Genomic DNA, 43,008 nt, shown 5'->3' with positions numbered 1-43,008 from the left:
CAGTAGCTATGTCTATGAGCCTGATACAGATCGTGACAGGCCTGTGATTGATGCTTTACAGCAGCTGGCAGAAAAAGAGCCAACGTACGGCTTCGGATTAATGTTCGATACATTGAGGCGAGAAGGCAAACCCTGGAACCACAAACGGGTTTACCGCATCTACAAGCTGTTGAAGCTGAACATGCGGCGCAAAGGCAAGAAGCGATTACCCAGTCGCAATCCAAAGCCGCTGACAGTACCGAAACAAATCAACCAGTGCTGGTCGATGGACTTTATGAGTGATGCTCTGGCTTGTGGCAGACGATACAGGACATTCAATGTTGTTGATGATTTTAACCGCGAAGCTTTGGCCATTGAAATTGACTTAAATCTGCCAGCTCCCAGAGTGATACGTATTCTGGAGCGGGTAGCTGAACAACGAGGCTATCCGAAGAAAATCAGGCTGGATAATGGTCCTGAAATGACATCAGTTGCTCTGGCAGACTGGGCTGAGACACATGGAGTGACATTGGATTTTATCCAACCAGGGAAGCCAACTCAGAACTCGTTCATTGAGAGGTTCAACAGAACGTATCGGACTGAGGTATTGGATCTGTATCTGTTTAGCAGTCTGACTGAGGTTCGAGGTATCACTGAAAAATGGATCAGAAAATACAACGAAGAGCGGCCGCATCAGTCACTCGGTAAATTAACACCTGTCGAATACCGAAAGAAATATGAGCAGGAGAACTCTAATTTAGGCTGGCACTAAAATAGGTGGGTTTACATATGATTGACATAATCAGTGTTGCCATAAAAAAGAGTCTTAGACCGGTTACCGGTTCTGAAAAAAGTAAGATCCCAAGCAACGCCACGCCTGCGGTACCGATACCTGTCCATACAGCATAAGCTGTGCCGATCGGAATCGTCTGCATTGCCTTGGACAAACAGTAGAGCGACAACCCAGCCGCAATTGCAAAAAGCAGTGTAAACATTGGTTTGCTGAAACCGTCAGACAGCTTTAGGAACACGGCAAAAAAGACTTCCAGAACACCGGCTGCTAATAACCATACCCAGGCCATTGATCACTCCACGACTTGCAAAATATCCAACCACTGAACAACCAGCGTTTCATATCGGTGCATGATTTACAACCATCATCCAGGAACATTTTTTCGTAAGGCATCATATTGGTGCATTTTCCTCTGTCAGCAAAAAATCAGATTGGAAAATGCATTCAAATAGCGCATGAAAAAAAGCACAAAAACGACACTCATATCAATTCAGGCATCAATATGGTGCATTGCAAAATTAACTGTTCATTGTCTCCTTTTTTTACGTATGATGGGTCATGTCCTAACACACTATTGATACTGTTGCGTGACAAATATTTGGTTTTTTTCTGATTTGAAATCCAGCCATCAATCTATTTTTTAAACTGACCCAGTGGAGCACATCATGGCCACAATCTACTTCTCATCTCCAATCATGAGCAAAAACAAAAAAGTTTCTGCCGTCGTAGGCAAGCGGGATACCCTGCTTGCCGCTGCCAAGGAAAACAACGTAAAGATCCCATTCGAGTGCCAGGATGGAGAGTGCGGCTCATGCCTTATTAAAGTCACTCACCTCGATGGCGATCATATCAAAGGCGTCATGCTAACCGACAAGGAGAGAGAGGTACTCAAGTCAATTGGCAAACTCTCCAAGCAAGAGGAAGAGCGTGCTAATGTAAAAGATCTTCCACCAAGCTTCCGTCTGGCCTGCCAGACCGTCGTCACAGATGAAGACCTGCTCGTTCAGTTTACCGGTGAACCTGGTGGCGCTTAATCTTTTGAACGTGATCTAGAGCCTGTTACTGCCAACAAAAACCACACTGTAGAATTGAATCTTCAGTGTGGCCTTTTCGCTCAAAGAGATTTACCCAGACTCGGGAAAACTAAAATCTTCAGAAGAGATTTCAGAGCAACAACTCAACTCAATATATTGTCGTCAGCCATAGTACAGTCTACATCGCCTCATCGAATTCATCCCGATATCTTGCCACGCCACCACGCTTCGGTATCACCTCCCGATCGAACACTGCGATCATGAAGGCAGCATCCGGCACACCCTCCCATTGACTGCGAATCTGATATTTTGACGCGGGCTCGAAACCAAAGCGCGGATAGTAGTCAGGGTGCCCCAAGACAATCACAAATGGGCAACCGGCATCACGCAAATAATCTAGGCCATAACGGACAAGACGGGACCCAACCCCCTCTCTCTGGTGTGAAGGCAGCACCGACATTGGCGCCAATCCCATGCCAACTGCGGAGCAATCCTCTATGCCAGCCGGAGTAAATAAGATATGGCCGATTACAGAACTCTCTTCAACAGCAACAAATGATATGTAGTCCTGACAGGTAATTCGGAGTTTATCAACAAGCACGGCTTCCGGACCGTGATCAAATGCAATTGAATTCAGCTGGTGAATGGCCTCCCGGTCGTTGGCTTCTTCTTTGCGAATTTCTAGCATAACTGTATCGTTCTCGTTCATCGAGTGGACCTCAGAACGTGGAGATGTCAACCATCAGCCGACACCTCCACATGAGGTTTAGCATGGTGTCGCGATGATTCCCATCAGATCGCTATTTTCAACCAATGGTTTACCAGTAAGATCTCCTGCCAGCTCTGTAATTGCAAACCCTGAATTCCGCAGTTCCGTTTCTATCATTTGCGGCGTGTAGTGTTGGAACCAATTGTAAATCTGCCAGGTTTCATCAGGTTCGACAATAACGTAACGGTCCAGTGCCAAATGCTGTTCATCGTATAGATAAGATTTCTGAATCCCAACATAGTCACCTGCAGCCCAGAATCCACCCATCAATCGATCCTCAATGAGAGTAACTTCTTGCCGGCCATCCAACAGGCCCATCCCGGCAACATCGAGCACGATTTTACCACCAGGATTCAACATGCCACGCATCTTGCGTAACAGTATCGATCTCTGCTCAGGTGATAACACGCAGAGATCCGTATAGATCAGGGTGATGAGATCAAATCCTGAGGGTAATTGATCGACAACATAATCTGCTTGTAGATAGTCAACCACCCCACCCGAATTTGATTTGGCGTAGTTCAGAGAATATTCGGAGAAATCTATCCCCGTTACTTGTGCACCATGCTCAGAAAAACGTTTGGTGTAGAGCCCGGGCCCACAACCCAGATCGCATAATGTCTTGCCGGACAGTTCGATTTGCCCATTAATCCAGGTTACAACACGATCGATAACCTCGACACGCCTGGATGCAAGATCCGTTTCCTGGCTTAGATGATATTCGAGCATCTGTTCTGCAAGATGCTGTTTCGTCCAGAGTTGCTTCGCTGTAGAGCGAGAAAATGGGCTGGGATGCAGCGCAATGTCATGAATAAATTCGTACATAATAAAATCCTTCGAAGCCAATTGGCTTCATAATTCTTAGTTGGATATTTTGGATTCCGAGGGAAATGAATAGACGGCAGCGGGCAACTTTTGCTCAGCAAAAGCAGCTGCTCTTCCCCCGCATATGTAGATTAGGCATTCATAATGAGCGCATTCTATGCCAGAACAGACCATTAGTAAATACTAATATTATCTGGGTTTGCACTCGATGCTATCACAGCAGACTTTACTCGCAGGAATATCAACTTGATAAGCCCGAATCGAGCTTCTACCAAATTCTCTCCACTCTTTCTGTATTACATCGCATTCATACTGGATTGCACTATCCGGGTGGTTTTCGGAATGGATAGCAGGCAAACAGACCATAGGATTTCTGCTACATGTACAGACCATACAGGGGCGAACGACCGCACTATATGCTGTACGGACACGGGTTCTCGACCCCCTTGCCTCAGTACAACACATTGCATCTGCAGAGCTTGGTAGTGTGAGATCTCAACAGACTGTGGGGTTAGTTGCCCAGCATCACCCTTCTCAGGCTCGTAAGCAGAGTGTGTAGCTCGTGAATCCCAAGTGCAAAGGGAAATCGGTTAGCAAGCCAGATCAGCCCTGTGGCGTTTGTTCAATAAAGGATTCAAACTGATCCGATGGCATGGGCCGGGCAAATAGATACCCCTGACCCACCCGGCAGCCCTGTTGAATCAGGAATTGATGTTGTTCACCGGTTTCAATACCTTCTGCCAAGACATCCAGCAACAGATTGTTGGCCATGGCAATGATCGCTTTTGAAATGGCCACATCATTCAAGTCATCAGGGATATCAGAAATGAATGTCTTGTCGATCTTAAGGCGTGTAATCGGTAATTGTTTTAGATAATTCAAGGACGAATATCCGGTTCCGAAATCATCAACAGCAACTTTGACACCAAGCTTGCGCAGTTTTCTCAGAGTTTCACTGGTTACGCTTGTCGAACGCATCATGGTGGTTTCAGTGATTTCCAGTTCCAGGCAATCGGGTGAAAGACCGGTAGCTGTCAAAGTCTGCTCAATCTCTTCAAGCAGGTTGTTATGATCAAACTGCTTTCCGGACAAATTCACACTGATCGTCATGTCACTTCTCAAAATACCTGAATCCTGCCAGGCTTTCATTTGTTGGCAGGCTTCTTTCATGATCCACGCCCCCATTTCGTCGATGACTTCCGACTCTTCAGCCAAGGGGATGAACTTGTCGGGCGTCAACAACCCCAGATCCCGGTTTTGCCATCTCACCAATGCTTCAACGCCACAAATTTCTTTTGTAATCAGCTCAATTTGAGGCTGATAGTGGAGTATGAGTTCATTCTGCGATATCGCATTATGTAGACTGGAAGCCAGGAATACCCGCTCGAACGCTCTAGCCGTCAACTCCAGCGTGTAGTATTGAAAGGTATTCCGGCCCTCCTCCTTGGCCCGGTACATTGCCGTGTCCGCATTTCGAACCAGTTCATCAACCGAGTTCCCGTGGTCGGGATAGAGACTGATCCCGATACTGGCGCTCAGGTACAACTTATGATTTTGGATGGTAAAGGGCTTTTTGAATAAATTCAGCAGCTTTTTGGCAACCAATGCCGCGTTAGAGTCTTTCTTGATGTGGGTAAGAATCACCGTAAACTCATCACCACCCATGCGTGCAATGGTGTCATCCTCTCTGAACAAGGATTGAAATCGCTCTGCAACCTCTTTCAGCACAGCATCACCGGTTGCGTGGTTGAAGCTGTCGTTGACCTCTTTGAACCTGTCAAGATCGATAAACAATACGGCAAGCATCGACTCGTTTCTGTGCGCCACATGAATCGCCTGACTCAGGCGATCAGCAAACAGCAAACGATTGGGCAGCCCTGTGAGCGCATCATGTTGCGCCAGATGGGCATAGCTGAGTTGCCTTTCTTTCAGCTCATCCAGCAATTCAAGATGATCAGTGATGTCATGGGATGACTCAATGACACCCATAATTTCACCATCATCATCAAACAGCGGGCTGACTGAAACCTCATACTTCCGTTGTGTGCCAAACTCCGAAACATGATTGTGTACTACTTTGGTCGGCAAGCGGGTTTGCAGTACAATTTTAAGTGGGCAAGGGTAATCATCGCTATCACAAGGCCGATCCACCTGGTGGGAAATCTGATAACAGCAGGCGTGCTCCGGATCGATCTGCTGCATAGTGGCAATACGCTTGGCGGCTTCATTCATCCTGAGCAATTTGTAGTCGAGGCTGATCACCATAATCGGATTTTCCACGCCGTCGATCACATGTTGCAGAAAAGTCCGCTCATCGATCACCGCCTGTTCTGCTCGTCGCCGCTCGGTGGTGTCGATCAGATTCATCAGACAGTAAGCCTGATTCTCAATGTCCGCATGTACAATGGTATCGGCTCTCACATATCGGGTAATGCCATTCGATGTCGTCTTGAGGGCAAGGTCAGCCGTGACTTTCTGATCTGATGAGAATGCCTGACGCAGGTGATCGAACAACAAACGTCCCATCCCCGGGGCCAATTGCGTTGATAAGGGTTTACCCACGATTCGGGAGCGTTCCGCTCCGAACATAGCCGCTGCAGTTATGTTTAGGTTATTAATAATGCCGTTCTTATCGAGCGTCAAATAACCCACGGGAGCAAAATCATAGAGTTCAGCATATTGATCCCGTATATTTTCCAATTCCTTCTGGGATTCCATCAAGCCCCGATTCTGAATCTCAAGTTCAATTTTATGCAGCTGTAGATTGTGCAGCAGATAATCTGTATCTGTATCTTTTTCGGCACGCAGTAACCTTTCAGATTCACTGAGCATTCTTTCAAGATCGCTGTGGCTGAGGTTACTGTATCGACTCATCTGGCTGAAATACCTCGCTGATGATCAGTGGGCGACTCGCTCAATGGTTGATAGGGCATTCGGTTTTCCTTCATCATCCATGAGAGCCGTGGCAATCAGCCAAATCTGAACCACTTCCCCTGACTTGGTTATTCGTTCGAGTTGCATTGGTCGAAATTTTTCGCCCTCGCTAATATCCTCCAACATACTGATTAGATCTGACTGACCAGTATCCGGAACGAGCTGCTTGATATTCAGATCAAGGGCCTCTTGTTCTGTATAGCCGTAGAGACGCTCAGCTGCAGGGTTCCAGGCCTGTATATTGCCATGCAGATCCTGAACCGTAATGGCGTCATTCGAGTCCCTGACAACGGTGGCCAAACGTCTCTCCCTGGCAAGGGCCTGTTTGATCTGATCGAAATCCTTTATCGCACTGATATCGATGAAAATGATCACTGCGCCATCGATGCGGTTGTCCAGTGTCTTATAGGGGCGAATGCTGATTGCATACCAGACACCCGAATCACCCTGAACTTCAATTGACTTCGTGGCCATGGAATCAATCACATTCAGAACTACGGACTCCAGATCCGGTATATCGATATTCGGTTTGATATTGCCGATCGGCCTACCCAGATCCGCATCGATGAGATTGAGCAGCTTCTCCGCCGCCTGGGTGAATTGACGTATGCGCAGATCGGCACCGAGCATCAGGATCGGCAGATTGACACTGGCCAACAGATTGGTCAGATCATCATTGGTACGGGCCAGTTCATCATTGCGAGTCTCCAACTCTTCATTGACCGTGGACAACTCTTCATTTGCCGATTGCAACTCTTCCTTGGCGGTCTCCATCTCTTCATTGGTGCTCTGAAGTTCTTCGTTGGTTGATTGAATCTCCTCATTGGCTGAGCGCAACTCTTCGTTGGTACCTTCCTGTTCTTCGACGATCGACTGCATATACTCCCGGGTGGTAACCACTTCACGCTCCAGCTCGCTATTACGAGCAACCAGCGCTTCAAGGTTTTCTTTCTGCTCTCCTTCGGCTTCGTCTGTGACAATCTGCTCTTTCGATGACACTGTCACCGGTTCGAACATGACCAGCAGGTTTTCCTCATTGCGTATCGCACCACCCAGGGAGAGCACCTGAATATTCACACGTTGAGCTTCACCACAGACCTTCAGGCGAACATGCTCCTTGCGTACCTTGCCACCCTCTTTGATGACACTGTGAATGGCTGCTCGCAATTCGACTACAAGGTCGGGATGGGCGATCTTGTAGAGATTCAGGGAGGCAGCGCCATCCGATGGCTCAATATAGGGCCAGGTACGTCCAAGGAAACGGATGACCATTTGATCGGAATTGACAATGACGCCGGGAGGCACATAGGTTTCCAACAGTAACCGATCGGCCTCTCGTTCAAGATCGTAGACCAAAGTGAGATCATCGCCTCGTTCAGGTACCTCAATGGCTACCGGATTATGATTCTCACGAAACACAAAATCATTGTTCAGATGTGTGGCGACGGATTTCTTCTGATAGAGTTTCGCCTTTTTGTCCTGCATGGCAAACAGATCGGCCTGGCTACCGATGGTTTCAGATGTACCGAGCAGCAGAAATCCACCGGGTTGTAAGGCATAGTGGAATACCTGCAGGACTTTCTTCTGCAGTGTAGCGCCAAGATAGATCAGCAGATTTCGACAACTGATCAGATCGATGCGCGAGAATGGCGGATCCTTGATCACATTGTGGACGGCAAACACACACATATCACGCAACTGTTTGTTCACCTGATAGCCACCACTGACCTTGTGGAAGTAACGTTGCAGACGCACCTGGGAGACCTCGTCTTCGATCGTCTCAGGGTAGATGCCACTACGGGCCTTTTCGACGGCGCTTTCGTCAATGTCGCTGCCAAATATCTGGATTGGATAGTTGCCAGCCCGGTCACCAAGATATTCAATCAGTGTCATTGCGATGGAATAGGCTTCCTGACCCATAGAACAGCCTGGCACCCAGATGCGGATCGACGCATCCAACGGGCGGTTTTCCTGCAGTTTAGGATAGACCCTTGTTTTCAATGCATCGAAGCTTTCGGGATCACGCAAAAAGGCGGTGACATTGATCAATATATCCTGAAACAGGGCATCGATCTCTTGCGGATCCTGTTGCATCAACAAAATATACTCAGAAATCCGCTCTAACTTGTGCAATAGCATGCGCCGGTTGATACGACGTTTGACGGTAGTGGCCTTATAGTATGAAAAGTCGTTGCCAGTGCGTGCCCTTAGCAGAATGAATATTTTGTTCAGTTGTTCCTGGGTCGCTGTCAGCGTCTCCTCGGACTTGAGAAAGGTCTGACTGGGACGCAGGGCTGTGTGACTGACAATCCGCGCCAATTCATGGGCGATATCAACCGGATTCAAAACAAAATCGATGCAGCCAGCAGACACGGCGCTTGCCGGCATGCCATCGTATTCCGCACTGTCACTGTCCTGAGCAAAGGTGATTCCACCCGCCTCTTTGATGGCACGGCAACCCAGCGTGCCATCGGAAGCGGTTCCCGACAGCACCACACCAATGGCACTTGAACCGCGATCATCCGCCATGCTCTGAAAAAACAGGTCTGCCGGATTGTAGAGTCTTTTATCTTTGGGTATTGGCATTAAACTGAGGCTGTTGTGCAGCAGAGTCAATTGCATTCCCGGCGGTATCACATAAACATGATCCGGCTCGATGTTCATGCCGTCGGTAATCTCGAGCACAGGTAAGGGACAATCTTTGCCCAGTAATTCAGAAAGGATGGATTTGTGGTTGGGATCCAGATGCTGAATGAGTACGAAACCCATACCCATTTCGCCAGATAAGTTTGAGAGCAGAGCTTTGAAGGCCTTCAGACCACCCGCCGATCCGGCAATGCCTACAACAGGCACATCCTCTTGGTGTTCTTTGGTTTTACCAACCTTCGGCTTGCTCGGCGCCTTTTTTTTCCGAGCAGTGGTTGATGCGCCACGCTTTGATTGCTTGCTACTGGTCATTTATGGCTATCCCTTGAATACCGTTAAATGCATCAACGGCCTAATCTACCAGATATAAACATCCAGGTATCGGATAGGGTTACACCACAAAACCCACATAAACACTAATTAATATGCTGATATACCCCATGTTTTAATATTAGATAACACAACATAACCTGTCCATTAGGCCTGTATCCAGATCTATCAAACCGTCTAGACAAACAGCTGGCCTGAATAACACTCATCACTACAAACATCACCTAACTCACTGAGCAACGAAGGATTAACTCATGAAGGATTGGTTTGATACAAACATTTGCCGGAAGGATTTATCAAACTAAAAGTGACAATTGAAGTAAAGTACCAGCGCTTGTTTACACTAACCCAATCGGCCCTAGTGAACTGTGCAGACCATACAGGGATCGAATGATCGAACAATATGCTGTACCGATACCGGCTCCTGCTCCCCTACCCTGAGCTTGGCGCCCTGCAAGGCCAGCTCAAGCGCACCGGGTTGACCTTTTGCGTCCCGGGGTGAGAAATTCCAGGTAGTCGGCGCAACAATCTGATAGTTGAGAATGCGTCCATTGCGGATTTTTATCCAGTGTCCCAGACTGCCCCGTGCTGCTTCCACCAGACCAGCCCCCTGCGCCTCCTTTGGCATTGCCGCATGATCACAGAAGGGCTGCTTTGGCTGGATCTCTCTGACCCAGGACTCCATCAGTAACGTCACCCGGGCAATCTCCAACAATCTGGCAATTACCCGGTTCCTCACATTACCACCGCTTTGACTTACCAGATCTCTGATCAAGGGATGCCCGTCCACCTGCTGACGGGCCAGGGCACCAACCTCCACAACCTTGCCATCCAGCCTTGGGGCCTTACACCAGCTGTAGGCCTGTTCAATCTCTGCATCCGGCAGTGTGACGCCTTCAAAGGGGTGCTTGGGCGCTGTCTGATAGCCCATCCAACTGTGGCTGATATCTTCGGTGATCAGCTTGCTATCAAGGGGTTCGAGCTCTGTTTCCCAGACCCCCTGTGCAAAGCTGTTACGGCCATTGAGTTGATAGGCGCCGTAACTCATAAAGCGGTCTTCAGCCTGTCCCAGTTGATCCAACTCAAGCTGCCTGGCCACTTCAAGAAAGGCGCTGAAATCACTCCGATCCAGCGGATGCTCGACAGACCAGGCCTGCAGAGCATCGGCACTATCCAGTGAGACGATATTTTCCAGGCTGTCGCCGAACAGCTGGGATTCCAGAAACCGGCGGAAGCCGAACAGGATCGCCTGCAGCCTCGCCTTCTCCTGCATCTCGATCGAGCGACTTACCCCACCAGGCTGAATGGCCAGACTGTGGGGCCATTTGCCCGCCATCAGTCCCATCAGATGCATGAACTGGGCGCGCGCTGCCAGCATCTCTCTGGCTGCACTACCGGTCTGCGCGCGGAAGCGGTTGGCGATCAACTCATACCAAGGCTCATCGCGGTAAGTCTGCCGAGCAAAGTCGGGCATGAAAAAGAGATAGAAGTGGGTCAGGTGATCCGCCACATTCTCATTGGCCAGGATCAGATTGATGGCCAGGTCGCCGTTCGTCGGTATCGTGACGCCACTCAACTGGGCCAGAGCCCGCGCCGCCGCAACCGATTGGGATACCGAACAGATGCCGCATATTCTCGGTGTGTAGACCAGCGCATCAGCAGGCTCTTTACCCTGCAGGATCTGTTCGAAGCCACGGTAGAGTGAAGAGGAGACCTGGGCGGAAACCACCTGACCGGATTCAATCTCCAGCTCAACCTCCAGATCCCCCTCTACCCGATTGAACGGGCCCATGATGCGTCGAGTCACGTTTTCTCACCTGGCTTGCGGCTTGGTGGCACGCGGATATGATCGGCCACCGCATTCTCCTTCAGACGTTTCGGGGTGGCCGCTTTCGCCAGCGAGGCCAGCGCGACAAACCAGGCCTTGGGCATGTCGGTGGGCAGACCAACCGGTATCCCGGCGATCTTGGGCGTTTCGGTAAACGGGTGACCCGGCTCTTCGAAACCCGGTGCGGTGCAGTTGATGCAGGCATACCCGCCGCGCAGACAGGAACCCTCACCATTCCACAGGCGGGTATTGCAGTCCGCATGAGCCTGAGTACCGAGACAGCCCATATGCTCCATCATGCAACCCAGATCGGACGACTTCTCCGCACTCGCCTTGTATTCATAAAACTCATTGCGTGGACAACCGTGATGGACCAGGTGATCCGCATAGCTTCGTGGCCGTCCCACATGATCCAGGTGTTGCTGTTGCAGCTCCCCACAGGCCAGTTGCACCAGGGTTTCGCTGACCCAGTTGGGATGTACCGGGCAACCGGCGATGTTGATCACCGGCAGACCCGACTCGTCACTGAAGCTCTGACCCAGCAATCCCCCCTTCTCATGTTCATCGTACTGCAGACCACAGGACTCACTGGGATTGTTACCGGCAGCGGTAATACCACCATAGGCGGCACAACTGCCCACCGCGATCACATGCCCGGCAAGCTTGGCCAACCGCTCTATCCACTGCATCATCGGCTGGCCGGTTCCAGCAAAGCGATGAAATTTCCCACTGCCGTTGGGACCGCAAACCACAGAGCCTTCCAGACAGAGCAGATCCAGCCTGACCTCTCCATCGAGAATGTTCTGCAGCAACTCAATCAGTTCACTGCCACTGGCTTCACTCAGAGAGGGGTGCCAAAGCAGATTGATGCCGGCACTCTCCAGCAGGGTGAACAGATCCGGCCCCTCGGCACACAACAAAGATAGGCTGCATCCACCACAGCCGCCGGATTGCAGCCAGAGCAGATTGAGTGACGGCTGATCACTCATCGTCCACTCCATTCAACGGCAGCTGCAGGGTAAAGATAGCTCCCCCTTGTGGGTGGTTATCCGCTTGCAGATCACCCCCCATATCCCGTGCCAGGCCATAACTGATATAGAGCCCCAGACCGGTACCCTTGCCTACCGCCTTGGTGGTGAAAAACGGATCGAATATCTTTTTCAGATCCGCTTGCGGAATCCCCGGGCCAACATCCCTGACTGTGACTGAAACCCGGGATTGGACTTTGCTGCAGCCGATAACCAGCTTGGGATCCTGCTGCCCCTCCATCACATCGATGGCGTTTTGCAGCAGATTGATGAGGATCTGATGAACCTGTCCCTGGCGTCCGACGATCTGCAGATCATCGGGCAGATCACAGACGATATCCAGCTTCTCTCTGGCTGCCTTCACCACCCAGTGGACAGCGGTCTGGATGACCTGACTGAGATCGAAACGTTCCGGCTTCTCCTTCTGCACTCCGGAGTAGCGACGCAGATCGAGTACGATGTTGCTGATGCGCTCAGCCCCCTCCATGGTGCCATCGATCAACGGCCCCATATCGGACTCGATGCGATCGATACGAAAATCCTCCCGCAATTTCTGATTCAGTTCGGCAGGCAGTTGATCACCCACCGCCGACAGATAGCCATTGATCCGTTCACCATAACGTTTCAAGGCGTGCATGTTGCCGAACACCACACTGATCGGATTATTCAACTCATGGGCCACCCCGGCCACCAGACGCCCCAAAGAGGCCATCTTCTCCGAGTGGACCAACTGCTCCTGAGTCTGTTTCAGATCCCCATGGGCCTTATTGAGTTTCTCATAGGCTCGGCGCAACTCACCGACCGGTCTGCCGATCAACACCATCCCCATCAGACGCCCTTTTACGTCATAGCGGGATGAGCAGTTCATCGCCAGGGGCATCGAGCCTCCCTCCAGGGTTTGCAGATTGACTTCACAATCCATAATCGCATCACTGCCCAGTTTCTCGGCAAACTCACCTGCCAGGGGTTGCGACTCTTCACCGAACAGCTCGACAAAAGACCGATGCAACCATTCCACTTCCGGCTTACCGGTAAGATCCTCGAGCGCCTGGTTGACCTGCAGAATACGACCCTGCACATCACACACAACCAGCACCTCGGTCATCGACTCGAGTACGCTGCGAATAAACTGCTGGGCCTCTTCCAGTTCCGCGTTCTTCTGTTCCAACTCCACCTGGTAGTGGACCAGATCCGCATACACCTTATCCATTTTCTGGATCACATCGATCCAGGCGCTCTCCGTGGACTCGGAGAACTCGATCGGGGTGTCCATGCCGACCTTGTCGATCAGGCTGGGACTTGGAGATTCCTTGGTCTCTGTCATAACGGCTCCCTGTCAACCGATTACATCAGTCAGACCCTTGGTTGCTTCGGTATGGCTCTGCATCTTGATCGTTTATGCCTCAAATTACTCTGTTTTTTAGTCTTCTACGGTTGGCTATTACCCCACCATATCTTCATCATCGCGCAGCTGTTCGATCTTCTCCAGACCGTAACGCTCCAGTTTGCTGCGCAAACCGACTCTGGAGAGTCCCAGCTCTTTCGCCGCCTGACTCTTATTCCAGCGGTTACGGATCAGACACTCTTTGAGGATCCGCGCCTCCAGGGATTCGACCCGCTCCTTGAGGGTGCCGTTCAATCCATCCACCAGTTCGATATCCCCATCATCCGCTTCAGGGGTCGCTCTCAGCACCCGGGGTGAGAGCAGATCGGCACCGAGCAACTTACCCTCCCCCATCACCAGCATATGACGGATCTCATTCTGCAGCTCCCGAACATTGCCGGGCCAATGGTAGGCCTGCATACAGGCCAGGGTCTCATTGGTAAATCCTTCCACCCGTTTGCCCAGCTGCTTCATGGAGGATTCCAGAATACTGCTGGCGATCAGTGGAATATCCATCTTGCGATCACGCAAAGCGGGCAGCTGAATGGTCACGGTCGCCAACCGATAGTATAGATCCTCCCGAAAACGTCCCTCCCGGACCTCCTTCTCCAGATCCCGGTTGGTGGCCGCAATGATGCGTACATCGACCTGCCGGGTCTGACTGCTGCCGAGGGGACGGATCTCACCCTCCTGTAGCACCCGCAACAGTTTCACCTGAAAAGCCGCAGAGACCTCACCCACTTCATCGAGAAACACCGTGCCGCGGCTGGCCCGCTCAAACAGCCCGGCCCGATCCTCGACGGCACCGGTAAAGGCGCCCCGTTTGTACCCGAACAGCTCGCTCTCCAGCAGTTCATCGGGGAGCGCACCACAGTTCTCCACTACGAAGGGTTGCTGCCAACGGTTGCTGTTGTAGTGCAGCGCTCTGGCCGCCAACTCCTTACCGGTACCCGACTCACCGGTCAGTAGTACCGAGATATCGTAGGGGGATACCCGGCGGATCTTTTCACACACCTGGTTCATGCAACTCTGCGGACTGCGTACGATCTGATCGTCACAACTGTAGTCGTCCCGCAGTCGCTGACTCTTCTCATCCGCCATGGTCTGCAGCCGGCTGGGCGACATCTTCAGCTCTATGCTGAGGATCTCGTTCTTACGCTGCAGCTCAAACAGCTCGGCGGCATTTTTCAACAGCAGTATCAAACTGTCCGGATGCCAGGGTTTGGTGACGAACTGATAGATGCCCGCCTCATTCACCGCGCTGATGATATCCTCGGAATCGGTATAACCGGAGATGATCATGCGGATCACTTCGGGCCACTGTTCACGCACCTGCTTGAGAAACTCCACCCCGGTGATATCCGGCATGCGTTGATCACAGAGGATGATCTGTACCCACTGGCTCTGCAGAATGGCTCTTGCCTGCTCCACATTCTCTGCGGTCTGAATATCGAACTCATCCTCCAGAATCCGCTCCAGGGTCTCCAGGCTGCGGACCTCATCGTCCACAATCAAAACGGTTGGACGACTGCTCATGAGGCACACTTCCATTGGTTGTCGGTACGACGATGACGGGCAATCGTCAACGGAGTACGGGATTTGGCAATCTTGTGTACAAAGTTGTAACGGGCGATATGGTAGCTTGGATCAAAGCCGTAGAAATTACGTTTCATCTGCTCCAGTTCCTCCTCCCTGTATTGCGACAGGGCTTTTTGCAGCTCGTCCGCTGTGCGGCGGGCACGCTTATAATGTAGACGCTTGACAAACGCCGGGGCGGCGATCATCGCCTCAGCCAGTTTTCTGACCTGTGCCAGATAGGCGTCGCCACGCTGATCAATCACCCGATCCACCAACTGCAGTTCCGCTGCTTGGGCTGCGCCCATGGGCAGCCGGTTATGAATGATGGTCTGGGCATGCGCCTCACCCACATAGCGGGGTAACAGATAGCTCCAGTACTCCGATCCATAGAGATTGCCCATATCCTTGTAATGAGGATTGAGGATCACACCGTTCCGGGCCCAGACCTCATCAGCGGCTCGGGCGAGAAACACCCCACCGGCACCCGCATTGCCCTGCAGTGCCGCTATGGTCAGATGGGATTCTGTATTGATGATCTCCAAAGCCAGATCATCGATGGCGTTGATATTCTCCCAGGAGGCATCCGCCGCACTCTCGGCGGCCTCGATCAGATTGAGATGCATACCGTTCGACCAGTAGTCCGGACCACCGAGTAACACGATGGCCTGAGTATCACACTGTTTTGCCTCCCGGTAGGCTTCAAGCAGGGTACGGCACTGACCGCTGCTCATGGCACCGTTGTAAAAAGGAAAGTGGAGATAGCCAACCCCATCGGCCTCTTCATACCATACCTCCCGATAACCACTCTCTGCGGTTGGCCTGACTTCCGGCAGTTGCGTCAGCTGACCTGCCAGCAGTGTGCTGGCCGGCAGTTTGAAAGGGATCTCGCCGTCACTGAGCTTGAGGTGTCCGATCCAGACCGCCCCATCGATGGTGGCAATACAGATCGCAGGTCCGGATTTGGCGATCACCTCACCCGGTCTACCCTTCAGCTCGCGCTCAACTCTGGCATCGTAGAGATAACATGGGTGATCAAACAGGGAGTCTTTGACTCCGGGCACGCCATCACCGCTCTGCAGTTTACGCATTACCAGTTCTGTAGTGTCCTGTTGCCAATCGATCTGGCGCTGCTGCTGTGTCATCAACGGTTGCCACTGGCCAGAATCGGACTGTTTGAGTTGATCCTGGGGCAGCGGCTGGTAGTCGTCGGCTTGAAACCGCGCCACCGCAAGCAGCACCGCTTTCACCGCCGCCTCGGTGACTTCATTGCGATAGAGGCTCCCTTTGCTCGCCTGGCGCATGACAAATTCGCAACTGGCCCAGATATCGCCCCCGTCCATCTCACCATTGGCCTGGAGTACCGTGACACCCCAACGGGATCGACCCTGCAGAATGGCCCAATCCAGCGAAGATGGCCCCCGGTCTCCGGGAATCCCTGGATGCACCACCAGACAGGTATGCTGTTGCCAGATCGACTCAGGGATCGCCCGTTTCAGAAAGGGTGCAATGATCAAGTCGGGCGTGGCGAGCAGCACCGCCTCCCTGGCCACGCTGTCGTTGATATCGAACTCGACCGAGACCTGGTGACCCAGGGCCTCCAGTTCGACAAACAGCCGTTGAGTGAGGCTGTTGAAGGCGTGACTTAAAAACAGGATTCGCATATCAGGGCCTTTTTAGCAGATTCTGGGGAGCTGCTCGCCGCTAAGCCAATCGACCACCCGGCTGCCGCCAAACAGTGTCTCCATCTGCACAAAGTGGTGGGGATCTTCAATCACCCGTCCGATAACGGCACTCTCCCCACCCAGTGGATGGGCCCGCATCACCGGCAGCAGACGCTCAGCATCCGCCTCGGAACAGATACAGATCAGTTTGCCCTCATTGGCCACATAGAGGGGATCCAGTCCCAACAGCTCGCAGGCCGAGGCGACAGCGGGCTTGACCGGTATCTCCGCCTCGCTCAACTGCATGCCCACTTGTGATTGCTGGGCCAGCTCATTCAGAGTGGTGGCCAGACCACCCCGGGTTGGGTCGCGCAGAGAGTGGATATCCGGCGCCACCGCCACCATCTGTTCAACCAGGGTGTGGAGTGCGGCTGAGTCGGAGGTAATGGAGGTTTCAAACTCCAGGTTCTCCCGGCTCGACATGATGGTGACCCCATGATCACCCATGCTGCCGCTGACGATGATCAGATCCCCCGGCACGGCACGGTCACCGGAGATATCGATCCCCTGGGGCACCACCCCGATACCGGTGGTGGTGATGAATACACCATCCCCTTTGCCCTTCTCCACCACCTTGGTGTCGCCGGTCACAATCGGCACACCCGCTTCACTGGCGGCTCGACTCATGCTGATCACGATCCGTTCCAGATCGGCGAGGGGGAACCCCTCTTCCAGTATGAAACCGGCTGAGAGATAGGTGGGACGGGCACCGGACATGGCCACATCATTGATGGTGCCATGCACAGCCAGTGAGCCGATATCACCACCGGGAAAAAACAGCGGGGAGATCACATGACCATCCACACTCATCACCATGCGACCTGCCTGCACATCGAAGCTGGCCTGATCGTTGGCCTGGCGCAGCAGTTCATTATCGAGATGCTTCAGAAACAGCTCCTGAATCAACTGAGCCATCGCCCGACCGCCACTGCCATGGGTCATATCGACCTTCCCCTGACGGGTATCGAGACGCAGTGAAAAGGGTTTTAGCTGGGCATTCATATTGCCACCTTTATCGTATCTCTGTTCATGCGCTCTTTGCCTCCGGTTGACGAAAACGACCATAACTCCAGTAGGCGGCACAGGCCCCCTCCGACGAGACCATGCAGGAACCCATTGGATTGTCAGGGGTACAGACCACCCCGAACAGTTTGCAGTCGGTAGGACGCTTAGCCCCACGCAGGATCGCCGGACACTCGCACCCTTTGACCTCCTTTGCCGGACTGACCGGGATCTGAAATCGCTGCTCCGCATCGTACTCCTGGTAGTCCGCTTTGATTTTCAGCGCGCTGTAGGGCACCAGCCCCAAACCCCGCCACTCAAAACTGCGACGTAACTCGAACACTTCCGCAACCAGTCGCTGAGCTTTTTGATTCCCCTCACGGGTCACCACCCGGGTATATTCGTTCTCCACCTCATAGCGCCCTTGATTCAGTTGACGGATCAGCATCAGCGCCGACTGCATCACATCCAGTGGCTCGAAACCGGCGATCACCATCGGCCGTTGAAACTCTTCGGCAAAGAACTCATAGGGGCGACTGCCGATCACCGAGCTGACATGGGAGGGTCCGAAGAAGCCATGAATGGCCACCGAACCGATCTCTCTGACTTCGGGGGACTCCAGGATGTTCTGGATGGCGGCCGGTGTCAGCACATGATTACAGAACAGACTGAAGTTCTTCAGTCCTTCCTGCCTGGCCTGCTGCAGCGCTACCGCACTTGGGGGAGTGGTGGTCTCAAAGCCGATCGCCAGAAACACCACCTGCCGAGCGGGATTCTCCCGGGCGATGTTCAACGCATCCTGGGTGGAGTAGACCATCCTCACATCACCACCGGCCGCCTTCACCTTGATCAGACTGTTGCGACCGCTTGCCGGTACCCGCAGCAGATCCCCATAGGTGCAGAGAATCACATCCTCCGCTTCAACCAGATGGATGGCATTGTCGATACGCCCAACCGGCAGCACACACACCGGACAGCCAGGACCGTGGATAAAACGCACATTGCCCGGCATCAGGTCCTGCACCCCATAACGGAAAATTGCATGGGTATGACCACCGCAGAACTCCATCAGATGGTAGCTTCTGCCTGGATCAACCTCATCCCGGATGGCTGCTGCCAGCTGCTTGGCCAGCTTGTGCTGGCGAAACTCGTCGACATATTTCATGGGGTCACTCCGGCTTGTGCAAACAGTTCAAGGGTTCGCTGGGCCTCCTCCTCACTCACCTTGTTGAGGGCATAACCGACATGAATCAGTACGAAGTCACCCACAGTCACATTCTCCACCAGGGCCAGTGAAACCGCTTTCCTGACTTCACCCAGTTCCACTGTGGCGTTATCAGCCAGCTCATCGATAGCGACAACTTTTGCCGGTATGGCCAGACACATGTTTGTTCACTCCGTCTTTTAAGTGATACGAAAGAACCGCAACCGGACTACTTGGCGCGCTTTTTCGGATGACCGATCAGCGCTGTCTGCCGGGTGGAGAGCAGCCACTGATACCACTCGTCCATGCCTTCTCCGGTTTTGGCGGAGAGCTCCAGCACTCGAATCCGCGGATTGACCTGTTGGGCGTAGGCGATGCATTGCGCCACATCGAAATCCAGATAGGGCAGCAGATCGATTTTGTTCAACAGCATCAGGTCGGCGGCGTGAAACATATCCGGATACTTGATCGGTTTGTCCTCACCTTCGGTGACAGAGAGAATGGCTACTTTATGAGCCTCACCCAGATCGAAGGCAGCGGGACAGACCAGATTACCCACATTCTCGATGAACAGCAGACTGCCATCCTGCGGTTGCAGACTCTCCACCGCGTGCCCCACCATATGGCCATCCAGATGACAGCCTTTGCCGGTGTTGATCTGAATCGCCTTGGCGCCGGTGCTGCGAATGCGTTCCGCATCATTGGCGGTCTGCTGATCCCCTTCGATCACCGCAACACTGAATTCAGCCTGCATATCTTCAATGGTTCGGGAGAGCAGACTGGTTTTACCTGAGCCAGGGCTGGAGACCAGATTCAATACATGAATCCCATGCTCACTGAAGTATTGTCGGTTGGCCGCCGCATATTGATTGTTCTTGCCCAGGATATCCTGTTCGATCTGCACCATACGCGCCTGACTCATCCCCGGCGCATGGGCGTGTGCCGGTCCTTTTCCATAATCATGAGTATGCTCGTGGCCATGTTCATGACTAGGCTCGTGGTGATGATGCTGATGATCATCAATCGTTGTTTCACCTTCACCGCAACCGCAGACTGTGCACATGGCTCTTATCCTCTAAACATTAACTGCATTCACTGATGTCTGTTCCGACATCGCTTTGTTCATTGTGGATCGGTTATTCCACTTCCAGCTCTTTGACACGCATCTCATCCCCCCCGGTGACCTGCAACTGATAACTGCCGCAATCGGGGCAGGCATCGAATCTGGCTGCCACCTTCACCTGCTTTGAGCATGGCATGCACCAGGCCTCGCCGGGCACATCGATGATCTCCAGTTTGGCCCCATCCGCCAGGGTCTCTTTCATCACCACATCGAAGCCGAAGCGCATCGCCTCTTTCTCCACACCGGAGAGTTCACCGATCTCCAGCCAGACACGCTTAACCCTGCTGAAACCCTGACTGGCCGAACTCTCCTCGAGTATCTGCAACACCCCTTCACAGAGTGACATCTCATGCATCAGCGCAACTCCAGTTGAAAACCGACACAGGGGTCGACCGCACCGATCAGCAGTTGCGCCCGCTGCATCAGCTGCTTTTGATGTTTGGCCGAGAGGCTTTTCAGACCCTGACAGACCACACCACGGGGATGAAAATTCCACTCTGTGGGCGCCACGATCTGATATTGGCGGATCACACCATCCTGCTGCACGGCGCGATGGAAGAGACGTCCTCTGGCGGCTTCAACTTCACCCAATCCCTGCTGAGATAGTTCTGATTCATGCTGGCGTTCAATGGAATCCGATGTGCCTTTCAACCGACTTAGCTGCCGGGTCAGTTTTGCCGGTATGGATGCCAGCTCAAGCAGCCTGGCAACCAGACGTGGTATGACACCCTGCCCATACGGCCGCATCAACTGTTCGATCAATGGGTGACTCAACTGCCTGGTCAATGGCCCGGTCTCATAAATCTGCCCCTGCCAGTCGGGCGCTGCGATAAAGTCATCCGCATCAGTTTCCGACAAGCGTCGACATACTTTGCGGTGATCCAATGAAGGGAGCGGCTCAACTCCCCAGTCGCCCGAATCACTCTGTGTCTGATCGCGTAGATCTCTGAGTAGTGCAGCGGCAAGGGTGTCACACTTATCGAGCCAACGATTAAACGCCTGTTGATCCTCAAGCTGATACCACTCTGCCGGTGAGACAGCGAATATCTTCTCATGGCAGAGCTGGTCGATACGCTGAATGATCGACTCGATGGCTGCTGCATCGAAACTGATCGACGGCTGCAGGGTAAAGCTGTCACCCTGTTGAAAACAGGCCTGTCTCGCATCGCTCATCAGGGTTGCAAGGGTTGCCAGGTGATCACGACTCAAGGCTGTCTCTGAATGGCTGGACCAGTCGCTCATGATGCGCCACAGATGCTCCCTGGCGGTCTCCACATTGACCAGCATCTGCTCCAACAGTTGTATCCGCCAATCTGTCGTCATCCCGGTTGCCTGACGACAGGCCTTGACCGCGGCTGACGATTGGGCGGTTGCACAGATGCTGTAGAGCATGGGTATCATGGTCAACAACTCATCGACCGCTTTGCCATGAAATATTTTAGGCAGATTGAGTGGTCTGGTTGAGTTGATCACAACCTGATTTACCCGGTCATCCTGACACTGCAGCTCGATCCTGATTTCACCCTCGATACTCACTGCTCGCCATCCTGATGAATGGCGCCACGCAACAGATCACGACGACTCACGGGCTGCTGCAGACGTTCACTGATGGCGACTGAACGATCCGGTTCGGAACTTTCATCGGTTGTCGTTTCATCTTCTTCCGCTTCACCATGCCAACGACGATTGATCTCACTCTCACAAGTGGAGAGTCCATCCTGATTCTCCTCATTCATGATCGCCAGCATCACCTGTGTGGCGGTGGTGACTGCTGTCTGTTGATCACTGAACTCAAACATGGGGGAAAACAGTGAGCACATCTGATAGCGGCCTATACCCTCCTCTTCCCCCAGGATGAACTCATAGGGTCCGGAAGGAAACAGATGGGTCTGCTTGTCGCCGATCCGCTTCTCACGCCAGCTGTCCCCTTCATGGGGAATCAACATCAGGTTCATGAACCAGGGGGTGATCAATACCCCAAGACAGAGATCCTGCCATTGGCGAAATCCAACCGCTTCAACCTGCAAGGCGGGATTCAACAGCGGCAGACCCTGCATACGCTGCTGCTCAATATTACGAAACTGTACTTCCAGTCCTTCGATGATGTAGTCGGGGCAGATCATGCATCCTCCTGCAGCACCATGAACTCCCGCTTCTTACCATCGCAATTGGGACAGCTCCAGTGATCCGGCAGTTGCGAGAAGGGTGTACCCGGAGGTATCTGCCAATAGTCATCACCCTCAACGGGATCGTAGACATACCAGCAGATCTTACACTCCAGACGACTCCCATCCTGCAACTTCTCATTGTCACCGCCATAGGAACCGGCAAAGAAGTCCCTGTTCACAGATAGGCCTCCAATATCTCACTCAGTCGCTCTGCACTGTCCTGTATATCTTCATGGGCCGCTGCGGCCACCGCCGGTATTGCACCGATTTCGATGGTATTGAGAATATTCTTATCCTGTGAGTTGAAGTACTGCACCCACCAGACATTCTGCACCGCTGTACTGGTGATCCGGCAGTTACCATAACCCCGGGAGAGTATGGTGAGTGGCCCTTTGCCCAACACGCTGGTGAGAAACTCAATATCCGCTTCGGTTTGCGGCAGCAGGGTCAGGTTGATGATATGGTTTTCAGTTCCCGGTCTGTATTCAGCAACCTTGTCATTGATCTCTGCCAGCAAGGGAGGCGCATTGATCACCCCCTGCGGGATTGAGTCCCGTTGCTGCTCTACCCGATGAGCCGCCTGTTTGAATACATGCCGCAGACTTAACCTCGGTACGTAGGCCACTTCCACGGTATCTGCGGTCACTTCATCAGCATCATTGTAGTAGCGCACCCGCCAGAGACCGGCCATGACCGACTCCTGAATCTGCGCATGGGTATCCGTCGAATGGTAGACCATACTGACTTCACCCTCACCCAGCACCTGATCGATTAGCTGCTTGTTTGCTTTGTCCAGGTGATCGATATCGATGTATTCCGGTTTCACCTGCCTGGCCTTGGCCTGCTGTTTCAACGTCACATCCAGCTGTTTCAGGAGCGCCATGCCATCCTGCAGTTTGCTCATATCCTCCACATTCTGCAGGCTAGGCATACTGAAGGTGGACATCTCATCAGGCAGTTGCAGGATCTCCAGATCCGTCCCATCCTCTTCCGCGGGTTGTGAGCCGGGACCGCTGACTGTCACAGGACTATTGATTTCGTTCATACTGGCTACCCCGGTTTAGTGGCAGTGGGAATCCGCACTGACCACGGGAATATTGATCGGCTTGACTGTGGCAGGTTGGGCATTGAGAAGCCGTTCTATCTCTGCCAGATAGACATCCCAATCCTGCATCTTTGAAATCGCTCCCACATAGGCACCATCCTTGAGCATCACCAAGGATGGCCAACCATCGAAGGGAAAACGGGCGTGCAGTTGATGTTCGGCGGCACGATCCACAATGGCGACCTGAAAGCGTTCAGCGAAAGCATCCATCAACAGGGGTATCACCACCGCCACATCATTACTCTCGGGAAACTGCTGCGGGTTTTCAGTGAAAAACAGCAGTGTATGGCTCTGCTTAGCGGCAAAGCTTTCGAGCGAGTGCTCATCGACCAGAGGAACAGCCCGCTGTTCCATAAGTGCATTGATTAAAGCTGATGACATCGCCATCTCCTGTTATGTGTTATCTACGGCTTTGGCCTGAGATGTTCAGGCAGTTGTGGTGTTCTATCGACCAGATCCGCAAACAGATGGTCGAGCTCTGATTCACCGCTCAATGCCAGGTCGAGTGCCTGCAGTGCCTGGCTGATCTGTTCAGCGCGTTGCTCGCTCAGCACCTCTCTGGCACTGTTGAGAAACACCAACAACCAACTGCCTACCGGCTGATCACCCACCAGCAGGGTATCGACTCTGCGACTTTCACCCATCCCCCGACAGAGGGCTGTGGTGCCTTCTGTTGAGACCACCTGCATGGGAATCCCGATACACACTAGTCGCTCTCTCCCTGACGATACTTATCGAGATGGGCATCCACGTCGACGCTCACCGCACTGCCTTGTATATCGATCGGTCGATAGGCCACTTCAAAGGCATCCGATTGCAGCACCCTGGCGTCTCCCGCCCGGCAGGCCGTTTCGTTTGAAGGACGTTCCGCTTCATAGGTCTGCATATCGGATATCGCGCCCTGCACCAGCGTGTCGGGCATCATCGGCTGATCCCGAAGTTCGGCCTTAATGCCAAAATCCGCCAGATAGTTCAGAACAAGTTCAATGGCCGGCCCAATCTGTTCACGGACCTTCGGTCTCAAACTGCCACCGAAATCCTCCAACTCCTCAGGCTGAACCCCAACCAGCAGCAGATGCTGTGGGTAGTCACCCAGCATCTCCGCCATCGCCAGCACCTCCTGAAAACCGGTCTGATGCAGACTGACCTTCTTCGCGCCAAGGAACTTGGGCACCTGATCCCCTTCAACCCGCTTCAGGCTTCCACCCGGCAGGCCGTAATCCACCGCATCGAACACCACCAGCACCTCCGCCTCGCGGATGTGCTGTACCAGGTAGATACCCTGAGTACCCCCATCCATCAATCGCACATTGGCTGGAAACCGGTAGTTTCGCTGCAGGCTCTCCAGGGCGCGCACACCGAATCCCTCATCGGCCCAAAGTAGATTGCCGATACCGAGAATCAAGACTGAAGGTGTTTCGCTCATAGGTGGATCCTGTGATTGCGATTAGCGTTGTCTGCACTGTTTGCAAGCCACGCGCCAATCCCTGCCAGGCTTATTTAGTTATTGTTTTTATTGGTTTTTATTGAAGAGCCTTCAAGCCACAGCAAAACCAAACCGGTCATCTGGTTATCACTTCTGCTCAATTTTGGAAACATACTTTTCATTTTTGACACAGGATCGGTTGATTACAGCAGTTTTCAACAGGGGGCCCGAAGGCAGAGTGGAAACTTGATAATCACCCCAATTTCTCTACGGGTTATCGGTTTTCATCCGACCTGACCCCCACAGAGATGTCAGGCGTGATACCCATCCCCATCAATCGTCACTGAAAAAAAAGCGCGGGATCCGCGCTTTGCAAACGGCGTTGTTGAACCATCCCTGGTTATGCCGGAGGGTTTTCAAGAAAAATCAGGGGCGATCATCCTTGAACATGCGCCAGCCGCTGATCATGGTACTGATCAGACTCTGACGGGAGACGATATCCTCCCGGATTGCCACATAGACATGAACAATGACGAACACCACGATGATCCACATTCCCCAGTGGTGCCACAGACGCACATCCTGGCTCTGCCCTACCAGGGGAATCAGCCAGCCAAACAGCTGGTCCTGCCAACTGCCCAATCCGGTCTGCTCTGCATAGAGTGAAAAACCGGTCAATACCATGGCAATTCCGCCCACTGTGATGATCGCCACCATGGTGATGTGGGCCAGAGGATTGTGGCCTTCATACTTCTTCGGTTCCTTTTCCAGAAAGGCGTACCAGCGCACCTCATGTATCAGCTCTTTCCAGAATGAGAGCCGATAGAAAGGCAGATGAAACAGTTCACGGGAGTGCTCATTTCCGACAATCGCCCAATATATTCTGCCGATGAATCCGACAGTAAAAATATAAGCCGCCGCAAAATGGGCAAATCGCATATAGCCCATCAGAACATGGTCACTCGCTTCGCCCGGTAAGGTGGGTAGAGGATTGGCGATAAAATAGCCGGTAACCGCAAGCACCAAAATCGCCAGCGCATTGATCCAATGCCATAACCTGACAGGGGCTTCATAGACATAGACAGCAGTGCGTTTAATGGTCGTTTGCATTGGCCTCTCTCCTGAATCGATTTATTATGATCGTCTGTTCACTACCGGTTGTTTCCATTAGTGTGGCCGGGCCGCACCCTACCTCCCGCCACACCTGGAAATTCACTGATTTTTTTGTAGCCGGGCAAAGGCAATAACCCCCAGTACCCCGGCTAGCAGCATCAACGGCAGTGGATGTTCAGCGATCAGATGCAGAATGACCGAAAAGAGTGTTGCATCACTGTGCTCACCAACGTGGGCCAGCAGAGGGCTGCTTGCCAACAAACCACCTAAACCAATCATTAGCTTTTTCATCTCAACTCCTAATACAACTTAATACGATTAATCAAACAGAACCGGTGAGTTAACGCACCTTCACCTTTGCCAACTCCTTACCCTCTTCACTCATCACATGAGTCGAGCAGGCCAGACAGGGATCGAAACTGTGCAGAGTGCGGAGTATTTCCACCGGCTCTTCAGCCCTGGCTACCTTGGTATTCATCAATGAGGCCTCGAAGGCACCGATATTGCCTTCGCTGTCCCGGGGTGAACCGTTCCAGGTGGTGGGCACTACACACTGGTAGTTATCAATGCGGGTATCCTTGATCTTGATCCAGTGTCCCAGGGCACCGCGCGGAGCCTCACTGAAACCTACCCCTTTCGCCTCCCTCGGCCAGGTCTCAGGATCCCAGTTATCCACATTCGCAGTGGACGAATCGCCCGCCTTGATGTTGGCAATCAGCTTATCCATGAAGTAGCGCATCTTGTCGGCGGCCCAATCCGCCTCCAGACCGCGCGCCGCCGTGCGACCCAGGGTGGAGAAGAGAGCGGTGACCGGCACATCCAGCGTCTTGAGGACGAAGTTGATCTGCTCGGTAATCTCTTCATGACCACTGGCATAACCGACGATATAGCGAGCCAGAGGACCAACCTCCATGGGGTGGCCACGCCAGCGGGGCGCTTTGATCCAGGAGTATTTGGCATTCTCATCGATCTGCTCGATGTTGGTCTTGGTGCCTTTGGCGTTGGGACCCAGCTCATAGTTGGGCTCGGTCACCCCATCCCAGGGGTGCAGACCTTTGACCCCATTCGGATAGTTGTACCAGGAGTGCGGTACATACTCCTGAATCTCTTCCGGATTGCGCAGATCGACTTCATGCACCTCTTTCAGGTTACCATTGATGATGGCGCCTCTGGGCATCATCAGATTGGCTGTGGTGTAGTCGTTGGCCCGATCGGGAATATCGCCGTAGGAGAGTACATTGGTGCTCGCCAGACCACCGCCATACAACCACCCTTTGTAGAATTGAGCCACTGCCAGCAGGTCTGGAATATAGACATTCTTGATGAACTCCCGGGAGCTGTCGATGATGTGGGAGATCTGATTCAGGTTGACCATATTGAGTGCACCGACAGAGCCGACCCCATCCAGATTGATCGGACAGGGCACACCACCCACCAACCAGTTCGGGTGGGGATCCTTTCCACCGAGAATGGTGCGGATCTTCATGATCTCCTTCTGAAAATCGAGGGCCTCCAGATAGTGAGTCACCGCCATCAGATCCGCTTCCGGTGGCAACAGGTAGGCGGGATTGTCCCAGTATCCGTTTTTAAACGGACCAAGCTGGCCACTCTCGACAAACTTCTTCAGTCGGTTCTGGATATCGCGGAAATAGCCCGGCGAGGATTTGGCATGTTTCGGCGAGACCTTCTGCTGCAACTCGGAAGTGGCCCTGGGGTCCGCCTTCAGCGCATTCACCGGATTGACCCAGTCGAGGGCGTGCAGATGGTAGAAGTGCACCAGATGGTCATGCACCTGCAGGGTCAACTGCATGATGTTGCGAATCGAGTTGGCGTTATCCGGAATCTCAATTTTCAGTGCATCTTCCACAGCACGTACCGAGGTCAAGGCATGAGTACCGGTACAGACACCGCAGATCCGCTGGGTAAAGGCCCAGGCATCACGGGGATCCCGACCCTTGAGGATCACCTCAAGGCCGCGCCACATGGTGCCGGTTGAGACCGCATTGCGGATCACATTCTCTTCGTCCAGATTCACTTCACAACGCATATGCCCTTCGATACGGGTCACCGGATCGACCACCACACGCTGACCTGAATCATCCAGCTTGAAACCGTTGGGAGTAGTCTTGGTGCTCATTGATCACGGTCTCCTTTCTTTTGCGCGTTTTTGATGGCTGTGACTGCCGCATGGGCAGCGGCGGTTGCGCCGACAATACCGGCCGCCGCCAGACCGACCTTATCCGCATTCGCCTCGATGCCGAACTGATGGGTATCGGTGACATGCTGATAGAACGAGCCTTTGTCCCAGAAACCATCTTCCGAACAACCGATACAGCCATGGCCGGCCTGGATCGGAAAGGAGAGCCCACCGTTCCAGCGGATGGTTGAGCAGGCGTTATAAGTGGTCGGCCCTTTACACCCCATCTTGTAGAGGCAGTAACCCTTACGCGCAGAGTCATCATCCCAGGCCTCGACGAATTGCCCCGCATCGAAGTGTGGACGTCGATAACACTTATCGTGGATGCGTTGACTGTAGAACATCTTCGGCCGTCCCTGCCGATCGAGTTCAGGAAACTTTTCAAAGGTCAGGATGTAGGTCACCACCGCCGTCATCACTTCGGCGATGGGTGGACAACCGGGCACCTTGATGATCGGCTTGTTGGCCAACCCAGGTACCTTATGGACCGGTGTGGCCCGGGTGGGATTGGGCCGTGCTGCCTGCACACAACCCCAGGAGGCACAGGAGCCCCAGGAGATGATCGCTTTGCAGTGTTCCGCCGCCATTCTCAACTGTTCAACGAAGGGCTTGCCACCGATGATGCAGTACATGCCATCCTCATCCAACGGAGGATTGCCCTCCACCGCCAGGATGAAGTTGCCATCGTACTTTTCAATGGTCTCTTCGATGATTGCTTCCGCCTGATGCCCGGCAGCGGCCATGATGGTGTCGTCATAATCGAGGGAGATCATCGACAGCACCACATCCTTCGCCAGCGGGTGTGCGGAGCGGATAAAGGATTCGGAACAGCAGGTACACTCGAGGCCGTGCAGCCAGATCACAGGAATACGGGGTTTGGTCTCCATGGCCTCGGCAATACGAGGCACCACAGCCGGTCCCAATCCCAGGGCGGAAGCCGTCAAGCTGCAGAACTTCAGAAAACTGCGACGGGTAATCCCCTGCCGTCGCATGACTTGGTAAAAGGTTTCTGTCATCACCCTGCTCCTCCAGGTCGTTTGAATGGGCTGTGCGGTCTTATTCTTCTTTCCGCACTTTGCCCTACTGGAGCAACAGTTATGCCATATTAACTAAATTAATTTATATCAATGGGTTAGCATTCTAAGTAAGCGAAATACAAAAACTGAAGTGTACGCTAATCTTTCGTGACCACTCAGTGAGTGGCAAGCTACTTTCCAGTCATTTCTCTGATCTGCTCAGCGGTAGTTTTTGTAAAACCACTTTACTGACACCGGCTCATTCAATGTTCACATTTATCCAGATTTTCCTTTGCACCAGGTAAAACTGTGAGTAGAAATGTGGCAATTAGAATCAATGGAGCAAACAAAAGAAGTATCAATCCTGCAAACATCACAATCTGCTGCATGTACAGAATGTCCGGTACGATTCTGCTTCCGGCCAGAATCATCAGGATACCTGCAATAAAAAATATGGAGGAGACAACGACCCCCTCTCGCATCGATTTACAGCCGATTTTCAATAGACCCATCGGTTATCCTCGTTTTTTCAGCCGAGTAAACATAATCACTCCCCACCAAGCAGTATATCTGCCTCACCCGGCGACAAACCAAACTCCTCTTCAATCATCCGGTTCCACTTATCCCTTTTGAAAACAGCTTTATCCGGTACAGCTCTGTGTACCAGATTGTAATGACATTCGATGCAGCTCTTCTCTTTCGCATCCTCGGTATGGATCAGAACCGTATCCGGTCGGGTGCCATAGATTGCCTCTTTGACATGGCATCGCTTACAGGTAGCAGAGTCCCGCTGCTTGAACCAATCCCTGGCGGCAAATGCAGCGTCAGGCAGATGCAGCGCATTAATCACCGGATCATCGTACTCCGGGCCGAAAATCTGATTGAACAGATCCTTGCCCCCAATAAAGTGATCCCAGGTTGCGGCAAATACACCTTCGGATACATGGCAGTCTCCACAACTTGCGCGTACACCCGAAGCGGGTCTGTAGTGGGAGGATTGCCGATAGGGTTCGGCAACCAGTTCCATTGAATGGCAGGTTGTACAAAAGGTTTCCGTGCTGGTGAGGTGATCGAATTCAGTCAAAAAAAGTACAAACCCGATACCGGCGAATCCGCCAATCAACAGTGCAAACACGACATGGCGAGTAATGAACAGTGGCAGTCTCAGCTTACTCATGGCTCTCTTTCCCAATGCCGTAACCGAGAATCGGATTCGGTTTTCCCGGATTGTTCAGCCAGCTGTGCTGATCCAGGCTGGTGACATGCATTTCAATCAACTCATTGGCAGTCTCTTCTCCGGCGAGCTGACGAAGCTGGGGCAGAAACTCACCATAAAAATTCTGCCCTACCTTGTGCATCCCCTCCCATGAGGCATAGTTGGGACTCATCATCGCCGCACCATGACGCGCTGCCGTACCCTCATCGTGCCAGAGCCGCCAGAAGCTGAACTCGATCGGCTCATCAAACGGCGCAGGGGTTAGCAATTTCTTCTCATAGAGTGCCGACATAATTGCCTGAGCCGGTTTGCCGAACTTCTCGTTGTAGAGCTTGACCACATTGTCAAACTGTTTCATGTAGCTGTTTACGAAGTTCTTGCCGTGACACTCAAGACAGACTTTAGTCATGACCTGCCGACGCCGTTTCGGACTGGCAACCGCCTTAACCTTACCCATAGTGCCATCCAGTTTACTCAGCTCTGACCCTCGCCTTGGGGCTGGCTGGGAATCGGGCAATTCCCTTCGATCCCCATCTTCGAAGATGACCAGATACTGTTGCTCGGATATCGGACGATTGAGGCTCCAGGCATCCCGCATCCCCACATCGTGACTTCCTTTCACGCCCGGAGTGGAGCCCATATGGCAAGTGACACAGGTTGGTGCGGCACTATAGTCCTTGCCAAGCACCCACTGATCAGCCTCCAGATTCATTTTCGATCTATTGGCTTCATAGAGCATGCCATGCTTTGAGCTTGCGTAGACTTCATCGTCCGGGGAGTCAGGACCGGTATGACACCAGGTGCAGGCACTCGGATCCCTGGCCTGCGCCTTGGAAAAACTGTGACGCCCATGGCAGGCGGAACATGAGCCGAGGGAACCGTCCGGATTAATCCGCCCGATACCGGTATTGGGCCAGGTTTCTGGCGTCAGGGTACCATCACCACGCACTTCCACTTTGGAACCATGACACTGGGCACAGCCTGCGGCAACCATCTCTTTGCCGCTCAGATTATCTGCCAGAGCAGGTAAGCGATTCTTGATCATACTCAGTGCTTTTGCATGGACCGACCCCTCAGTCTCCTTGAACTCCTTGTCATGACAACGGCCACAATCCTTCGGGGTGACAATGGTGGCGATGATTGCACCTTCATGCTCTATTGCATCGTTATCGACCTGGTCAGCCAGATGGCAATCAAGGCAATTAACCCCAGCCTCGGCATGGGCACTGTTCTGCCATTCATGGGTTAAAGCCGCTGAAGATTTTTTATGACAGGAGACACACTCCTTACCCTCTTCCAGACCCCAGTTGCTTGGATCCAGTTTTACCTTTTCAGCCATGGCCGAAGAAGCCAGACCAAACCATATCAAAAGCGCAAGCAGCGCCCACTGACCAGTGCGTCCCAATGATTGCAGATCGAGCATGCCTCCCCCTTGCAAAGTGCGTTCTTGAATTGTTATCTACCGCGTTCTCAAAGATAAACTCAGGACACGTTCACTCTGCTCTCAGTTACAGATTACTTATTAGTTTGGTAGGAAATAGTTTCCGGCGCAGATACCAACTTGCTTATCATTTTTTGTTTAAGACTAGACCTGAAAATACCCTAACACTATGCAATTTTTATAATTGATGATCAATACGTCTTGCTGTAAACCGCTTTTTTTCTGATTACTCAAAAGTATATTAGCTTTTTATAAATGAGTATTTTCCCTAATTGATGAGATGCCATTAAAAGTGTGATTATTGAGCGGGTAAAAATTCGCAAACATGAGGGTCATGGAATTGCGAAGTTAATAAAAAAACGGAGGAAGTAGATGGATAATAACAAAGGGCTTACCCTGCTGTTCGCAATAATCGGATGGTTTGGTATACACACTCTCGCATTGGCTGAACCCCTTCATCAAATCTCATCGGAAACCTGCAAGACCTGCCACAAAGAGATCTACAAGCAGTGGAAAGGATCGATGCATGGAAACAGTTCAGCACTCAACGATCCGATTCACGCCACCTTCTACAAAAAGGTAGTGGGTGACCCTACCAAGGAAGGGGTTAAACACAAGGCATCAGGCAAGTATCCCATCTGTCTGCAGTGCCATGCACCCAATGCGGCAAAGGATAAAACCACCAAACTCGACGCCAAACCGGCCTACTCCGAAGGGGTCAACTGTGTGGTTTGCCATACCCTGAAAAAGTACAACGGCATTCAGGCGCCGAATGGCAAATTGCAGCTCGGCCTGAAGGCCTATGACTACTCCAAAGATGCGATACAGGGACCGGGAAGACACTCCAATGTCGGCTTGCAGAAACTGTCTGCCGCAGGTGACGCCTTCGGTGGCAGCGCCATGAGCGACGACAGTAAGCCCAATCCACATTTAGGCGAAGCGGTAACCGTTGACGGCAAAGAGATTCCCTCCATTCCTATGGAGAGCAATCCCAAACTGATGAAAACCTCAGATGCCTGCATGGGTTGTCATGACCAGCGTAACAACCCACACGGTGTTCCTCTCTGTCAGACCGGTAACGAGTACTCCATCAGCCACTCTCAGGTAAACTGTCTCTCCTGTCATATGCCGATCAATGACGGGCTGGCGGATCACTCCATGGGTGGTGGACACGACAGCGGCATTCTGCAGCGTTCTGTGGTGTTTGATGTCTCTACCGAATCTGTTGGGGATGTCATCCGGGCAACTGCCTATCTGAAAAACCCTCAACCTCACAGCCTGCCAACCGGGGCGCCTTTCCGTAATATCTACATGAAGCTGACTGCCTATGATGGCGAGGGTAATGTGGTCTGGGAAAATGCCAAGGGTCATCCGAAGGATGGGGATTCCAAAGCCTACTTCGTCTATGCCTTGGCTGACAGCGAAGGTAAACCAGCCATGCCGCCTACCGCAACAGCACTGGGTAAGGATTCACGTCTTAAGCCTCACGAAGAGCGGACCCTGGTCTACGATATACCGTCGAAAGGGGTAAAACTGGTGCGCGGTGAACTCTACTACAATCTGCTTTGGCCGGTACTGGTAGAGAAGTTCAAGCACCTGCCGGAAGATTTGACCGCACCTACACTGATAGCAACTGCGGAAAGCACACTTTAACTGATAACAAACAGGCTTGGCATCAGCGGATGCCAAGCCGCACAAACCTCACTTTCAGAGGTTGGATTTATCCTCTGAGCAGTATCGAAAAATCCCGTTGTATTTGCAGGACGCATAAGTAGTTGTACTTGGCGAACCATGTCGGTTTGTCCCTAATATTGACTATAGGTGGCGTGATGCTTCGTATTGCCCGATGCTTGAAAAACAGCAACCCTGGTCTGTTGTCTCTAGTCTGTTTTCTACTGGTTTGTCTGCCTCTAGCTTCAGCAACTGCCGCAGTTGAAAAGCAGAGCAACTCTACAGCTGATCACACGAAATTCGAAGAGCTCCAACAGGAGTTTGATTCCGCTCCCGAGGTGACCAAGGCCTGCCTGGGTTGCCATACCGAGGCCAGTAAACAGATCCATAAAACCACCCATTGGAATTGGAAATTCACCCATCCGGCAACCAATCAGGAATTAGGTAAAAAGAAGGTGGTCAACAGCTTTTGCGGCTCTATTATCACCAACTATGCCCGCTGCACCAGTTGTCATATCGGTTATGGCTGGAAGGACGACAGCTTCGATTTTGCCTCAGAAGTGAATGTCGACTGCCTGGCCTGCCACGACACCACCGATACCTATCGAAAATTTCCCACGGATGCCGGTCATCCCGCTTATGTGGATAAGCCCTTCCCGCCGAAAAAGGGCAAAATATGGAAGGCACCGGATCTTACACATGTGGCACAAAATGTCGGCAAGACCCGCCGGCAGAACTGTGGCAACTGCCATTTCCTTGGTGGCGGTGGCGACGGGGTAAAACATGGCGACCTCGACTCCTCCATGTACAACCCGTCAAAAGAGCTGGATGTGCATATGGGTGTGGATGGACTCAATTTCGTCTGCACCGAATGTCATACCACCGATGGGCATGATGTTAAGGGCAGCCGATATACCACAGTGGCCAAGGATACCCACGGTATCGACATACCAGGCCGGGATGATGAAAGCCGAGCCACCTGTGAGTCCTGCCACGGCCTCAAGCCCCATACTGAAACCATCAACAACAAGATCAACGACCATACGGACAAGGTGGCCTGTCAAACCTGCCATATCCCCTACTATGCCAAGGGAGGCATACCGTCAAAAACCTGGTGGGATTGGTCAACCGCAGGACGAATGGATGCGGATGGTAAACATATCAAGAAAAAGGATGAAAATGGTTATGTCACTTATGTAACCAAAAAAGGCAGTTTTGAGTGGGGTGAAAACCTGATTCCGGAATATGACTGGCTCTCCGGCGATATCCGTTATCAGGAACTTGATCAAAAACTCGATCCGAATGCCATCGTCCCCATCAATACCTTCAATGGCAGTTACGATGATCCTGACGCCAGAATCTGGCCTTTCAAGATCATGCGGGGGAAGCAACCCTACGACAAGGGCAATAATACCCTGGTCATCACCCATCTTTTCGGCAAGGACAGTGAGGCCTATTGGAAATCCTTCGACTGGAATCGGGCCATCAAGGCTGCCATGGATGCTGCCGGTGCAGACTATAGCGGTGAATATGGTTTTATCGAGACCACCTACCACTGGCCTCTGTCCCATATGGTGGCGCCTAAGGCAGAAGCCCTTGGTTGTGACAGTTGTCACAGCCGGGATGGTCGCCTGGCCAATCTGACTGGATTCTACATGCCGGGCAGAGACCGGAATGAGCTCCTCGATATCATCGGCTGGCTGGCGGTTTTAGGTACCCTGGGTGGCGTTTCACTTCACGGCTTGGCCCGGATAGCAATGCGCGGCAGGAGGAAAGATTGATGGCAAAAGTAATGATGTACAAACGCTTTGAGCGTTTATGGCATTGGTCTCAGGCTTTCCTGATCATATCGATGCTGATTACCGGCTTCGAAATTCATGGCACCCTCACCCTTTTCGGCTTTGAACAGGCGGTGGACCTGCATATCACCTTTGCCTGGACACTGATCGGTCTGTGGATATTTGCCATCTTCTGGCATCTGACCACCGGGGAGTGGAAGCAGTACATCCCCTCCAGCGCCAACAAGCTGATGGCGATGGCCAAATACTACGGGGTCGACATCTTTCTCGGTGGGGGCCACCCGTTCCACAAAACCAGGGAGCACAAGCTCAATCCGCTGCAGCGCATGGCCTACCTTTCTCTTCATGTGCTGATCTCCCCGGCGGTCTGGCTCAGCGGCCTGCTCTATCTTTTCTATACCTCCTGGGATGCCTGGGGTCTGGGGTGGCTGAGCCTGGGTGCCATAGCCCTGATCCATACAGCGGCCGCCTTTGCCATGCTGACCTTTCTGGTGGCCCATCTCTACCTGGCGATTACCACCAGCAAGGAGCCCTTTGGCTATGTGAAGGCGATGATCACCGGTTACGAGGAAGAGTAGAGCCGCTACGGGCCTGAATTCCGGTCGGACGATCTATTTCTCATCTGGGATTGACAAAGGACCAAGATATCTTCAGAATTCGCGTTCCACAAAAACGCGCCCGTAGCTCAGCTGGATAGAGTACCTGGCTACGAACCAGGTGGTCGGAGGTTCGAATCCTTCCGGGCGCGCCATTTTAAGCTGGGTGCTTACCCGCCAGCCAAGCTGGAACCTCCCAACGTGAACTTGAGATAATTCGAACCTCCGAATCAAAACAGCCGGTTCGACCAGGCACGCCAGTGCCGCAGAGCAGCTAATAGCTGTTAATCCTTCCGGGCGCACCATTTTAGGCTTATACACCAGCCAAGTTGTAACCTCCCAACATGAATCTAAGATAATTCGAACCTCTGAATCAAAACGGTCGGGTCGACCAGGCACGCCAGTATCGAAGAGCAGTTAGAATCTTTTTATCCTTTTCCCAGCGCTTGCACAACTAGCTAAAACGCACTCCACACCATAAATAACTCCTTATAATCATAATGTTAGGAATCTGACAACCAAAACCCTTGTAAAACATCTATTCCTCTATAATTGCTTTTGAAGAGCATTGGATTACTTAAATCAGATTTCTCAAAAAGACCATATGTTATAATTACACCGTTCAATTTTTTGTATTTGTTCCTCCAGGAACCTGAATGAACAGGATTACGGGATTTCTCAGTTGAATCTTGATCTGCACAAATTCAAAGGAAAACGTTCCCTTGCCATAGTTTCAGGGCTTCTCTTCTTCCTCGTGGTGGCCGCCACGGCGGAAGTGATTGCCTATCTGCTGGAGGCAAAAAATCAGGAGCATGAGCGTTCCAGCGTGGTGAAAAAAGTCTCCACTCTTAGAGCCAGGCTGGAGGGGGAACTCAATTCCACACTCCACCTTACCCGTGGCTTGATTGCCTATGTGGCAACTCATCCAGATATCCAAGAGCCTAATTTTTCTCAGCTGGTCAGCGAAATCCTGACTCAGGGACGAAACATCCGAAACATCGGTTTGGCCCGAAACAATATCATTACCCATATTTTTCCATTAGCGGGAAATGAATCGGCACTGGGACTGGAGTATGAGAAAAACAGTAAACAGTGGCCTGCTGTAAAACAGGCGATGGATGCCAAAGGTACCGTTGTCGCAGGACCGGTAAACCTGGTACAGGGTGGTCAGGCGTTTATCGCCCGAACCCCGATATTTACCCGCAAAGGCATCACCGGTCTGTTGAGTGAACATAAACCCAGCTATTGGGGTATGGCTTCCATCGTGATCGATATACCGAGTCTGTTTCAGAGTGCAGGGATCTCGGAACAGACCGATGGACTCGCACTGGCACTCAGGGGTAAAGATAGCCAGGGCGCACAGGGTGAAATGATCTTCGGCGATGAGGCACTTTTTCAAAGGTCACCGGTTGTTCAATCCATTGTACTTCCCAATGGCAATTGGCAAATCGCCGCAATCCCTATTGCAGGATGGGGCTCAGGCCTGACCCCGGTCTGGCTATTACGCACCAGTGGCTGGTTGTTGGCACTGCTGATTGGCGCTTTGATTGCGGCCTTGGTCGAGACCCGGGCCACCAACCTGGAATTGGCCCTGCACGATCCGCTAACCGCTCTACCCAACAGGCGACTGCTGGAAGACCGCATGCAGCAGTTACTTGAACATCATAAAAGGAACAATACCGGCTTTGGGGTACTCAGTATCGACCTGGATGGTTTCAAAGCAGTCAATGATCAGTATGGGCATCGTGTTGGTGACAAACTGCTGCAAATCGCCGCATTCCGCATGCAGTCGAGCATCCGTGCCACAGATACTGTCTGTCGAAGCGGCGGTGACGAATTCATCATTCTGATTGATGATGTACACACCCGTAGTGATCTGGAAAAGGCACAACAGCAGGTTATCAATAAACTCATTGGTAACGCGCTTGTGGAAAACCGAACCATCCAACTCCAAGCCAGTTCGGGTATAGCCTACTACCCTGAAGATGGAGAGTCCCTGGACAGTCTGCTCAAAACCAGTGATCGAAAAATGTATAGTAATAAACGTGGAGGACAGGTGATTGATATCGAATCAGCCAGCCAGTTAAACTGAAATTTGATCAATCCGGGCCTGGCAATCACAAACCAAACTGAATTTTCAACCACAACCATCTCGATGAGAACACACATCTACGGATGGGCAAGTTGTGGTGCAGCGACGACCCGATCTCGATACTTTTTATCCCCCCGCTCTTTTGTGCCACTTACCACGAACTCACGGGATTCGTTTGTAGGATTAGCAACAATCATCCTCGCTGAGTTCTCCTTTCTTCTCATATTTCAGGTAAATACCCCAGTTTCTTTCAGATGGAACAGTTTTTGCCAGTACCTGATCAGGTAATTTGTGTACTGGTTTCGGGGGATGGTATGGGTTATTCAGATATTGAGGCTTCGAAGATCGAGACTCTGCTATCGACGGCCGATCCACTGATCCTTGATAGGCGCGACCAGCCGAGTCAAAAACGTGGAAGACTGCCCAGTGCCCTGCCCGTTTCAGATGACACCATTGGACAACTGATCCGCCGCCGACGCAGTAATCCAGCAGTACTGGTCTACTGCTATCACGGGAATCAAAGCCGTGGTCTTTGCAGTTTTCTAAGCTAAATGGGATTGAAAAATGTACACAACCTGGCCGGAGGCTGGGAGGCCTGGGAACGTTTTAAAGCATCTAATGATGAAACAGGAAAAGAGGCATGAAAACCACAGACAAGATCCGCAAACAGTTGAGTGACCACCCGGTAATTCTCTACATGAAAGGCACCCCTGAAGAGCCCCGCTGTGGTTTCTCAGCCAAGGCGGCGGCGGTAATGAAAGCAACTCAGGTGGGTTTTGCACATGTGGATGTGCTCAGCTCGCCACTGATCATGCAGGCACTGCCCGAGGTCTCGGAGTTCCCTACCTTTCCACAGCTGTTCATTAATGGCGAGATCATCGGTGGCAGCGATATTGTCGAGGCGATGTATCAGAGCGGCGAACTGGTTCCCATGCTCAAAGCAGCCACGGCGCATTAGGAGTCACCCATGAATGAGGAAGAGATACTCAACCGTGTGCGTACACTGCATCCGCAAGCGGTCATCGATGTAGCCGGTGAGGATTGCAGCTTTGAACTCTATGTGGTCAGTAAAGCCTTTGCCGGAGTCTCCATTCTGAAACGTCAGCAACCGATCCTGGCGCTGTTCAAAGAGGAGATCAGCAACGGTACTCTGCACGCCTTGACGATCAAGGCGAAGACACCGGCTGAACTATCGTCACAGGGCGGATTGGTACAGATACAACCACTTACCTGAACCGTGCAGACGGCGTAATTGCCCTACCCAAGGCACAATCAAAAATTCTCCAATCAACCGTAACAGACAGGAAACACCATGCATAAGATCGGTATCTTCTTCGGCACAGAATCGGGTACGACCCGACTGATTGCAAAAAAGATCACCCGCAAAATCAACGCCCGGTATGAGGACCAACCGGCGGCCAAACCGATCAACATCAACCGGGTGGAGTTGGATCAGTTGCTGGCCTATGACAAGCTCATACTCGGCACACCAACCTATGGTGAAGGCCGGCTGCCAGGAAAGGCGGCGGGTAACGAGGAGATCAGTTGGGAGGAGTTCCTGCCGCAACTGAAATCCACCGATTTAAGCGGTAAACAGATTGCCCTCTATGGTCTGGGAGATCAGGAGAGTTATCCCGACCGGTTCGTCGATGGCATGATGCGTCTGCATCGACCTCTGCAAGATGCCGGTGCTGAGTTGATTGGTGGCTGTGCGGTTGAAGGGTTCGAGTTCAACCACTCAAAGTCGATTGTGGATGGGCGATTTGTCGGTCTGGTTCTGGATCAACATCTGCAGCACTTGCTGACAGAGCAACGCATCGACAGCTGGCTGGATGAGATTCTACCGTTGATGCTCGTCTGAATCTTACTCAGGCTTATTGAGCCGACTGCTCATCCCTTTGTTTGTCCAGCCCCCCCTAAAAAATCACTCTGGGGGCGCCTGAAAAAGCACCACTCGGCGTTGCTCATCACTCATTTGGAACACCAAACGACGTTCCTCGCGCCTTGCTTGGCGCTTTTTCAGACACAACAGGGCGTATTGGATTCGTGTTAACAGGCTCTAGCAAAACGAATGTACAACTGTTTTCTTGTGTATCCCGTATCTCTTCGAATCGGAGTGAATGTGCTTATATGGCATCTTTATTTTCTTAGCAGCAAGTCATTCTCTATTGCCACATATTTTGATGTGGATTGGATTAGTGAAGCCGCTGTTAAACCTGGAACGCCGTAAACTTCCGTTTTGACACCGAAATCCTTTTCCAGCTTTTTCATGAGTAAATCAAAGTCACCATCCCCGCTAACCAAAACCACCACATCTGAATCTCTTGCAGATTCAATTGCATCAATCGTTATTCCAACATCCCAGTCGCATTTCGAAGAGCCATCGGACCGCTGAATATACGGCTTCAACTTCACTTCAAAACCAATTGCCCTGAGAATATTTTGGAATTGTTGCTGCTTCGAATCGCCTCGATCACTGGAGTAGGCAATGGCTCGGATGACCTCTCTATTAGATGCAGCCATCTGCCAAAATCTGTTGTAGTCAAAGCCACAACTGTAAGCCTGCTTCGTCGTGTAGTAGACATTCTGAGCATCAACAAGAATTGTTACTTTATCCATATCTGCACATATGTGTAGTTAGTTAACTTGCGAATCATCCGCACACTCATATGCATTGGCAGAATGAGTCTGGTCAACAGTCAATTGTTTTATCCTATTGCTGTTGTAACAAACAGTATACCCTGACATTATAAGAAGCCTTATTCAGTCAACTGCTCTTCCCTTAACTTGTTACGCACCGCCATCAGCACCTTGCCAAAAGTGTTGTGCCCCCGTCCGTCACGACCACAGCCCCAATAGTAGTCATATTGGCTGGTCTCGATGATCTCCTGTTCCCCGGTTGCAAGCAGTGCAGCCACCACATCCGGATTCGCCCTGCATTTGATGTAGATGGCACGGGTCATCATCACCTTCTGCAGCTGTTTCCAGTCTTTGCGAATCGAACGCTTGTTCTTCGCCGCCAACGTCTGTGCCTTAGTGGGATGATCTGCTGTTCTGATCTCCTCGCGCAGTGCCTGATCTTCAAATTTCATGCCCTGATAGTAGTGCTCTGCCGACGGCCAGACTGCACCGTCCAGTTCGAAACCAATTTTCGAACAGCTGGCCAGGGGATGAATCACATCAGTACGGGAGAGATAGTAGGGTTTCTGTTTAGCTGAAGAGGACATCAAGACACTCGGTTAGTATTGGTAACAGTCAAGTATGACTCCGCAGGATCGAACACACCACCCTGCGCTCCCTTCTCGGTCCGTCGAACTCGCAGAAAAAGATATTCTGCCACTGGGAGAGCCCCAACCTACCATCGATCAGTGGAATGGTCTCAGAAGGACCGACCAGACCCGACTTGAGATGGGAATCCCCATTGCCATCCTGTTGATCATGCTGCCAGATACCCTTGGGAATCAGTTTACGCAACAGATCCACAACATCCCGCTGCACACTGTCATCCCAGTTCTCCTGGATCATGATGGCTGCGGTGGCACCCTGGGCGTAGAGGGCCACCAAGCCGTTCTGTACGCCACTGGAGCGTACCACCGCTTCGACCTGTGGGGTGATATCAACCAGCTCTTCCCGCTGGTTGGTTGTCAGAGTAATGATGTCACGCATAGGCTCTCTCTAAGAATAAAACAGTATTTGACTCAACTCGGAGAGTGAATTGATATCCCAATCCGGTCTGGGCAGTTCCGCCGGGTAATCGGTATTCGGGGCAAATCGACCGGTCCGCACCAGGGCTGTTTTCATACCAAGTCTGGCCGCACCGGCAATATCCGTATCCGGTCGATCACCAATCATCAGACAATGGTCGAGACTTATCCTGAGTCGCTCTGCAGCCATCTCATAGAGCAGTGGGTAAGGTTTACCAATGATCAGCGGCTGTTTCCCTGTGGCAACAGCGAAGGGCGCTACCAGTGCCCCGCCACCGGGCAACACGCGATGACTGCCCTCATGATGAGCATCAACACTGTGGTCAGGATTGGTACAGACCAGTTGAGCCCCCTGCTTCAGGATCAGATTGGTGCCGATGGTGATAGACTCGAAGTCGATCCCCGGCCCCTCACCGATCACCACAAAATCGGCCTGCTGCGAATCCTCCCGACCGCGCTCCTGCAGTGCCAGATGCAGACCTTCGGCTCCCACAGCAAAATATTTGAAATCCGGCTTCTGTCGGCCCAGCCAGAGAGCTGTCGCTTCGGCGGAAGTGACGATCTGCCTCTCATGCGGTCTTCTGAAGCCCATTCCCTCGAGACGATCCGCAACCCTGACTGGCGACAGGATGGGATTGTTGGTGATGAAGGCATGGGGCATATCCCCAACCCTTCGCATGAACTCCAGTGCGTCAGGGATCGCTTTTTCGCTATGATAGAGGACACCGTCCATGTCCAGCAGCAGGGAATTGATTGCCGGTTTCACAAGTGATCTTTTTTAATGGTTGTTGTATTGAATGTATGCCGCAGATTAACGCGAATCACCGCTAATGGTCGCAAATATTACCGAGTGGCCGCTGTGGATCAATAGTTTCTGATAAATCGCTGAATTGCCAGGGCTTCATCATTGGAAGATTTTCGTGGATTTGCGGTGATTGGCGTTTATTTGCGACTGAATACTTCTTCAATGCTCTCTCTTCCATAAAAAAAGGGTTTGAGGGTCTCCCTGGCTTGGCTGTGGGCTGGAGGTCGCCTTCGGCTCACCCCTTCGGGGCGCCTACGCTTCGCTGCGGCGTCGGCGTCACTTCGTTCCTTTCGAACGAAGGGTTCGAATCAATCCTCTCTCTCCGCCATAAAAAAAGGGGTTTGAGGGTCTCCTTGGCTTGGCTGTGGACTGAAGGTCGGGATTGATTCGCCTTCGGCTCACCCCTTCGGGGCGCCTACGCTTCGCTGCGGCGTCGGCGTCACTTCGTTCCTTTCGAACGAAGGGTTCGAATCAATCCTCT

General features: G+C 52.2%; 43 protein-coding genes and 1 tRNA gene. 11 read left to right on the top strand and 33 right to left on the bottom strand.

Translation table 11 applies throughout. From position 1 onward, the window contains the following. Positions 1–751 (top strand): IS3 family transposase (locus AC4IE8_RS00220; protein WP_490790014.1); only part of this gene is annotated, 751 nt, incomplete at its 5' end. Here the strand turns inward: AC4IE8_RS00220 and AC4IE8_RS00215 are convergent. Then, positions 732–1,061: a DMT family transporter gene (locus tag AC4IE8_RS00215; RefSeq protein ID WP_490790013.1), complete on the bottom strand. Its 330-nt coding sequence runs from the start codon at positions 1,059–1,061 to the stop codon at positions 732–734. The genes AC4IE8_RS00220 and AC4IE8_RS00215 overlap by 20 nt on opposite strands. A 376-nt stretch (positions 1,062–1,437) precedes the next feature. Between AC4IE8_RS00215 and AC4IE8_RS00210 the strand changes: the two genes are divergently transcribed. Further along, positions 1,438–1,806: a 2Fe-2S iron-sulfur cluster-binding protein gene (locus tag AC4IE8_RS00210; RefSeq protein ID WP_490790012.1), complete on the top strand. Its 369-nt coding sequence runs from the start codon at positions 1,438–1,440 to the stop codon at positions 1,804–1,806. A 178-nt stretch (positions 1,807–1,984) separates the two neighbouring features. Here AC4IE8_RS00210 and AC4IE8_RS00205 read toward each other — a convergent pair whose 3' ends face one another. From AC4IE8_RS00205 to AC4IE8_RS00070, 28 genes are all read right to left on the bottom strand, one after another. Continuing rightward, positions 1,985–2,494 (bottom strand): GNAT family N-acetyltransferase, encoded by a 510-nt coding sequence (locus AC4IE8_RS00205; RefSeq protein ID WP_069006823.1) that lies wholly within the window; start codon positions 2,492–2,494, stop codon positions 1,985–1,987. A gap of 78 nt (positions 2,495–2,572) precedes the next feature. Continuing rightward, on the bottom strand, positions 2,573–3,400 hold the full coding sequence (locus AC4IE8_RS00200) for a class I SAM-dependent methyltransferase (protein WP_490790011.1): 828 nt from the start codon (positions 3,398–3,400) through the stop codon (positions 2,573–2,575). 603 nt (positions 3,401–4,003) lie between these two features. Beyond that, positions 4,004–6,274 (bottom strand): sensor domain-containing protein, encoded by a 2,271-nt coding sequence (locus AC4IE8_RS00195; RefSeq protein ID WP_490790010.1) that lies wholly within the window; start codon positions 6,272–6,274, stop codon positions 4,004–4,006. Positions 6,275–6,298: 24 nt separating this feature from the next. Beyond that, positions 6,299–9,292, bottom strand: a complete 2,994-nt coding sequence (locus AC4IE8_RS00190; protein WP_490790009.1) for a CheR family methyltransferase — start codon at positions 9,290–9,292, stop codon at positions 6,299–6,301. A gap of 376 nt (positions 9,293–9,668) precedes the next feature. Then, a complete protein-coding gene (locus AC4IE8_RS00185) occupies positions 9,669–11,117 on the bottom strand; it encodes a nickel-dependent hydrogenase large subunit (RefSeq protein WP_490790008.1) in 1,449 nt (482 codons plus the stop codon). Further along, a complete protein-coding gene (locus AC4IE8_RS00180) occupies positions 11,114–12,127 on the bottom strand; it encodes an NADH-quinone oxidoreductase subunit B family protein (protein WP_490790007.1) in 1,014 nt (337 codons plus the stop codon). Before AC4IE8_RS00180 ends, AC4IE8_RS00185 begins: the two co-directional genes overlap by 4 nt. Beyond that, positions 12,120–13,490, bottom strand: a complete 1,371-nt coding sequence (locus AC4IE8_RS00175) for a PAS domain-containing sensor histidine kinase (protein WP_490790006.1) — start codon at positions 13,488–13,490, stop codon at positions 12,120–12,122. Before AC4IE8_RS00175 ends, AC4IE8_RS00180 begins: the two co-directional genes overlap by 8 nt. Positions 13,491–13,607: 117 nt before the next feature. Next, on the bottom strand, positions 13,608–15,086 hold the full coding sequence (locus AC4IE8_RS00170) for a sigma-54-dependent transcriptional regulator (RefSeq protein WP_068992052.1): 1,479 nt from the start codon (positions 15,084–15,086) through the stop codon (positions 13,608–13,610). Next, the gene (locus AC4IE8_RS00165) at positions 15,083–16,789 is read right to left on the bottom strand and encodes an enoyl-CoA hydratase-related protein (RefSeq protein ID WP_490790005.1); all 1,707 of its coding nucleotides are present in this window, start codon (positions 16,787–16,789) and stop codon (positions 15,083–15,085) included. Before AC4IE8_RS00165 ends, AC4IE8_RS00170 begins: the two co-directional genes overlap by 4 nt. 12 nt (positions 16,790–16,801) lie before the next feature. Further along, on the bottom strand, positions 16,802–17,851 hold the full coding sequence (hypE, locus tag AC4IE8_RS00160) for a hydrogenase expression/formation protein HypE (protein WP_490790004.1): 1,050 nt from the start codon (positions 17,849–17,851) through the stop codon (positions 16,802–16,804). A gap of 25 nt (positions 17,852–17,876) precedes the next feature. Then, positions 17,877–19,016, bottom strand: coding sequence for a hydrogenase formation protein HypD (hypD, locus tag AC4IE8_RS00155; protein ID WP_490790003.1), 1,140 nt, complete (start codon positions 19,014–19,016; stop codon positions 17,877–17,879). Then, positions 19,013–19,237 (bottom strand): HypC/HybG/HupF family hydrogenase formation chaperone, encoded by a 225-nt coding sequence (locus AC4IE8_RS00150; RefSeq protein WP_069006774.1) that lies wholly within the window; start codon positions 19,235–19,237, stop codon positions 19,013–19,015. Before AC4IE8_RS00150 ends, hypD begins: the two co-directional genes overlap by 4 nt. Positions 19,238–19,284: 47 nt before the next feature. Further along, a complete protein-coding gene (gene hypB, locus AC4IE8_RS00145; RefSeq protein WP_068992061.1) occupies positions 19,285–20,118 on the bottom strand; it encodes a hydrogenase nickel incorporation protein HypB in 834 nt (277 codons plus the stop codon). A 73-nt stretch (positions 20,119–20,191) separates the two neighbouring features. Then, complete coding sequence (gene hypA / locus AC4IE8_RS00140; RefSeq protein WP_068992062.1) at positions 20,192–20,533, bottom strand: hydrogenase maturation nickel metallochaperone HypA; 342 nt, start codon at positions 20,531–20,533, stop codon at positions 20,192–20,194. Continuing rightward, positions 20,533–21,714 carry a nickel-dependent hydrogenase large subunit gene (locus AC4IE8_RS00135; RefSeq protein WP_068992064.1) on the bottom strand — a complete coding sequence of 394 codons (1,182 nt, stop codon included), beginning with the start codon at positions 21,712–21,714 and terminating at the stop codon, positions 20,533–20,535. The genes hypA and AC4IE8_RS00135 overlap by 1 nt, the downstream gene beginning before the upstream one ends. After that, positions 21,711–22,301 (bottom strand): [NiFe]-hydrogenase assembly chaperone HybE, encoded by a 591-nt coding sequence (hybE, locus tag AC4IE8_RS00130; RefSeq protein ID WP_068992066.1) that lies wholly within the window; start codon positions 22,299–22,301, stop codon positions 21,711–21,713. The genes AC4IE8_RS00135 and hybE overlap by 4 nt, the downstream gene beginning before the upstream one ends. Beyond that, positions 22,298–22,525: a rubredoxin gene (locus tag AC4IE8_RS00125; protein ID WP_068992069.1), complete on the bottom strand. Its 228-nt coding sequence runs from the start codon at positions 22,523–22,525 to the stop codon at positions 22,298–22,300. The genes hybE and AC4IE8_RS00125 overlap by 4 nt, the downstream gene beginning before the upstream one ends. Beyond that, the gene (locus AC4IE8_RS00120) at positions 22,522–23,391 is read right to left on the bottom strand and encodes a hydrogenase expression/formation protein (RefSeq protein WP_068992072.1); all 870 of its coding nucleotides are present in this window, start codon (positions 23,389–23,391) and stop codon (positions 22,522–22,524) included. The genes AC4IE8_RS00125 and AC4IE8_RS00120 overlap by 4 nt, the downstream gene beginning before the upstream one ends. 15 nt (positions 23,392–23,406) lie before the next feature. Further along, positions 23,407–23,832 carry a thioredoxin domain-containing protein gene (locus AC4IE8_RS00115; protein ID WP_068992075.1) on the bottom strand — a complete coding sequence of 142 codons (426 nt, stop codon included), beginning with the start codon at positions 23,830–23,832 and terminating at the stop codon, positions 23,407–23,409. 23 nt (positions 23,833–23,855) lie between these two features. Beyond that, positions 23,856–24,158, bottom strand: a complete 303-nt coding sequence (locus tag AC4IE8_RS00110; RefSeq protein ID WP_068992078.1) for a HypC/HybG/HupF family hydrogenase formation chaperone — start codon at positions 24,156–24,158, stop codon at positions 23,856–23,858. After that, a complete protein-coding gene (locus AC4IE8_RS00105) occupies positions 24,158–24,877 on the bottom strand; it encodes a HyaD/HybD family hydrogenase maturation endopeptidase (RefSeq protein ID WP_490790002.1) in 720 nt (239 codons plus the stop codon). Before AC4IE8_RS00105 ends, AC4IE8_RS00110 begins: the two co-directional genes overlap by 1 nt. Positions 24,878–25,303: 426 nt before the next feature. Then, on the bottom strand, positions 25,304–25,987 hold the full coding sequence (gene cybH / locus AC4IE8_RS00100; protein ID WP_490790001.1) for a Ni/Fe-hydrogenase, b-type cytochrome subunit: 684 nt from the start codon (positions 25,985–25,987) through the stop codon (positions 25,304–25,306). 102 nt (positions 25,988–26,089) lie between these two features. Next, positions 26,090–26,281, bottom strand: a complete 192-nt coding sequence (locus AC4IE8_RS00095) for a hypothetical protein (RefSeq protein ID WP_069006785.1) — start codon at positions 26,279–26,281, stop codon at positions 26,090–26,092. Between the two features lie 49 nt (positions 26,282–26,330). Then, a complete protein-coding gene (locus AC4IE8_RS00090; protein ID WP_490790000.1) occupies positions 26,331–28,127 on the bottom strand; it encodes a nickel-dependent hydrogenase large subunit in 1,797 nt (598 codons plus the stop codon). Further along, positions 28,124–29,203 carry a hydrogenase small subunit gene (locus AC4IE8_RS00085; protein WP_490789999.1) on the bottom strand — a complete coding sequence of 360 codons (1,080 nt, stop codon included), beginning with the start codon at positions 29,201–29,203 and terminating at the stop codon, positions 28,124–28,126. The genes AC4IE8_RS00090 and AC4IE8_RS00085 overlap by 4 nt, the downstream gene beginning before the upstream one ends. A 263-nt stretch (positions 29,204–29,466) precedes the next feature. Further along, a complete protein-coding gene (locus AC4IE8_RS00080) occupies positions 29,467–29,715 on the bottom strand; it encodes a hypothetical protein (protein ID WP_068992096.1) in 249 nt (82 codons plus the stop codon). 35 nt (positions 29,716–29,750) lie between these two features. Next, the gene (locus tag AC4IE8_RS00075) at positions 29,751–30,380 is read right to left on the bottom strand and encodes a cytochrome c3 family protein (RefSeq protein ID WP_068992098.1); all 630 of its coding nucleotides are present in this window, start codon (positions 30,378–30,380) and stop codon (positions 29,751–29,753) included. After that, positions 30,373–31,842 (bottom strand): multiheme c-type cytochrome, encoded by a 1,470-nt coding sequence (locus AC4IE8_RS00070; RefSeq protein ID WP_083226087.1) that lies wholly within the window; start codon positions 31,840–31,842, stop codon positions 30,373–30,375. The genes AC4IE8_RS00075 and AC4IE8_RS00070 overlap by 8 nt, the downstream gene beginning before the upstream one ends. 390 nt (positions 31,843–32,232) lie before the next feature. On the opposite strand from AC4IE8_RS00070, the gene AC4IE8_RS00065 reads away from it, so the two are divergent. From AC4IE8_RS00065 to AC4IE8_RS00025, 9 genes are all read left to right on the top strand, one after another. Continuing rightward, a complete protein-coding gene (locus tag AC4IE8_RS00065; protein ID WP_068992100.1) occupies positions 32,233–33,513 on the top strand; it encodes a cytochrome c family protein in 1,281 nt (426 codons plus the stop codon). Positions 33,514–33,689: 176 nt separating this feature from the next. Then, positions 33,690–35,312, top strand: a complete 1,623-nt coding sequence (locus AC4IE8_RS00060) for a tetrathionate reductase family octaheme c-type cytochrome (RefSeq protein ID WP_068992103.1) — start codon at positions 33,690–33,692, stop codon at positions 35,310–35,312. Then, positions 35,312–35,908 (top strand): cytochrome b/b6 domain-containing protein, encoded by a 597-nt coding sequence (locus AC4IE8_RS00055; protein WP_068992107.1) that lies wholly within the window; start codon positions 35,312–35,314, stop codon positions 35,906–35,908. Before AC4IE8_RS00060 ends, AC4IE8_RS00055 begins: the two co-directional genes overlap by 1 nt. Before the next feature lie 96 nt (positions 35,909–36,004). Next, positions 36,005–36,081 (top strand) — tRNA-Arg (locus AC4IE8_RS00050). A 527-nt stretch (positions 36,082–36,608) separates the two neighbouring features. Next, entirely contained in the window at positions 36,609–38,018 is a 1,410-nt protein-coding gene (locus tag AC4IE8_RS00045; protein ID WP_068992109.1) for a diguanylate cyclase domain-containing protein, read from the top strand. A gap of 314 nt (positions 38,019–38,332) precedes the next feature. Next, positions 38,333–38,569 (top strand): rhodanese-like domain-containing protein, encoded by a 237-nt coding sequence (locus AC4IE8_RS00040; protein WP_490789998.1) that lies wholly within the window; start codon positions 38,333–38,335, stop codon positions 38,567–38,569. Between the two features lie 89 nt (positions 38,570–38,658). Next, a complete protein-coding gene (grxD, locus tag AC4IE8_RS00035; protein ID WP_068992115.1) occupies positions 38,659–38,976 on the top strand; it encodes a Grx4 family monothiol glutaredoxin in 318 nt (105 codons plus the stop codon). Between the two features lie 9 nt (positions 38,977–38,985). After that, positions 38,986–39,252, top strand: a complete 267-nt coding sequence (locus AC4IE8_RS00030; protein ID WP_490789997.1) for a BolA/IbaG family iron-sulfur metabolism protein — start codon at positions 38,986–38,988, stop codon at positions 39,250–39,252. 78 nt (positions 39,253–39,330) lie between these two features. Continuing rightward, complete coding sequence (locus AC4IE8_RS00025; protein WP_068992119.1) at positions 39,331–39,879, top strand: flavodoxin; 549 nt, start codon at positions 39,331–39,333, stop codon at positions 39,877–39,879. 278 nt (positions 39,880–40,157) lie between these two features. Here the strand turns inward: AC4IE8_RS00025 and AC4IE8_RS00020 are convergent, their stop codons facing one another. The 4 genes from AC4IE8_RS00020 to AC4IE8_RS00005 all read right to left on the bottom strand — a co-directional run bounded on the left by AC4IE8_RS00020 (position 40,158) and on the right by AC4IE8_RS00005 (position 42,488). Next, on the bottom strand, positions 40,158–40,637 hold the full coding sequence (locus tag AC4IE8_RS00020) for a LabA-like NYN domain-containing protein (protein WP_068992122.1): 480 nt from the start codon (positions 40,635–40,637) through the stop codon (positions 40,158–40,160). A 140-nt stretch (positions 40,638–40,777) separates the two neighbouring features. Continuing rightward, complete coding sequence (gene ybiA, locus AC4IE8_RS00015) at positions 40,778–41,245, bottom strand: riboflavin biosynthesis intermediates N-glycosidase (protein WP_490789996.1); 468 nt, start codon at positions 41,243–41,245, stop codon at positions 40,778–40,780. Between the two features lie 28 nt (positions 41,246–41,273). After that, entirely contained in the window at positions 41,274–41,684 is a 411-nt protein-coding gene (locus tag AC4IE8_RS00010) for a secondary thiamine-phosphate synthase enzyme YjbQ (protein WP_490789995.1), read from the bottom strand. Between the two features lie 9 nt (positions 41,685–41,693). Continuing rightward, positions 41,694–42,488: an HAD-IIA family hydrolase gene (locus AC4IE8_RS00005; RefSeq protein ID WP_490789994.1), complete on the bottom strand. Its 795-nt coding sequence runs from the start codon at positions 42,486–42,488 to the stop codon at positions 41,694–41,696. Between the last annotated feature and the right edge of the window lie 520 nt (positions 42,489–43,008).

The sequence above is a fragment of the Candidatus Thiodiazotropha sp. AKAK2 genome, assembly GCF_058244685.1.
The sequence above is the reverse complement of the archived record's forward strand: the minus strand, read 5'-3'. Positions and strand labels throughout refer to the sequence as shown.

Excerpts from the sequence above, each read along its gene's own strand:
- AC4IE8_RS00105 (WP_490790002.1), bottom strand. The coding sequence starts at position 24,877 with ATGAGCGAAACACCTTCAGTCTTGATTCTCGGTATCGGCAATCTACTT.
- AC4IE8_RS00075 (WP_068992098.1), bottom strand. The coding sequence starts at position 30,380 with ATGAGTAAGCTGAGACTGCCACTGTTCATTACTCGCCATGTCGTGTTT.
- AC4IE8_RS00070 (WP_083226087.1), bottom strand. The coding sequence starts at position 31,842 with ATGCTCGATCTGCAATCATTGGGACGCACTGGTCAGTGGGCGCTGCTT.
- hypE (WP_490790004.1), bottom strand. The coding sequence starts at position 17,851 with ATGAATGCCCAGCTAAAACCCTTTTCACTGCGTCTCGATACCCGTCAG.
- AC4IE8_RS00165 (WP_490790005.1), bottom strand. The coding sequence starts at position 16,789 with ATGCGAATCCTGTTTTTAAGTCACGCCTTCAACAGCCTCACTCAACGG.
- hypD (WP_490790003.1), bottom strand. The coding sequence starts at position 19,016 with ATGAAATATGTCGACGAGTTTCGCCAGCACAAGCTGGCCAAGCAGCTG.
- AC4IE8_RS00120 (WP_068992072.1), bottom strand. The coding sequence starts at position 23,391 with ATGAACGAAATCAATAGTCCTGTGACAGTCAGCGGTCCCGGCTCACAA.
- AC4IE8_RS00030 (WP_490789997.1), top strand. The coding sequence starts at position 38,986 with ATGAATGAGGAAGAGATACTCAACCGTGTGCGTACACTGCATCCGCAA.
- AC4IE8_RS00085 (WP_490789999.1), bottom strand. The coding sequence starts at position 29,203 with ATGACAGAAACCTTTTACCAAGTCATGCGACGGCAGGGGATTACCCGT.
- AC4IE8_RS00190 (WP_490790009.1), bottom strand. The coding sequence starts at position 9,292 with ATGACCAGTAGCAAGCAATCAAAGCGTGGCGCATCAACCACTGCTCGG.
- AC4IE8_RS00175 (WP_490790006.1), bottom strand. The coding sequence starts at position 13,490 with ATGACAGAGACCAAGGAATCTCCAAGTCCCAGCCTGATCGACAAGGTC.
- hypA (WP_068992062.1), bottom strand. The coding sequence starts at position 20,533 with ATGCATGAGATGTCACTCTGTGAAGGGGTGTTGCAGATACTCGAGGAG.
- AC4IE8_RS00210 (WP_490790012.1), top strand. The coding sequence starts at position 1,438 with ATGGCCACAATCTACTTCTCATCTCCAATCATGAGCAAAAACAAAAAA.
- hybE (WP_068992066.1), bottom strand. The coding sequence starts at position 22,301 with ATGATCTGCCCCGACTACATCATCGAAGGACTGGAAGTACAGTTTCGT.
- hypB (WP_068992061.1), bottom strand. The coding sequence starts at position 20,118 with ATGTGCACAGTCTGCGGTTGCGGTGAAGGTGAAACAACGATTGATGAT.
- AC4IE8_RS00080 (WP_068992096.1), bottom strand. The coding sequence starts at position 29,715 with ATGGGTCTATTGAAAATCGGCTGTAAATCGATGCGAGAGGGGGTCGTT.
- AC4IE8_RS00150 (WP_069006774.1), bottom strand. The coding sequence starts at position 19,237 with ATGTGTCTGGCCATACCGGCAAAAGTTGTCGCTATCGATGAGCTGGCT.
- AC4IE8_RS00065 (WP_068992100.1), top strand. The coding sequence starts at position 32,233 with ATGGATAATAACAAAGGGCTTACCCTGCTGTTCGCAATAATCGGATGG.
- AC4IE8_RS00060 (WP_068992103.1), top strand. The coding sequence starts at position 33,690 with ATGCTTCGTATTGCCCGATGCTTGAAAAACAGCAACCCTGGTCTGTTG.
- AC4IE8_RS00055 (WP_068992107.1), top strand. The coding sequence starts at position 35,312 with ATGGCAAAAGTAATGATGTACAAACGCTTTGAGCGTTTATGGCATTGG.
- AC4IE8_RS00090 (WP_490790000.1), bottom strand. The coding sequence starts at position 28,127 with ATGAGCACCAAGACTACTCCCAACGGTTTCAAGCTGGATGATTCAGGT.
- AC4IE8_RS00020 (WP_068992122.1), bottom strand. The coding sequence starts at position 40,637 with ATGGATAAAGTAACAATTCTTGTTGATGCTCAGAATGTCTACTACACG.
- AC4IE8_RS00095 (WP_069006785.1), bottom strand. The coding sequence starts at position 26,281 with ATGAAAAAGCTAATGATTGGTTTAGGTGGTTTGTTGGCAAGCAGCCCT.
- AC4IE8_RS00195 (WP_490790010.1), bottom strand. The coding sequence starts at position 6,274 with ATGAGTCGATACAGTAACCTCAGCCACAGCGATCTTGAAAGAATGCTC.
- AC4IE8_RS00115 (WP_068992075.1), bottom strand. The coding sequence starts at position 23,832 with ATGTCATCAGCTTTAATCAATGCACTTATGGAACAGCGGGCTGTTCCT.
- AC4IE8_RS00010 (WP_490789995.1), bottom strand. The coding sequence starts at position 41,684 with ATGCGTGACATCATTACTCTGACAACCAACCAGCGGGAAGAGCTGGTT.
- grxD (WP_068992115.1), top strand. The coding sequence starts at position 38,659 with ATGAAAACCACAGACAAGATCCGCAAACAGTTGAGTGACCACCCGGTA.
- AC4IE8_RS00025 (WP_068992119.1), top strand. The coding sequence starts at position 39,331 with ATGCATAAGATCGGTATCTTCTTCGGCACAGAATCGGGTACGACCCGA.
- AC4IE8_RS00040 (WP_490789998.1), top strand. The coding sequence starts at position 38,333 with ATGGGTTATTCAGATATTGAGGCTTCGAAGATCGAGACTCTGCTATCG.
- AC4IE8_RS00200 (WP_490790011.1), bottom strand. The coding sequence starts at position 3,400 with ATGTACGAATTTATTCATGACATTGCGCTGCATCCCAGCCCATTTTCT.
- AC4IE8_RS00205 (WP_069006823.1), bottom strand. The coding sequence starts at position 2,494 with ATGCTAGAAATTCGCAAAGAAGAAGCCAACGACCGGGAGGCCATTCAC.
- AC4IE8_RS00180 (WP_490790007.1), bottom strand. The coding sequence starts at position 12,127 with ATGAGTGATCAGCCGTCACTCAATCTGCTCTGGCTGCAATCCGGCGGC.
- ybiA (WP_490789996.1), bottom strand. The coding sequence starts at position 41,245 with ATGTCCTCTTCAGCTAAACAGAAACCCTACTATCTCTCCCGTACTGAT.
- AC4IE8_RS00170 (WP_068992052.1), bottom strand. The coding sequence starts at position 15,086 with ATGAGCAGTCGTCCAACCGTTTTGATTGTGGACGATGAGGTCCGCAGC.
- AC4IE8_RS00215 (WP_490790013.1), bottom strand. The coding sequence starts at position 1,061 with ATGGCCTGGGTATGGTTATTAGCAGCCGGTGTTCTGGAAGTCTTTTTT.
- cybH (WP_490790001.1), bottom strand. The coding sequence starts at position 25,987 with ATGCAAACGACCATTAAACGCACTGCTGTCTATGTCTATGAAGCCCCT.